Source organism: Sphaerospermopsis sp. FACHB-1194 (genome assembly GCF_014696235.1).
Taxonomy (GTDB): domain Bacteria; phylum Cyanobacteriota; class Cyanobacteriia; order Cyanobacteriales; family Nostocaceae; genus Sphaerospermopsis; species Sphaerospermopsis kisseleviana.
This window is the reverse complement of sequence record NZ_JACJPU010000018.1, coordinates 1-57,671: the sequence shown is the minus strand read 5'-3', so window position 1 is coordinate 57,671 and position 57,671 is coordinate 1. Positions and strand designations below refer to the sequence as shown.

Here is a 57,671-nt window from a genome sequence, read left to right as displayed (position 1 = left end):
ATAAATTGGCTGTACTGAATTTAAAGGTATTCAAGTAAACCTTTTGATGGATTGGCAAGTAAAATTAACTTGTAATTTTTGTCACTGCTTTCTACATCACAAATTAGTTGCTTGGACATAAAATGCTGATTTTATCCAATAAAGCCAGCGTTACAAGTTCAAATACAATCTTTCTCTGTGTATTCCTTAAAACTTCTATTCAATTGACAAAATATTTAAATTTTACTTTTGTCAAAGACCTATAGCATTATTCAAGGAATTTTACATCTTCCTTGAGGCTGATTTTGTCCCATCAAGAGTTTGATTTAATTAGCGCAGTGTTCCGTTGACCTTGAGGTTAATTTCAGAATGAAGGGAAAATCTCTGACCCTGATTGGTACTGCCATGACTTTGGCGCTTACTGGTAACGCTGCTATGGCTCAATCAAGTGAATCTTTGTTGGTAGAATCAAGTGACTCCTCTATGGGTACAGCGGCGGAAATTAAGATGTCACCAGAAGGAATGAAAATTCTCTGTCAACGTTTCCCGCTTAACTCACGTTGTCCAGGTGGGATACCACTTGATAGGAATTTTCTGAGTCCTGTTTCATCACCAGAAACTAATCCACAAACTAATCCACAAACTAATCCACAAACTAATCCACAAACTAATTTTATTGAGAGCAATACTGACGTAGATAATACCACAGTACCAGTTACACCAATTAACCCAAGTCCTGATAATTCCAACCAATTGACTCCTGTTCCAGAAAGCTCTCCTGTAACAGAGTTTTCTAGCCCAGAGCAAGTTCCTGTGAATATTTTACCACAAACTGCCCCTTCTGGTACTTAAATCTGAATCTTTTAACTCAAATTTCTACTCCTTAAAGAACAACTCTCGCTACATTTATTTGTTCGATCAGGGGATTTTTTACAAGTTTGCATCAACAAAAAATAGTCTCTATCACTAAACAGCGGATTTTTCAATGTCAAGAAACCGCTGGTATTGGCGATAGAGATATTTCAATAATTGACAATGGACAATTGACAATTACCTCTGGTTTGTTCGTGAGAGGATGGGGAAAATTGACAATGGACAATTATCAATTGTTATCGTATTCTGTGATGAGAATTTGGTGTTTTCTGGAAAGATGCAATTAAAAGGCAAACAATACCAATACTAATACAAGAATCAGCTAGATTAAAGACTGCAAAGTTGATGAGGCGAAAATCGAGAAAATCAACGACATAGCCTAAAGCAAATCTATCAATACCATTACCCATAGCTCCGCCTAAAATTAAACCATAACCTAACTGTTCCCAAAAACTTAATACTGGTCCCCAGGATGCGATCGCCATCAACACTAAACTCACTCCCAAGGATAACCAGCGCAACCATTCTACTTTACCACTTAAAATACTAAAAGCAGCCCCTGTGTTGGTGAGATATGTAAAGTGAAATATTCCTGGTAGCAGTGGTAATGTTTCTCCTAACTCAAAGGTTTTTACTACCCATAATTTTGTTAATTGGTCTACCACAAAAGCAACGAAAGCAGCAATCCAAAAAAGTCTATTTTTTAAACGCATGGTAAATTTGTCAATTAGTCATGAGTCATGAGTCATGAGTCATTAGTTATTAGTTATTAGTCATTTCACCGTTATTCCCAATGCCCAATGCCCTAATTAATAAAACATGATATGTCGTAATACATAAGCTATGATGGTGACAGCGCAGACTACAGCTAGTTGACCGGGAAGCGAAAACCAGGAATATTTGAGGATTGCTTGCATTAAAGGTAGATGTTCTGCACCTCTCCAGGGAAAAAGATAACTGATCATTAAATAAGCAATACCGCATAAGTGGACTGTTGACAAACCACAAAGGCAACTAAAAGCCAGGGTTTCTAAACGAGGTCTGGCTTTAAAGGCAAAATATCCGCAAATCCAAGCTCCTGGAATAAAACCGAGCAAATAGCCAAACTGAGATAGTTTAACATATCCTATACCACCTCCTTCGGCAAATACAGGCAATAATGTTAATCCCATGACTAGATAAGCAATCTGGGAAAGCGCACCAGCATTTTTACCTCCTAAACAACCTACCAACAGCACTGCACCAACTTGATAGCTGACACCTAAAGAAAAGGTTTTAATTCCTTGCTGACTCCAACTCCAAGGTAAGGTAGTGCCATAGGCTTCTAGGAACGTGCCACCCATTGTCAGGAGTAAGCCAATCATGGACCATAATAATTGATTGGAAGCAGCAAACATTGATCAGGCAATAGGGAATAGCCCAAAGGTAACACTAACAGCAACCACCAGTATATGTAAAAATCGCAAATGTAACCAATCAATTCAGGAGTCAGGAGTCAGGAATCAGAATATTTGTTTGTAGCAGGAATTTACAGGAGTAAGTTTTTCATCAACAACCAATGACTCGAAAACTCTCATCAATTCTTAATCCTGTATTCTGTGTCCTGAATCCTTACCCAATCAAAGCAAATTGATATACTATTAAGTAGGTAGGCGTTAAAAATTGTCGTTATAACAAGGCAGGAGGCATCTATGCTGGAGGGAAAAGGTTGTTAGCAATTTTACATTTTTGTACTTGCTTTGGTTTTTTCCTGTCGACTTACTTGTAATTAATTTGCGAACAGAGTAGGCTATTTTGATCAGAGCTAAATCAATATTTGACCGTATTGTTTCCTAAATAATCTATAATTAGAGTGTAATTTGTATTACTAAATATAACAACTAATTCATCAGATGAATTTTGGGCATTGATTAGGAAAACAGAAAATTTTTGGTTTGTTAACCTTTTGTTTACCTGAGATTAAATATTTAGAGGTATGTTAGAGGCGTTTCTCTTATTATGGCAATTTACAAAATTTAGACAGCAATGCTATTACGCAAAATTTCTGTTAAAAATAATCGCGTCAAAACCGCTATTTCCGTAGTAGCACTGACATTAGGTTTAGCAGCTTGTGGGGGAGATTCCAGCCCAAACAACACTGCTAATACTGATAATTCAGGCAATACTGAAAATACTGCTGCCACTACCCCTGCTAAAAATTTGGATTTAGGTGGAGATGTTACATTGACAGGTGCTGGTGCATCTTTTCCTGCTCCACTTTACCAAACTTGGTTTACTGAATTGAACAAAAAATATCCGAGTTTAAAAGTTAACTATCAGTCAGTGGGTAGTGGTGCTGGAGTTGAACAGTTTACCAAAGGTACTGTAGACTTTGGTGCTAGTGATGTGGCCATGAAGGATGAGGAAATCGCCAAAATACCAGCAGATAAAGGGGTAATGATGCTGCCTGTAACTGCTGGTAGCATTGTCCTGGCTTATAACCTGCCAGATGTTCCTGAACTGAAACTACCACGAACCGTATATACTGATATTCTACTAGGTAAAATCAAAACCTGGAATGATCCAGCGATCGCCAAAGCTAACCCTGATGCTAAGTTACCAAACCAACCCATAACTGTCATCCATCGTGCTGATGGTAGTGGAACTACAGGTGTATTTACAAAACATCTCAGTGCTATCAGTCCAGAATGGAAAGCAAAAGTTGGTGAAGGAAAAAGTGTAAAATGGCCAGTGGGCGTTGGTGGTAAGGGTAATGAAGGTGTAACTGCCCAAATCCAACAAACTCAAGGTGCTATTGGTTACATAGAATATGGTTACGCTAAACAAAGCAATTTAAAATTTGCTGCTTTGGAAAACAAAAGTGGTAAATTTGTGACTGCAAATGCGGAATCAACATCTAAAACCTTAGAAGCTGTAACTTTACCAGAAAATCTCCGCGCCTTTATTTCTGATCCAGAAGGTGCAGATTCTTACCCCATTGTCAGTTATACTTGGATTCTGGCTTATAAAAAGTATCCTGATGCAGCCAAAGCGAAGGCAATGGAAGCAGCGATAGAGTATGCTTTGACTGACGGACAAAAGCTGTCTGATGAACTAGGTTATATTCCCTTACCAGCAAATGTGGTTACTAAAGTAGCTGCTGCTGCTGATCAAATCAGTCCTAGTTATAAAATTGCTGTTGGTGACTCCACCAATGCGAGTAAGTAATTTCACTCTTCCGTCTATGCTCAAGATAATCAATCATTGAATTACTAAATCAGTTGGGAACCCTGATTATTTAGTATCAAATGCCAAAAGGTAACGAAATGATAATTTCATTTATAGCCATCCCCAAGGTTATCACCGCAAGCATTTGACTTGTGACTTTTGACTTTTATTTGGTTCCCCTCACATTTTTTTCGATTTTCTTTCTAGAGTCAGTATTCATGAATACAAATTTTCAGAATCTGTCATTAGCTGTTAAACAACGCTCGGAACTTGATAAATCTCTAGATAGGGGCTTTATTTGGTTGACAAGGATTTTTGCTCTGGCGATCGCTGGTATTCTCCTATGGATAGCGTTGCAAGTCGCTTCTAGTGCTTGGCCTGCTATCCAAGAATTTGGGTTGGGCTTTTTAGTTCAAAGCAGTTGGAACCCAGTTAATGATAACTATGGAGTTTTACCAGCAATTTATGGAACTCTGATGAGTTCTTTTATTGGCTTGTTGTTAGCTGTACCCATTGGCGTGGGTACGGCGGTTTTATTAAGTGAGAATTTTCTCCCATCTCAGGTGCGGTTGGTTTTAGTATTTTTAGTAGAATTACTAGCTGCCATTCCTAGTGTTGTCTATGGAGTATGGGGAATTTTTGTTTTAATCCCGATTTTAAATGACGTGGGTAAATGGTTACACAGTTCTTTAGGTTGGATACCATTTTTTAGTTCTACACCTACAGGACCTGGGATGTTACCAGCAGGAGTAATTTTAGCAATTATGACTTTACCAATTATTACTGCTATCTCCCGTGATGCTTTAATTTCCCTTCCCCCTAGTTTACGTCAAGCAGCTTTAGGACTGGGTGCAACTCGTTGGGAAACTATTTTTCAAGTCCTCATTCCTGCGGCATTTTCCGGTATTGTCAGTGCTGTCATGTTAGCACTCGGCCGAGCAATGGGCGAAACAATGGCTGTCACCATGTTAATTGGTAATTCTAACAATATTAATATTTCTCTGTTAGCTCCTTCTAATACCATTTCTTCACTACTAGCAAATCAATTTTCTGAAGCCAGCGGTCTGCAAGTTTCGGCTTTGATGTACGCTGCTTTAGTGTTGTTTTTACTGACGTTGTTAGTTAATATTCTGGCGGAGTTTATTGTTATTCGGGTGAAGCGACTTTAATTACAGCAGCAATCAGAATGATTATGAAAAAATGCAGATGAAAATTTAAAATTATGCACGTTTTTTCATACTAATTCGGTTTCTGATTGCTAGTTATACATACCAGCAAAAATGACTTTTTGTAGAGTCAATCCAAAATCTAAAATCCAAAATCTAAAATAGAATGACTTCTCTATTTCCCCAAAATAGCCTGACTCGCTCCCCTACTTCTCCCCGCACTTTATTTAACACGGTGATGACAGTAGTAGCGTTTATATGTGGAGCATTGGCGCTATTTCCTTTGTTGGCTGTACTTTCTTATGTATTGTTTAAAGGCTTCAGCAGTCTCAGTCTTGATGTGTTTACCCAACTACCACCAGCACCTTTCAGAAAAGGCGGTGGTTTCGGTAATGCTATTTTGGGAACTTTGCTGATGGTGGGTATTGGTGCTATCATCAGTATTCCTACAGGAGTATTGGCAGCTATTTATTTAACAGAATTTAGTAATGGTAAAATTGCTCGGTGGGTACGCTTTGCTACTAATGTTTTGAGTGGTGTTCCCTCAATTATTGCAGGTGTTTTTGCATACTCGATTGTGGTTTTAACATTGACAAATCTCAATCTAGGCTCTTACTCAGCTTTGGGTGGTGGGTTTGCTTTAGCAATTTTAATGTTGCCAATTATTGTCCGTACAACCGATGAAGCCTTACAGCTTGTCCCCCAGGACTTACGACAAGCATCTTTGGGTTTAGGCGCAACTAACTTTCAAACAGTTATACAAGTTGTTGTACCAGCAGCTTTACCAGCTATTGTAACTGGTTCGACTTTGGCGATCGCCAGAGCATCGGGAGAAACTGCACCATTATTGTTTACTGCACTCTTTTCTTCTTTTTGGCCTGATGGTTTACTCAAACCTACCGCGTCCCTAGCTGTTTTAGTTTACAACTTCGCTATTTCACCCTTCCAAAATTGGCAGTCTCTAGCTTGGGCAGCTTCTTTAATTTTGGTGTTGATGGTTCTGATTACAAGTATTATCGCTCGCTGGGCAACTAGGCAAAAAGCTTAACAAAAGCTCATAAACATTATGCCTACTTTACAACCTAACTCTAAAATATCTATGACTATGAACACCAGTACAATCAACGATGCTAACGTTGTGTTACGTACAGAAAACCTGAATATTTATTACGGTAACTTCTTAGCTGTACAAAATATTTGGTTGGATATTCCCAAAAATAAAGTTACTGCTTTTATCGGTCCTTCTGGTTGTGGTAAAAGTACATTACTACGTTGCTATAATCGCCTGAATGATTTAATTGACTCATTCCGTGCAGAAGGTAAGGTTTATTTTGATGATAAGAATTTGTATGCATCTGACATTGATCCAGTAGAAGTGCGTCGTCGCATCGGGATGGTGTTTCAACGACCAAACCCCTTTCCTAAATCAATTAAAGAAAATATTGCTTTTGGTGCGAGAATTAACGGCTACAGAGGTAATATTGATGAATTGGTAGAACGGAGTTTGCGTCAAGCTGCTTTGTGGGATGAAGTGAAAGATAAACTCAACCAAAGTGGTTTGTCTCTTTCTGGTGGACAACAACAAAGGTTATGTATTGCTAGAGCGATCGCAGTACAACCAGAAGTAATACTCATGGATGAACCTTGTTCCGCACTTGATCCTATTTCCACTTTGCGGGTTGAAGAACTCATTCACGAACTTAAAGAACAATACACGATTGTGATTGTTACCCACAATATGCAACAAGCTGCGCGGGTTTCTGATAGAACAGCTTTCTTTAATGTTAAAACTTCGGAAAAGGGTGGACGTACAGGCTATTTAGTAGAATACGCCCCAACAGAATTAATTTTCAACAATCCGCAACAAGAAGATACAAAAGCTTACATTAGTGGTAGATTTGGTTAAATATCGTAGTTGTGTCACAGTTTGTTTATACCTGAACCTTGTCGGGGTTTAGCAATGCTGAACCCTTACTATCTGCTATATAAAACCTAGACAAAACTAGACTTTACTTTCTACTTCAACGGGAGCATGGGAGCAGTTATCCCTCAGTAGACTTTCACGCCTTAGCCAGACGCGATTGTGTTCCAATTAAGTTTCTGAAAAAGACTACCACCATCATTGCTTGGTTTTCGCGTCGGCAATAGTCTCAATTCAATACTTGATATCACCGTATTATATATCAAGTAGTTGATTTTTTCCTAAAAATATATTGATTTTTGTCAATATAAGTATAGTTTTGTCTATGAAATTGTCAACTTAGGACTTGCTCCTGTTATATTTGTTAATTCTTATGGTTTAGCTCCTCATCTTTGAAAATAGACAACAAAGTAAGTTAAGAAAGTTTGTGCTTTCAACTTACTTAACCTTGAACAACAAGCATAGTAAGATAAGCGGGCGGCGGGAATCGAACCCGCATTAATAGCTTGGAAGGCTATAGTTTTACCACTAAACTACGCCCGCGAATTTCCAACTACTTGAATATAACAGAACCTTCCTGAAATTGCAAGCCCTTATTGAAAATTTATCGGTTCAATTCTAATCCGCACATATAAATTGCTTAACTCTGGTTTTGAGCCATCCTGATTATACGCACCTATAAAGCTTTCTTGTTGAAACATCTCATTTAATGCTTGTTCATAAATACTTTCTTCACTGCGAAGTACTGCAGGTTCGAGATTGATAATTACCGCTTGTTGAAAGTTACCGTTTTTATCAATAATTAAACTGGCTAGTATATTTGCTGGTTTTAATCCAGAGTCACTTGCAAGAAAATTAAGCTTTAAGTCCTTGTTTGGAGAACCTTTATATTCTGCTAGTACATCAGGTAAACCATCTACTCTTAATTTTCCATCTTGTCTTAATCGTTCTATTTCATCTCTCAGTATAGGATCAATATTAGCTAGGAAACCTCCTATGTTTGCAGTTGTGGTTTCTTGTGATGTGGGAGTTGGTGTAGTTTCTGGTTCTGGGGTGGGAGTTGGTGTAGTTTCTGGTTCTGGGGTGGGAGTTGGTGTAGTTTCTGGTTCTGGGGTGGGAGTTGGTGTAGTTTCTGGTTCTGGGGTGGGAGTTGGTGATTCTGAAGGAATATCATTTGGTAATAAAATTCCCTTTCCCAGCTTAATTTCTTGACGACGATTCCAGGGAAGATCATTGAATGGAATAGTCTGTGTGGGAGTAGGTTTAGGAGTAAATTGTACTTGAGGTGTAAATGTAGGTGTGGGTGTAGGTGTGGGTGTAGGTGTAGGTGTGGGTGTGGGTTCTAATTGTTGATGATTAACCTCAGTATTTTTGCTTTCTCCCTGTTGTGAAAGATTGAGATCAGAATTTATCACCTGATCATCTGGGTTTTCAGGAGTGGTGAGAGTAGTTTTTGGTAAAGATGCTGTAACAGACTTTTGACTGGAAGAAGAAACTTTTGGTTTAACGGTTGTGGGTTGTGATTCTTGTGATTCTACAGCAGATGGAATATCGATCAAATCAATAGCAATATAATCTTGATTCGACCGAGGAATCCACGGTAGAAATGGTTCATAGGAGCGCAGTAACCAAAACACGAACAGATGTAGGAAAATCGAACCTGTAAATACAGCAGTCCAAAACCAAGGTGGATCAGTATGTCTGTATTTGATGGTTTCATCATGCAGTTTAAAACTGGATTTGACATTGTTCATGTTTGAATATCCAGTAGAACTTGACTTTACTCATTAGCTATAGAAGCATCTAAATCTGTTCTCACGACAAAAGTGAGGACTGTTTCATCTATTCCTTTCAGTTCCAGGGGACTACCTTTAGTAATTTCTTCTTCCTGCAAATAATCAGCAACAGCAGCAGAAACTAAGATAGTACCAGGTATAGCCGCGGCTTGCAATCTAGCAGCAATATTCACAGAAGGACCAATAGCCGTATAATCAGCACGTTCTTCACTACCAAACATCCCCACCACTGCTGTACCTTGGTGAATGCCACAGCGAAACTGTACACCTTTACGGCCATCTGTTTCAAATATACCCTGTTCTAGCCAACGCTTATTTAAATTTACCAGGGCTTGTTGCATTCCTCTGGCAGTATTGATAGCACGACGCACCTGTTCATTGGGTGTGAGGTCTTCTGGCGCTCCGTACAAAGCTAAGATAGCATCTCCCATAAATTTATCGACAGTACCACCATTCTGAAACACAACTTTAGTCATAGTTTCCAAATATTCATTTAGCACCTCTGCGACTTTTCGGGATCTGAGAGTATTGGATAGCTGGGTAAAACCCACAATGTCACTAAACAAAACTGTCACTAAACGCGGTTCTGGGCGCAAATCTAGAGACAAAGTTCCCGCAGCGGCTTTCTGGACTAACGCAGTGGGTAAAAAGCGTTTGAGTACAGATTCTGTCAAGTAAGTGTTTAGCTCCAAAACTCGTTTTTCATTTTCCTTCAAGGCTAAAAGATTGCGTGCCTCTGCCAGCAGTTCCCGATCATTAAATGGTTTAGCTAAATAAGCATCTGCACCATATTCTGTTCCTTGAATACGAGTTTCGTCATCAGCTTTTGCAGTCAGGAGAATGACAGGTGTACCTCGCATCAAATCATCAGTGCGAATCATCTGAATCATTTCTAATCCAGTCACTAAGGGCATCATTAAGTCAGTGATAATCAGGCTGGGGAGAATTTCTCGTGCCAAATTATATCCTTCGTAGCCATTACGAGCGGTAGTTACTTGATAGCACGGACGTAAAATATTGGCTACATAGTCTCGCATATCTGGGTTATCTTCTACCACTAAGATTAATTGCTCAGGATATGGGTCAGTAGTATCAATTTGTCCGTTAGAATCGACAATTTGTAGATTCGGTGATGGATCTCTGGTGATAATTTCTCTGTGATCAGATGCTGATCCTACCTGTTCTAAATTCGCTAGTTCTACATTGGCGCGGCTGATATTTAATTCGCAGGGTGTATCTAGTACCTGTTCTGGAGGTAAATGCTCTGAACCTGTCAACAGGCGAATACTAAATTGAGTACCTTGTCTATAAACTGATTGGACGCTGATTTCGCCACCGTGGATTTCTACTAATTCTTTAACCAGGGATAAACCCAATCCACTCCCTTCATAGGAGCGGTTTTCTGAACCTTCAGCTTGACGGAATCGCTCAAATAGGTGGGGAATTTGTTCGGGAAGAATACCAATTCCTGTATCTTGAACTTGTAAGACGCAAGCATTACCGTCATTGAATAATCTCACAGTGATTTTACCCCCATCGGGAGTAAATTTCATGGCATTGGACAACAGGTTGTAAAGTACCTTGTCAAATTTTTCCATGTCCAAGTAGACTGTTGGACATTCAAACAAATCCGTAATTACTCTCAGTCCCTTTCGCTCACAATAAGGACGAAATGAATCGACTATTTGGTTCACAAATTCAACTAGACTGCAAGGACGGAAACTCGGTTGCATTTTACCAGCATCCAAGCGTTGTAAATCGAGTAGTTGATTTACCAATCGTAACAGACGGCGAGAATTGCGGAGGGCGATCGCACATTGCTCTGGGGTTAAGCCTTCTCCGCTTTCGACTGCCGACTCTAAAGGTCCTTGAATTAAAGTGATAGGGGTGCGAAATTCATGGGAGATATTTTGGAAAAATTCGGTTTTTTGTTGATCTAATTGGATTAAACGTTCCGCCTGTTCACGAGTTGTTTGGTATAAACGAGATTGTTGGACAGCGATCGCAGCTTGAGCGGCCACGGCCTTAGCCAGTTCAATTTCCGATGGTAGCCACTTACGGATTTTCTCACCTTCTCTCAGAGAAATACTACCAATACATTGACCATCAATTAATAAGGGAACGACCATGAGCGATCGCGGTCGCATTTTCAAAGGTAGGTCAAATGCCTGGACATCTGAGGGAGAGTGATTTATATCCGTAATTACAACAGGTTCTTTTGTTCGCAATATTTCTAAAAAAATCGGATTTTTCCTGATCGGAGCTTGGGAACTAGACAACTGCTGAGTTAAAGCTCGCCGATTTCTAGTGAGGTTATTTTCGGGAAAATTCTCCAGATGTTTAGAACTGTCATACAAACCTACACAATGGACAAATTCATCTTCCTGAGTCCATAAAGACAGAACACAGCCATCAACCTGCATAGCTTGTCCCAATCTTTGGGTGATAGCAGCAAAGATATCTTGTGGGTCTAGACTAGAGCGAATCTCCCTAGTAATTGTATTAATTAAACCTTCTCGCTTCGCCAAAGCTTCTACTTGTTCATAAGCATAGGCTTGAGATAAAGCTAAGGCTGCCTGATCAGCAACAATTGATAGCAGTTCTACCTCTTCCTCTTCCCAAATACGGATTTGATCGCACTGGTGCAAAGCTAATACTGCTCTTAGTTCTTGTTGACAAATCAGCGGCACTACTAAACTAGAACATATATTAGCTTCTTTAAAAGCAGCAGCCCGTTTTTCACGACTTTGAATGCGGTCATCACCAGTCACATTATGAATTACTTGCACTGCATCAATTTCCCACACTGTCTGAGCTAAAAGAGGTAATGGGGTGATAGAGACCTGATTTGCGGTAGCTAACTTGTTATTGTCTTTAGATAGAGGTGGAGAAAAAGCATCATTGTTCTCAGTAGCGGATCTCTGTTGGTCTAGCAATGATGCTTGAGTAGATTTTTGGTAGATAAATCCTTCATCTGCCAATTTTTCATCTTGAAAGGGACGTAACAGGCAAACATCCACCTCCAACATATGCCCCACTGTATCAACAATGGTTTGTAAAATTTGCCGATAGTCTAGGGCGCTACGAATAGTATTAGTGACAGTATTCAATAGGGATTCTCTCCGCAGAGTCCGAGTCAGTTCGCGGGTTCTGGCTTTCAAGACATTATGGGTATCCAACGCTTGACGGACTACGGCTTTCAGTTCTTCAGCTTCCCAAGGTTTCGTAACATATTTAAATACCTTGCCAGAGTTAATCGCCTCCACCAAGTCTTCAACATCAGTGTAGCCAGTTAAAATAATCCGAATAATATCTGGGTATTGAGTTGCTGTCAGACTTAAAAATTCCGTACCGCTCATCATTGGCATCCGCTGATCAGAGATAATCACAGCGATATCCCCTTCTTGTGCCAGCAATTCCAGAGCTGCATGTCCAGAGTTAGCTCTCAAAACCTGATACTCACGATAGAAACTGCGGTAAAGCAAGTCTAGGTTGTCTGGCTCATCATCGACAACCAAAATTTTTGGCTTACTGTTTCTGTTTGCTTGTGATGTCATGCACAGCTTTCCTGCTGCAACGGCAGTCGGATAAAGAATAATCTGCTCAGATCAAGGTATTTCTGAATCAGGTAAGGTTCAAGCATTTCGACCAATAAATTGCTGGGACACATGACAGCTAGATGCCAAAGTGTGTAATCAAAGTTATTGAAATTATTGTTTTTCAGGATTTGTCATCAGCAGTTTGCCCCTCTTCCGCAGGACAGTTTATTGGATTGTCATTTTTGATTTACCGTGTAAATTTCAACTGACTAATTCTTTTCTCACCTCCTTTTATAACCTGCTGGTGCTACATCAGACCCTGTCCTCCAGAGAAAAGAGTATAAACTATATATTGATTTTTCCCATTCCATCCGTGATACTAACACTTAAAGCTGATTTTTTGTGATCTAGGTTATGTTAGAGTGATGAATATGACATATAATAACTATATTTCAAAATAAAGTATAGTATTAAACAAGTACCTCTTGGTAATTAGACATCTGATGACAATTATTGTAGGGACAATTCATGAATTGTCCCTACAGGGATTCGGGGATTATGCACATTTAATTACCACGAGATGTCTATTGAGCAATCACAACGTGATCGGTGACAGGCTTCGCCGTGAGTTGCCACAGTCTCAACTACAGCATAACCTCATGACTAATGACAAGTGACGAATTACAAAAACTATACTCAAGCCAACTTTCCTTAAATTAACCTCAATCCTCAACTAGCTTTGAAATCCTGGTTTTTTCACCCACATCACCAACAGTTAGTTACAGATACACGTATCCTCAATTCTTGGCAGTTCCAAATCCGTGCAGCTACATCTGCTGATTTACCAGGGATTGCCCAAATCATTGCTGAAAGTTTTCACTCCCAAAAAGGTTTATGGGGATGGGCTTTTCCTTTATTCCGTTTGGGTATTTATGAAGACTTAAAGTATCGTCTAGCGTCAATGACACCTCATCACGTCTGTTTGGTGGCTGTTGACATCAGTACCACAGGCACTCATCAAATACTGGGAACTGTGGAACTGGGTGTGCGTTTCAGTGATAGTTGGACAAATATTCAAAAGAGTTATCCCTATTTGTCTAATTTAGCTGTTCACCCACAATACCGTCGGTATGGTTTGGCTTCCAGTTTACTGATTAGTTGTGAACAAGTGTGCCAAGACTGGGGATTTGAAGATTTATATCTTCATGTCTTGGAAAATAATTATCAAGCCAGGCAGCTGTATTTCAAGTTGGGATATCGCGTGCATGGAGTTGAATCTAATTGGAACAGCTTTTTCTTTTATCCCTCACGGCAGATTTTCTTGCATAAACACCTGACTCCTGACTCCTTGATATCCTGACTTCTGACTGCTGCTATAGTTAGGGTTTGCTGAAAAAGTCCTTTCGTTAGGGCTAGGAGTCAGGAGGAGAATTAAAGACATTTTTTCATTTCTGTCCGCCCAGAAAAGTGCAAGGTTTTTCAGACTCAAGACGCTATAACGAAAGCACCTACTGTCTTTTTTATGAGCCTCAAACCTTTGATTTATGAGGCTTTTTGGTTTATTCAGCAAACCCTAGTTAAGTTTCTTTAATATTCGACACTTGTGCTTATAAAAACTTTAAGAAAAAATTGCTGGAGTTAAAGACAAATCTGCCTCAATCCCATAAAATAGACATCTCCAGAAAAGAAGTTATGGGATATCTAGATGTCTGATTTTTCCGTTAAATTATCGCCCATAAGCTTCGCCCCTACAACTTATGACAAATTAATACATTCTATTTTGGAGATGTGTAATATAATTATTAATTTTTGAACACTACTGAATTTTGTTGTCGTCTATTTATTTAGGGTTGGTAAACAATTTTTAATGATACAAACATAATCTTTGATTTAATTAAACAGTTACTCAATTGACGTTTTTAAGTCCATATTCCCAGGGCATGGCAAATGTTTAGAATGTCTTTAAATGATAATTTTAGATAGTAGCTGTTACAACTGGGGGAATATCCGCAAAGCACTGCCTTGGCTACACAAACTAAGTCCTCCTGCACTGGCTAATTTCAACCGACATAGGTGGGGTTTACTTTTTTGATAATATACTATATTATAATATTTCTGTGCCTGTGCAAAATAGGAATGCTTCTTCTATTACCATCAATTTCATTAAAAATTTGAAAAACATGGATAGCGAACAACGCCAACGCTATCAAGCTGCTATAGTATCAACTTATTGCTCTGAAACTAGTTTCCTGGACAAACCTACCATGCGAGATGGTAGTGAGCGATCGCATAGCACTGATATTCTTGCGTCATTACATAGCGGAAAAGTTTTGATAGTTAATAGTCGTAAGCGCAACGGGTTAATAGTTGGGAAACGCTATCATGCAGAGTTTGCGGGTCCTGGAGCAGTTGTAGGTGGGGATTATGACAGGGATTGTCAGTTTGTCATACCTATAGGTAATCTCTCCTTATTAGCTCCTGAATCTCATGAAGAGCTTCAGAAGGCTTACTTGATTAGAAGACAATGGATTCGCTTAATCAAACAAATTACAGAAAATCCAGTTCCTGTACAGAGAGTACAGAAAATTCTGGAACAATTTGCACAGTATTTTCCAGCAGAAATGGTTGCTGATTTGCCAGATGCTGCCTTTGCTATGTTAGTGGGTGTGTTGCCGCAAACAGTGACAATAGTGCGTCGTCTTGGCAATGATTTAGACGACGAATGTTTTGATTATTAATAGTGAATATAGTTAATATTCAAGCTTGGCTAAAGCTGTTTTTAATCGCGTCAAGGTACGAGAGTTTTCTTCTGGTGTTCCTAGAGTAATTCGTAATCCCCCAGGCAGTGATCTGATCAAAGTGCCTTCATTTGTGAGTGTTTGATTGATCATTTTTAAAGCTTCATTGACTGGTTGAGAAGTCTTCTGTTTCAGACGCAGGTAAATAAAGTTAGTGTCACTATCTGTAATTTCTAATGCTGGGTGTGGGGATAAAGCCATGATCAGTTTACTGCGCTCACTCAGAGTTTGGGGAATGGAACTTAGCAAAAGTTGACGATTTTGTACAGCTACTAAAGCGGAAGCAAGGGAAAAACTGGGTAGATTGTAAGGAAGACGGACTTTTTCTAAAATAGCGATCGCATCGGGATGACCTACACAATAGCCTACTCGCATAGCTGCTAACCGGAAAGCTTTGGAAAAAGTCCGCAACACTACCCAGTTTGGATGCTGTGCTAATTCCCCAACTAAGCTAGTTTGGCTAAATTCAAAGTAAGCTTCATCAATCACTACCAAAATTTCCTCTGGTAAACTTTTTAACCATGTTACTTCTGCCGCAGTCAAACTATTAGCTGTGGGAGAATTGGGATGAACAACGAAAACCACTCGAATTGGAGGATTTTGAGTTTCTTCCAGTGCTGATTGTGCCGCTTTCAAATCTATTTCAAAATTGCTTTCATTTCTACCCACACTCACCACAGTAATACCTAGAGTTTGCGCCAAAATAGCATACATGGAAAAAGTGGGGTTAGCAACTAAAACAGAACCTTCTCCCCCCAAACAAGTGGCGATTAATAAAGAACGTATGAGTTCATCGGAACCATTACCTACAGAAATATGAGCAGCGGTGAAAGTGGAGGATGAAAGGTTAGCTGACTCATTGACATATTCGGCGATCGCTTCTTTGAGCGCCTCATGTCCACCATCAGGATAACGATTGCTTTCAATGACTTGTTGAAAAGTCCAAGCTAATTTTTCTTTGATCTCTGATGGCAAATCATAGGGACTTTCATTAGTATCCAGCCGATCAAATTGCGTTGCAGCCGGTTCGCTTGTATTGCTGCTGGGGTGGGGTTTGTAAGCAGAAAATTGGTTTAAATCAGAACGAATAAATGGAAGCATCATTTGTTAGTTGTTAGGGAACTATTAACAGGGAACAGAAGGCAGGAAGTTCAGGAGTTCAGGAGGCAGGAGGCAGGAGTCAGAAGTTCAGGAGGCAAGAAGTAATGTAAGGTTTGCTGAAAAAGTCTTCTCGTGAGGGCAAGGAGTCAGGAGGGAGAATTAGAAGTAGCCAAGAATGACTGATTTGGAAATAAAAGTGATCAGTTTTTGATGGTTTTAGTGTCTATTCCTTGCAGCTTTTTCACCTTTTTTACACCTGAATCCCTTGATTTATCGTGGTTTTATATTTATTCAGCAAACCCTAATATATTATTCTCCCCAGTCACCAGTCACCAGTCACCAGTTACCAGTTACCAGTCACCATTCCCCAGTTTGCAGAATGAGCGAATGGCTTGCCAAATCTTATCAGTTACATTTGCCAAGGTGTGATCGCTATCCAATTCTATTAATTCTACCCAAGGACGCGATCGCGCAAAATCTCGACTAGCTTGAATAGGAATAACTTCATCTTGTTTGCCATGTAAAATCAGGGTAGGAATGGGACATTGTAACAAGTTTTCCTGGTATTTGGCAGCATCTGTGACGAAATTATAACTTAGGGGTTGCTGAGAAAGTCTTTCCGTGAGGGCATAGGAGTCAGGAGTCAGGAGTCAGGAGTCAGGAGGAGATTTGAAAATTTCTTTGCCATCTCTTGAAATCCCCAAAAATGCACACTTTTTCCGGTATACCCTTCAAAACCCTTGCACTAATTTCTGTGTTTATCAGCCTCTAACCTTTGATATATCAAGGTTTTAGGTTTATTCAGCAAACCCTAACTTAAAGGTAATTCTCTTCCTTCCCCATAGTGATAAACAAAGCAATATTGTTCTTGATGCCAACGTTTGATTTTTTCTGCTCCTAAAGAGGGCAACCAATGGTATAAAAATCCAAAAGCTGGTGCTAGTAACACTAAGCGTTGCACTTGTGGGTTTTGTTCTGCCAAATGAGCAGATGTTAAACCACCTAAACTAGAACCAATCAGCGTTACAGGTATGGATGGATCAGGAAATTCAGCGGTTCGGCTTACTTCGGCTCCGCTCAGTACAGGTCGCTCACCATAAAATTTAACCTGATGTAATTGACGGGTAATGGTGAGATGGGAAAAATCACCAGCATTTAAATCGGGAATTTTTAACTTGATCTGAATTTGGGTAAAGTGATCGCTCAAATCCTGTGCTTTGGTTGATTTAGGACTGGAAGCAAAGCCATGAAGATAGATGAATGAAGTCATTATTGGCGTTGTTAGTAGAGCGATTGATTTTTCTAGCTAGTTCTTTAGTGTCCAGTCCCCAATCACCTATTCCCTATTCCCTATTCCCTATTCCCTATTCTCTATTTCTAATAACTAATCCAATCACTCCAACTACCTGCATAAAGTTTAGCTGTGGAAATTCCAGCTAGTTCTAAAGAAAGTAAATTGACACAGGCGGTTACACCAGAACCACAATAAACTAAAATTTCTTTAGTAGGTTCTATTTTTTCCCATCGTTGACGTTGTTCTGATTGGGGAAGTAAGAAACCGGAAGCGTCGGTGACTGCTTGCCAAGGATAGTTTACAGCACCGGGAATATGACCAGCTATTTTATCGGTTGGTTCTCGTTCTCCACGATAGCGATCGCCATCTCTTGAATCTACTAAAACTACATCTGGACTATCTTTGAAATTTTTAACATAAGTATAGTCTACAACTTTTTCTTCATTTAACTGAGGGGTAAAAGTTCCCATTTTAGGTGCTGGAATTACATCTGTAATAGGATAACCAGCTTTTTGCCAACCAGCAAAACCACCATCTAAAACAGCTACTTGTTCATGTCCTAAATAACGCAATAACCACCACAAACGAGATGCAAAAGCCAAACGTGAATCATCGTAAGCGACTACTAAAGTTTTTTGGTATATTACCCCAATTTTTGCTAATTTATCTGCTAAATCATTGGGGTTAGGTAAAGGATGTCTTCCCCCATGTTCAGCGACAGGGCTAGATAAATCCTGATTTAAATCTAAATAGTAAGCTCCTGGAATATGACTTGTTTGATATTGGTTTTGTCCTAATTGTGGATCAGCCAAAGAAAAGCGACAATCAATAATGACTACTTGGGAATCATTAAGATGGGTAAATAGCCATTCGGGAGAAACAACAAATTGATGATTAATCATAGGTGACAGGTGACAGGTGACAGGTGACAGAAGGAAGGTTATTTTTGCTCACCCAGTATCCTAACTGCTGAATGATGAATATTGAAATGAGGTAACGAGAAAAATGTCAGATACAAATAATTTTACACTTCAATCGACAAAAGATGGTTCTTTTACTTTTTTTTCTCCAGAATTTAATGAAGCTTTTCACAGTAATTATGGAGCAAAACAAGAGAGCTATCTAAAATTTGCAGTTCCCACTCAAGTACAGAAAGTAGCCAGGAAAGGAATAGTAAAAATTTTAGATGTTTGTTATGGACTAGGATACAATACAGCGGCTGCTTTGGAAGTAATTTGGCAAGAAAATCCTACTTGTATAGTGGAAGTTATTGGTTTAGAAATAAATCCTGAAGTTCCCAAAGCAGCGATGAGCCAGGATATATTTAATGATTGGGATGATGAGTATAGAACTATTTTAAACGAACTGGCATTTAAGCACTATTGTCAAACAAATCGCTTACAAGCCAAATTACTGATAGGTGATGCTAGAAAATTAATTCAAGAAGTAGGTAAATCAGGTTTTTTAGCAGATGCTATTTTTCTTGATCCCTTTTCACCACCCCATTGTCCCCAATTATGGACTGTGGAATTTATACAAAAATTAACGCAGTGTTTACACAGAGATGGGTTATTAGCGACTTATTCCTGTGCTGCTGCTGTACGCACTGCACTTTTAGCGGCTAAGTTGGTAATAGGTTCTACCGCACCTGTAGGAAGACGCACTCCTGGTACTATTGGAGCATATCCCGATGGGGTAAATGACACTTCGACAAGCTCAGTGCATCGCATTACAGGGATTTATCCCCTTTCAGTAGCCGAAAAAGAACATTTACAAACTCGTGCTGCTATTCCTTATCGAGATCCTTCTTTAAGTGATACTGGTGAGTTAATATTAAGCAGAAGGCGACAAGAACAAGAAACGAGTCCCTTAGAAACAACTTCAAAATGGCGCAAACGATGGCTAGGAAAGGGTTAATATTTGACACTTCGACAAGCTCAGTGCATCGCAATTGCCCGTCAACAGACTAGAAGCCTGTTTTACTTCTTGATCATGGGTATATTATTTCAGAACTTGAATTTCAACGCAAGGCAAGTAATATTTTAAGAGTAATATTTTAAGGAACCTAAAACAATTACAAAAGATTCATTCATAAGCTATTAATTGCTTGGTTGAGAATCAGTTAATAACTTTTACCCATGTTTTTTTGTAATAAATAAACGATTATAGATTTTAAATTACTTGACTGAATAATTATTATTTTTACTACTATTCACTTCTATTAAATTCGGCTTTAACTCGACATTAGAATTTACAGCATTACCTAGTTGAGAAATCATCAAATTTGAGCCTAGACCTAATAAAATTCCCGTCACACTTAAACCCAGCATAGCTATAATTTTTTGTTGATTTATTGCAATCCAAAAAATATCTAATATCTGATCTGATATTGTACCAGAACCCATCACCGGAATAGGTATTAGTGCTGCTAAAGCATCCGCAGCATTAGCATAACGATATTTACGATTTGGTGCAACCATTTTCTTTAACCATGAACAAAAACTTGGACTGATATCAGGAAGTAATTCCTGAAAATTAAAGCGATATTTATCATCCATTAATTTACCAATATCCGCAGATCGACTATTTGTCAACAAGCAAATTAATGTTACACCTAAACTATATAAATCAGATGCTGCTGTTAAAGGATATCCAAATTCTGCTTCTGGGGGAATAAACCCCGGAGTACCAGCAACCAATGTACTCAAAACTGCTTTTTTATCCTGTGTCTTTGCTAAACCAAAATCTACTAAATAAGCTTGTAATTGCTGGTCTAATAAAATATTATCTGGCTTGATATCTCGATGAATAATTTTAGGTTTTTGTTCTTGTAGATAAACTAAAATATCTAAAATTGATAAAGCAATTTCCTTTATTTCTTGGGGATGAAAGCAGCGGCTCAAACCTAATGATGGAGCATTTTTATATTCTTGGACTAAATAGAAACATCCTGGTGTTTCAAAAGAATTTATATAACGAGGAATGCGGGGATGATTTAATCTTTGTAAAAACTGCATTTCCCTTTCATAAGCTTTCACTCCATACCAGTCAGCAGTTGTATTTGCAAAACAAAATTCCTTAATTACTACTTGTTTTTGAGAGTTGATATGATTAGCTAAATAAGTAATGCGTCCTCCTTCTGAGTTTCTGCCTAATTCTCGAATTACTTGATAGCCAAATGCCGAAAAATCTGGATAATTTTTGCAGAATTTTATCTTTTTGTATCCATGATTTACATTAAACTCTATCATAAAATACACACAAGTTTTGTTTTGACAAAACAAAATCATAAAATACATTTTCAAAAATTTTCCTCAGTTGACATAGGAATGAGTAAAAGGTAATCTACGTGCTTCACAAATTACCCATTACCCATTACCAATTCCAGATAGTTTTGATGTTTTACCCTACGGACTTCCAGTTTTTCTGTGCTAACCAGTCAATAATTGCAGTGTTGACAATATCTGGTACTTCATCATGGGGACAATGACCGGCGTTAGGAATAGGCACAATTTGAATATCTTTACCATTGTTACCCGCCTCTTCGTAAATTTTAGCGCCGGTAATTGGAGTCCAAGGATCATTAGCACCCCAAATTACTAATAAAGGCCATTTTAACTGCGGTAATAGTTCTTCGGGAGCAGGTCCTGGAGGTGCGGTGAGAATGGAAGCAAAAACTTGTTGCGCTCCTGGATCGCAAGATGGTGTATAAAGTAAATCAACAAGTTCATCTGTTACAGCATTGCGATCGCAATATACTTGATACAATGTGCGGCGAATTTGTGATTTTTGGCGAATGCGGTTAAAAACGAATTTTCCTGTGACTGGGTTAGCTACCAACTTGTTAAACGTAGCCATGAAAACCCTTAAAACCGGGTTTAATTCATGGGGACGATGACTCAAACCACCAGCAGAATTTATTAATACTCCCCCAGCAGCAATTTCAGGATGTTCTGTGAGAATTATTAAACTCAACAGTGCGCCAATGGAATTTCCTATAAATATAGCCGGTGTTTGAATGTGTGCATCATAAAAATCTTTTAACAGTTCTACCCACACTTCCATGCTATAACTCACGGTCGCTTTGTCCGAACCACCAAAACCTAGTAAGTCTAAAGCAAACACCCGATAACCAGCATTGGCTAAAACAGCTATATTTTTGCGCCAGTGTCCTATAGAAGCACCAAAACCGTGAATGAGTACCAAGGGTTGACCTGTACCCATCACAGTATATTGAATTTTATAATCTTGCCAAGTCCAAACTTGTTTTTCTATGGTTTGTAAATTCTGGGTTGTAATCGTCATTCGTTAAGATTCCTAAAGTATTGTTTCTTTATGCTAATCCTCCTGGCATTCTAGACAAAACATGAGCGAAAAAACTACATAAGATGTACACTAGCACCTGTAACTTTCACGTAGCATCAAAATCACTAGCAAATCTTACTTACGCCGTGATCTAATGTCAGATAAAATACTATGATTTTAAGTAGATTAACTAATTCTAGGAAAGTCCTGATAGCGTCAGTTTCTCTCATAGCCTTGTCGCCAATACATTCTACCTTGGCTCCATCTCAACTATCTGCTGTATCTGTTACAATCCCATCAACAATCAATGATCAGCAGCTTTTAGCACAAGAAACTACTCAAGCAGAAGAAACATCAACTCCTACTGCTTCTGCCAGGAGAGAAAAGTCAGGATTTACTTTATATATCTGGCAACCAGGTGGTAAAATATCAGAAGTAATTGCCCGGATATCTATTAAAGGGAAATATGGTGATAAATATCTCAAAGAAAGATTTCTAGGCGATTACAAATATAAAATTAAGCAGAAAGCCAAATTTGTGAACGGTTTTAAATTGGGCGATCGCATTGTTGTCCGATTGTATGATACTAAAAACCGTTTTATTGGCTACACAGAATTTGCTTGTTTACCTGATCATACAGCAGTAAACCTGATTTTACCAGCCAAACCAAGCGAAAATCCCGTAGTTCGCGTTTTTTATGGTGTTGATAATAACGAAGATGGCATCGTTGACAGAGATGCAGCTATCAAATATGACTATTTCACAGAACTCAAAAACCAAAAAGTTACCTTCCTCACCAGTTCCGAAAATATCGACATTACTCCATACCAAGCAGCGGGTTTTGCTAACGTTGCTCAAACAAGCGTTTATCCTGCAACCTTTAGTGAAGGCGAGTTTGCCTTAGCAGGTAAAACCATTAGCGTCTATGATCCTAAATTAGCACCAGCCCTATTATCTATTCCTGGCAGTTTGGTAAAGTTAACCCAACTCGGTAACAACTCCACATTTCAACTTCACGAGTTATTGGGTAAATATCGCTCAGTGGGTGTAGCTCAAGGTATTCGAGTCAACTTTTCTGATATTCCCAAAGATTACTGGGCTAAGGATTATATCGCCGAATTGGCAGCAATGGAAATCATTGATGGCTATCCTGATGGTACATTTCGCCCTAACGCCCCAGTTACTCGCGCCCAACTAGCAGCCCTCTTGCAAAAGACATTTATTAAAAGTAAAGTACGAAAAGCTATAAATTTTCGAGATGTTCCTCCAGATTATTGGGCTTATAATGCTATTCGTGAAAGTTACGAAATGGGTTTTTTCACAGTTGTTAACAGCAGAAGCTTTAACCCCACACAAAAACTGAAACGTCTCGATGTTTTAATTACCTTAGCAAAAGGATTGAATTATAAATTTAGCGGTTCTACAAAAGATATTTTGTCTATTTATAATGATGCTTCCACTATCAGAAGCGAACACCGCGAATTTATTGCCGCAATGACAGAAAATGGCGTAATTGTCAACTATCCCAATGTAAAATTATTAAACGGTGACAAGCAAGCTACCAGAGCCGAAGTTAGTGCCTTGTTATATAGGTCTATGGTAAGTGCAGGTGAAACTGCTGATTTTGCTTCCAAATATACAGTTAAACCTGTTAGAAAAGGTGACAGGTGACAGTGAGGTAAAAGTGATTAAGTCACACCATTTTTCTGCCATCTTACCAGTAAATAAAACAGTATTTAATTGGCAGAAAACAGATTTTATAGAAGTGTTAAAAAATGCTGCTGATACTGCTGAATTAACTGTCATAGGTGAAGTGAGTTTTGCATTTCAACCCCAAGGAGTATCAGCAGTGATTTTATTAGCCGAATCTCATATAGCGTTACACTTTTGGCCAGAGGAAAGTAAAGTTACTATTGATATTCATATCTGTGATTATCAAAAGGATAATTTACAAAAAGCGCAATTTTTAACACAGATAATCACACAAGAATTTAGTAATTGTGAATATCTCAAGAATTGGCATTATTTATCTGTTAGTGGATAGCATTCCCTATTCCCTATTCCCTATTTTTAAAAACACCAACCACTTAAAAAAGATGCAGCAATATAAGCAAAAGCTTCTATTAAACCTGCACCCACATTAGGAATTTCTTGGTTAACAATTTCATCGGAAATTTTCACACCGGGAACTAAAATTAAATCTGCTAACCAGCGAATACCAACTAAAGAAAGCAAGCAAAATACTAAGATTAAACCATATTGGGTAAAACTAACTAACCAATTTGTAAACTCTGGATAAAAAGCCACCCTAACTATATTACCAGTAGCAATTAATAAACCTGCTAACGCTACTCCTGCTGCGGGGTTATTTTTGATAATTATTTCATTCATTTTAACCCAATGACAACTTTTGCAATAAACTAATTAATGTATCTGCTAATTGGTCATAAAAAAAGTAATCATGAGCGCCAATTGTTTTAATATGTTTACCTCCAAATTGACTTTTAAATTGGGAAAATTTGGCATAACCATGATTAGGATCACGGGTAAAACCATAAAAATCATAAACTTGACAACCGCAAATTTTTGCCCTTTGGATAGCTTGCCAATGTAAGCCATAATTTGCCATTACTTGTTTATATAATAAGTTTCTGCCACCATATAAATAAGTTGCTGTATAACCACAATATACTACTAAAATTGCTGCTATTATTTCTCCATTCCAACTAGCTAAACCAATTTCTGCCATATTTTCTTTAAATAACGTTTGACAGAGATTGATAAAAAACCTGTAGGGTTCACCAAAAAATTCTTGACGTTCGACAGTTTCCCAAAATAAATTATAAAATAAAGGAATAGTTTGGGAATCATTACTAAATTCAATTTTTACCCCATAACGTTGACTAATACGAATATTGTAACGCCCTTTAGGTTTCATAGATGCTAGAATTTCATCTGTACTTGGGCGTAAATCAATTAATAAAGTTTCACAGGGTAATAAGTCAGCAGGTGCGCGAACAAAATCTTGAAGATAATCAGGTTTTTCCTGCCATAATGGTTCAATACGAAGAGCAACTGCACCCTGTTTTCTGGCTAAAGTTTCTCCTTTTTCTAACAATAACTGCATCCCTATTTCTGAAGTATTTTCTGGTAATATTGGTCCACCAGAAGTAAATAATAAATTGGCTTTATTAGTGTGGGGGTATAAATAATAAATACACCCACCCACTAAATCATTATTTTCTGAAAATAATCCATAACGAAAAGTTTTATAACCTTCTATTTCTTTAAAATCAGCCCAACTTGTAGTTTGCATAAAGCAACCCTTGGGAGTAGATTTAACTAACAAATTCCAAGCTGTTTTTTCTGAAGCTTGTAATTCTCTGACTGTTAAAGATAAGTTATTTTTCTCTGCTATGGTTGGGTGATAATTATTAACATTCATAATATTCATCTTTAATTATTTCGCATTCTCTTAATAATGCTATATATCCAGTAACTACTAAAGCAAGTGAATATAAAACCTACCCATTTACTATCACCAGTACCATCGTTATAACTACTGCTACTGCTACGACTACCATAATATGAGCCTTTAGCAAATACTGAATCTGGTGCTACTAGATTAGTCATTAACAACGTTATAGACAACAAAGTAATCAATTCAACCATTTTAGGGTTTAACGTGCCTAAAGGCTGATTATATTTAATTTTATCAGCAAAAGTCCTCAATTCACTAGCAATTTGTGGTGGTAATTCCTGCACTCTAGTTAGTAAACTATTGAGTAATTTGTTAACGTCTATTTCTGATAATAATCCTTGGAGATTATCTAACCAATATGTTGTCATCTTTGGTTCGTGATAGGGATGACGTACTGGTACAAATTGATTAATATTTGGTAAGTCTTTGTCTGCATTAGGAGCAGCATAAATATTTTGTAGCCAAAACTTAGCTACAGATTCCAAATCTAAGGAATTAATATTTTCTATTTCGGCGTTGAACTGTTCATTAATATCTAAAAAATCCACATATTCACCAGAATTTAATAGGATATCTTCTGGGTTTGATGGATGATTCAAAAGATAATAAAATAACCGTTCGTTTTCCAGTGTGTGAATAGTTACTTTATGCCGATATGCTGCTATTTTTTGTTCAAATTTAAAGACAGGGAGTAAATTTTCACGGGTTAAATAATTTAAATTATTTGGGAAATCAATGTTTTCAATTTCTGTCCTCAAAATTCTTTGTGTTGAACCTAAAAAGAAACCCCAATCACCATAATCATGGTTACAAAATGAGGGAATTTGAATTTGTAAGGGTTTAGTTGCAAAATTCACTGATAGCAAAGTTTGATACAAACACCAAAAAGCGTGAGTATCATAATTTGGTGAAACTCCGTTAACAGCTACTATTCCAGAAGGAATTAAAATGCGATTAACTTCTTGAAACCATTCCTGACTATAGATTTTTGCATCTTCAGCCGATTTAGGACAAGTGAAATCACAAATTACAACATGATAATAATCATCAACTAATTGTCTGACAAATCCAAAGGCTTCTTGAGTGTATACTGTAACTTTTTCATGTTCTAAACTGCCTAAATTATAAGGTTTAAATACTGTGTTTGCTAATTCGATAACATCTGGATTATAGTCTACTAAATCAATGTTTTTTACCTGAGCAAAACGCAGTAAATCTCTAGCAGCTAATCCATCACCACCACCACAAATCAAAACCCGTAAATCTGTATCAGTAAATCTTTGGATGGCTAAAGATACAGCAGGAATTACTAAATTTTCATGATAAATTGCCTCATCAGCACTATCAAACTGTAAATCTCCATTGATATAAAAGGCAATACGATGATCATAGTTTTCAATAAATAAGGAAATAGACATAGAAACTTTACCCAAATATCATTAAAAATATACCGATGGACAAAAATATGAGCGCAATTATTAATTCAATTATTAACTCAGGTTTCCACCTCAATACCTGGCGTTCCGAACTTACACCTTTTTGAATATTATGAAATTCTTCAGGCTTGACTATTTTGGTTGAGTAAATCTCTAATTGTAGATTGGGAAAAGATTCTATTGCTAAATTTACACAATGGTCTTTATCCCAATAATCCCAAGTAATGCGAGATTTTGTTTTCCCTTCAGAATCATAACTTCCTTCAGTTTGTGAATCGAAATAATAGGATTTATAGAAAAGTTTTAGTTCTGGATAAGGGGTATTTAATACTTGCATTTCTTTCCATAATGTAGTTAGTTGTAGTGGGTTTTTGGGAAAATCTGGAGTATATAAAGACACATTCTGTAATTGATTGGAAATATACCAAGTTACAGAGTTAATTTCTTCGCTGGGGTCATATTCTCGCAATAAGTAATATTCCGAACCACCGGAGGAGACTAACAACCATTCCTCGGTTTGATAACCTTGAGGATCTTGGTAGGTGCTGTAATCTTTTATATCCCAGTCTACACCAGAATATCTCACGCGATCGCCCGGACGCAAGGCATGAACTTGAGTTTCAATACTAACTGTATACATACAGGTTTAACTATGATTAACTGTAACTTTCACAACCGAGTTGAGAGTTACATTACTATATGATCTATTTCTCGTTTTTTGCTAGAAAATTTTAAATCACTTTACAAAATAGAGTTTTACCCTGTTTCCTCTAACTGTATAAACTAAATCTGATGAAAATGGCATCTTTTTCGGGTTTAGCATTGCTAAAACCATAGCAAATTATATGCAATTATATTAAATGCCATGTGTATAAACGTATTGAATTGGAAAAGGAATTTCAATTCCTTCTTGTTGATAGCGTTTGTGTAACTTCTTCACCAACAAATGTTTACCAATGCGCTGGTCAAAATATTCACTGACTCGCATATAAAGAGTATAATCTATGCTAAAATCATTGAAAGTGTGAAACCTCAGATAAGGTTCGATTTGAATTAATTCTGGTGCAATTTCTTGCATAACTTCTTTAGCGACTTCTATAGTCACTTTTTCCACCAATTCCAAATCACTATCATAACTAACACCCACATTCATAGTTAAAGTAATTTCTTTTGCAGGTAGATGATAATTAGTAAAAATTGCCGAAGCCAACTTAGAATTAGGAACAATAATCACATTATTAGAAATTTCCTTGATTGTGGTATTTCGCCAAGTAATATCTGTGACATAACCTTGATGACCATCATCTAATTTAACATAATCCCCTGCTCTTACCTGCTTAGAAATAACTAAATAAAAACCAGAAAATAAATTAGCTAAGGTGTCTTGTAGAGCTAAACCAACAGCTAAACCTCCAATTCCCAAGGTGGTAACTATGGGAGTAATTTCAATACCCACAGTTTGCAAAAGAATTAATGTTCCCAAAACTAAAACAATTGTTTTAGCTAAATTAGAAAGCAGGGATGTAGAAACTCCCTCGGTACGTTGGACAAATAAATTGACAAAACCGGCAGTCAGTCTAGCTAAAACTAAAGTTACAGAATATAATAAAATTATGGTGATGATTTTTTGCAGAACATTAGCAATACCTGGTTTAACAGGAGAACTAAGAATAGCCCAAAAAAAACCTGCCAAAACAAACCAAATAAAGGTCATTCTGTGCAGTGATTGAAATATAATCTCACTCCCAGGAATTTGCCGCTTAATAACAAAGCTTTTAATTCTATTAAAAATAACTTTTTCACCAATTATGCCAGTCAGAAAGCCAACTAGAATAAATATAAGAGGTATAATCCATTGCATCATAGTTATATTTGATAGTGAATTGACAACTGGAAATTACAAGAGTCAAGATTGAGAATGATCGTTAAATCAGGAATATAGCTAGAAGCGAAAAGCTGAATGCTGACCTGAAAATTAGGATATCAACAATTAGCAAATTAAACTCGCTAAGTTTTTCCAGAGAAATTGATGTATAATGATCATCCGAGCAAAAATATGTGATACATTATAGCAATGATAAGTAATTGATGATATGTTTACTAAAATCCGATTTCTACCTAAAAAAAGGTGACTTTTATTACTTTGAAAAACACAAATAAATTAATTGTTTTCTGATGACAATCTAGCTGGAGACTGATTTTTGAGACTTAATCCTCAGTATCAGTAGTAGTTAACCTCAAAATTTATTGGTGTACTTCACCTAAGTAATGGATCTACCAATTATTTACCATCAAGATTATATTGCACCTCTGCCGCTTGGACATCGCTTCCCCATGTCGAAATTTAGACAACTGTATGAATTGCTGTTAGCTGACAGGGTAGCATATCCAGAACAGTTTCACACTCCTGAATGTCCACCGCAAGAATTAATAGAATTAGTCCACACCAAAAGTTATGTACAAGCTTACTGCGAAGGAACATTAGAAGCAAAAGCACAAAGACGCATTGGTTTACCTTGGAGTCCAGCTTTAGTAAATCGTACCTGTGTAGCAGTAGGTGGAACAATATTAACGGCTAAATTAGCATTAAACCAAGGTTTAGCTTGTAATACTGCTGGTGGAACACATCACGCTTTTCCTAATTATGGATCTGGTTTTTGTATTTTTAATGATTTAGCAATTGCTACTCGCGTTTTACAAAAATTAGGACTTGCTAAAAAGATGTTAATTGTTGACTTAGACGTACATCAAGGAGATGGAACAGCGTTTATATTTGAAAATGATCACAGCGTTTTTACATTTTCCATGCACTGCGAAATTAACTTCCCTAGCACCAAACAAACAAGTGATTTAGATGTACCATTACCACTAGGAATGGAAGACGATGCTTATTTACAAACCCTAGCTAATTACCTACCAGACTTGCTAACAGAAATTAAGCCAGATATAGTATTGTATGACGCTGGAGTCGACACCCATATAGATGATAAACTAGGAAAATTATCTCTCACAGACACTGGAATTTTTCGACGAGAAATGCAGGTTTTAACCACCTGCGTTAGTGCTGGTTATCCAGTAGCTTGTGTTATTGGCGGTGGTTATGCAGATGATATTAAATCTCTTGTTTGGAGACATTCTTTATTACATCGAGCCGCCAGTCAGGTTTATCACCAGTTTCATCTTTAAAACTATATCTAACCTTATTCCTCTTGGTGTGAAATCAAAAACAATCAGGACATCCATGCAACAGAAATTAGTGAAAATAAACAATTCAGAAACCTTTGGCTATAGCTTATTAAATTCCACAATTGATAACTTAATTCGTAGCTTTGAAGGACAACAAGCAGTTACATCATATTCCAACTTTCGAGAAAAAAAAGAACGCGCTCATGAATTGATTTTTGAATGTATAGGTAAAAAAACTTGCCTATTTTATCTTCGCCGTCAAGGTAAGGGAAAAGATACAGGAGAAGAAATTTGGGATTTAACCATTGCTACAGATGACAGTGAGTTTCAACTACCCAAAAGATTGAAAGAACTAAATAAAACTTTAGGATTGAGAGCCGCAGTGAAAAAAAATGGTACTGGTGGTTTAAAAATTCTCTCAGTTTATTTATTACCACTATCAAGAGGAAGAATTGACGCTTATGCTTTACCATTACCATTGCAGTTAGTTCCTAATTATTATGAGCCTATAAATATTTCTCCCAAGAGATTGGCACAAATAAATAAAATGCCAATATGCGGTAATCATATACCCACCGAAGACCAACTACAAGCATGGAAAGCTTTTTTGAAAATTGAAGAACGTATTGCTAAAGCCAGACAATTTTGTGTCAAATTTTTCCACTCCGAATATGACTGCCAACAAAAAGAAATCGCCTTAAAAATTGATATTAACTCAGCCACCCTTGATGGTGATGAAGAGAATTATTTAGATGTAGAAAACTTTTGGGAACGGGTAAAACAGGCAAAAAATCAAGATATCAAATTTTCTGATTCTGTACCTACTGAAATAACTCGTCGCACTAGTCGTCAATTAGGAAATATTGAAAAAATTGACCACAGAAATAATCTTATTTACATCAGGCTTGAGCGGGAATTAGTAGAATATATAGCATCGGAAAATTATCAAATACCAACAAAAGGATACTTATTTTTTGATGCTGCTGGTGATATTAAACAAATTAAGCGTAAAGAAAAAGCATTAGAACAATTAAAACAAGGACGGACACAAAACCCATATTTAGGAGATTTCTTATTTGACGCTTCCCAAGCCAGACCTATTCAAAAAACTGTTAAACTAAAACCACAAGATTTGTTATTATCTGCTGCAAATTCAGGTCAAAAAGCATCTGTAGAAAAGGTAATAGCCGCAGAAGATTTAGTTTTGATTCAAGGTCCACCAGGAACAGGTAAAACGACTGTAATTGCCGAAATTTGCTATCAAATAGCTTTGCGTGGTGGTCGCACATTAATTACTTCCCAAGCTAATTTAGCAGTTGATAATGCTTTAAGTCGCTTAGTTCACAACCCAGTTATCCGCGCTGTCAGAAAAGGAAAAGCTGAAAAAGTTGGAGAAGAAGGACAAGGATTTTTAGAAGACCAAGTAATTAACAGATGGTTAGAAAATACTGCTAATGACTGTGAAAATAATCTCAATCAACACAGAGAAAATATACAAATTCTTCAGCAGCTATTAACAACATCGAAAAGATTTACAGATTACTTAAAATTAGTGGAAAAAGTCAATCATAAACAAAAGAAATTAAAAGATGAAAAGATAAAGTTAGAGAATGTTTACAGAACTCAAGAAACTGTCTATCATGAATTGCTTGAGCATAAAAATGAAATTGAATCTTTAATTAATGGGGTGAAAGATATTATCAATAAACCACAAAATATCAATTGGGATGATCCAGAAATTAAAGATTTTTTACCCCGTTTGCAACCTTATATATTAGAAAATAATCTAGTAGGAGATTTTCGGGAAAAAGTCAATCAAGCTATTAAGTATACCGATGAACTGGGGGTTATTTGTCCTGTGCGTGGTGCATTCGGTTTAGCTGTCTGGTTGCGGGAAACTATAGCCAAGGAAATTGCCGGATTTCAATCAACATTCACCTATGCTTATGATGCAACTATCGCTATGTCAGACTTAGCAAAATTAGTACAGGGTTTCCAAAAAAAATCAGCCTATTTACATCAGTTACAAACAGAGTATCAAAAGTCTATTAATCAGGATCACAAGCTACAACCAACCATTCAAAATTGGGAAAACCGTAAACGAGAAATTGATTATATTATCGCAGCAGTTAAAGAGTGGAAAACTACAGCGTATTCCCATCTTTACCAAGTTTTGAAAAATTGCCAGCAATCTGATTTATTATTGACTGAAGAAATGCTGCATTTACCACTGGGTTTATTGATGTTTGCTAAAAACTTAAACTTGCCAATCTTACCAAAGAATTACCAAATTAAATTACCAGAATGGGAATTACTAATCAAAGCATTGTCTTATGAAATTGATGGTAATTTTAGTGACAGAAGGGGTAAAAAGCATAATTTTAGCTATTTTATGCAGCAAAATTTTAGTCAAATTCTCTTATTCTTGGAAAAGAGCGATCGCCAAAAATGGCAAGCAACATATCAACAGTTTCAAAAGTATCAATTACTCACTACAAAACAACGTCAATTATTAGTTGAAAATGCCCAGAGTTTTTTAATTCAACTGCAACAAACCTACAGTGCATCTTATGAATTAAATAACCTGGATTCTACTTTAGCTAGAATTACCCAAGAATTATTAGATACAATTCTTGCTAATGCTCGTCAATGTGTTCTCAAATTAAAAACAGAAGCAGAGCAACAACTTAATAATTTGCACAAACAACAACAGTTAAATCAACCTCCAAATAATCAAATTACCCAAGAACAAATATTAGCAACTCAAACTCAGGTAGAAAAAGCCAGTCAAGATGCTAATTTACTGCTGGAAAGAGTTGTAAAAATTTTGGAACAGCTGAATAAACAACCACAGCTACCTGTAAAATTACGAAATCTCACACAACAATATTTAGCAAAACAAGCAAATATTTGGGAACAGCATCAGGAATTTGAGAAACAAGTGCAGCTTTGGGAAACTTGCATAACTCATCTGGATGATTTAAATTCCTCCTTAGATGCTTTCTCAGTATTCGAGAATATTCAAGAATCTTTAAAAGAGGAACTAGTAAAAATAAATAAAACCAGCAAAAACTCTTTACAAAAACTTGAAAAAGCAAAAATTAAATTAAATGAAATAGAAGAAAAATTAAAATCCCATATCTCCAATGATTTAATCATAGAAAAAAATTGCTGCGAGATGACTTGGCAACAAATACCCGATCAATTTAAACCTCAGCCCAAAACCACAGAAACAGATTTCTTGAATTTGGAATTTTTGCAGCAGATAAAACAACAATTTGATCTTTGGCAACAACAACTACAAAATGAAGAAGATTATTTGCGGAAATATCAAAACTTTGTCCAAGATTGGATTACCAAACTACGTCAACCTTCAGAAAGAGATAGTAACGATTTAAGACAAATTTATTTAGATAACGCTAACGTCGTTGGTATCACCTGCGTGCAAGCTGCAAATTACAACTTCTCGGAAGAATTTAAATATTTTGATGTTGTCATTATTGATGAAGTAAGTAAATGTACACCTCCAGAATTAGTTATCCCCGCATTGAAAGCCAAAAAATTAGTCATGGTAGGAGATCACCGACAACTACCACCAATGCTAGAAATTGACACAATAGAAGAAGTCGCAGAAACAATGGGACATTCTAGAGAAGAAATGGGATTTCTCGAAGAATCCTTATTTAAATTTCAGTTTGAAAATGCCGATAATAGCATTAAACAAATGCTCAATACCCAATATCGAATGCACCCCAATATTATGGGAGCAATCAATCAGTTTTATGATGGTAAATTAGAATGTGGCATTTTAGAACCAGATAGCAAACGCGCCCATAATTTAGCAGGTGAAATCATTAAACCAGAACATCATTTACTGTGGGTGACAACGCCTAGAGAAGATGAATTTGCAGAAGAAAAATTAGGAACATCATTTTTTAATCCCCAAGAAGTAGATGTCATTGAAAAAATCTGTCAAGATTTTGAAAATGCTTGGCGTTCTAGAGTTGCTAATGGTGAACCTAAAAAAGAAATAGCAGTTATTACATTTTATGGCGCTCAACTGCGAAAAATAGATGAACGTTTACAACCGGAACTTTTTCCATCCTTGCACATTAGAACAGGTACAGTTGATAGATTTCAAGGTATGGAAAGACCAGTTGTAATTGTGAGTATGGTGCGGAATAATCCTTTAGGAGATGTGGGATTTGCTAAAAAACCAGAAAGGGTAAACGTCGCTTTTTCTCGCGCTCAAGAATTATTAGTAATTGTTGGTTGTCACGATTTATTTACCAGCAACTCTGGTAAAGTTGGTCGAATGTATTCAGAAGTAGCAAATCTCGCCACTCGTCATGGAGGTTTTATTGATGTTTCCTGGTTCTGTTGATAGAAATATTGATCCGCATCTCAAAAATATAGTCACCGAAATTGAAACAGAAAATCCCCAATTATCAGTTTTTGCAGCCCGTCAATTTCGCTATAGTTTGCGTAAAAATACCTTAGAATTAACAGTTAAAGAACCACGTCCATTTAATGTCATGGAAGAGTTTATCATCCGTGCTGGACTGGAATTTGAACCCCCACCAACAGGAGATGAATTAGCATCTATCCTGGGACTTGATCCTGTATTTGTTCACAGTACAATTTCCACACTTCAATCATTACAAACTTTGGCATTGAAATCACCTATTACCGTTACCCCAGAAGGACAATTATTTTATGAAAAAGGTACAGTACCACTGCCGGCTTATACAGTGGAAATTTATGCAGTTACCGATTTTTTAGAAGGTAAACTTACCTGTAAAAACGAAGATTTAAATAATGATGTCTCTATGAAATTACCTGATTTAGCCAACTTGGTGAAAATAGAACATATAAATATTGATATCTCTATTTTACCTTTGGAAAGAATACAGCAGATTATTCAAAACTCAGGATTAACATTTCATGTACCAGAAGCAGGAAAAATAGTCACTGCTTTTAAGGTGATTCAACCTACACAAATTATTTGGAAAAATATATCTCTTTTGGTGATTTTCGATGGTATAGCTGACAAATTTAAAATTCAAATTCGTAGCGGTAAGCGCATATCAGAAGCAGCATCAACTAGGGTAACTTCCTTATTAAATGAAGGCAGAATTTCCTTAGCAGCATTATGTGATTTATCTGATGCAACAATCAATTCTGCAAGAGCAAAAATAATGAGTAATTCATAATTGGGTAATAGGTAATAAGTAATTCGTAATTATAAATTACTACCCAATCACCAATCACCAATCCCCAATCCCCAATCACCAGATGCAAAAAATCGTTAAATTTGATACAATTTATCAAAATTAGGAGAGCCAAGGAGCAAAATAAAGTGGTCTTAACGAAAGGCTTTGAAATTGAGATGTATACTGGCACACCTCAAGGTGAAATAGTTGGTCTCTCCGACCAAATTGTTGCGGATTTACAGGGATTTATGCGAGAGCCAGATAGCCGCAACGTAGAATACATCACTAAAGCTTCCACCAGTTACGAAAATCAATTGTGTGGTTTATTGCGCCCACGTCAGCAGTTACGGAAATATTTGCAGCGGTTAAACAATTACACATTGATACCAGGGAGTACCCTGTCCTTGGGAAGAAGCGATCGCTTTTACCGTTCTGACCTCACTAACCCTTATCATGACTACATTGAGCAAACCTACGGGACAAAAGTTGTCACCGCCAGCGTACATATTAATATTGGCATTCCCGATCCAGAAATATTAATGCGTGCCTGTCGGATTATCCGTATAGAAGCGCCACTTTTCCTTGCCCTAAGCGCCTCATCACCATTTTTAGATGGTAAAGCCACAGGTTATCATTCTACCCGTTGGGGACTCTTCCCCCAAACTCCCAGTCATGTACCTCTATTTGCCAGTCATGACCATCATATTCAATGGGTGGAAGCACAGTTAAAAGCTAGAACAATGCAAAATGTCCGACATTTGTGGACATCAGTTAGACCAAATGGCGATCGCCGTCCTTATGATTTAAATCGCTTAGAATTGCGAATTTGTGATTTAGTCACAGATCCTATTTTCTTATTAGCAATTACAGCCTTATTAGAAGCGCGGTTATTGCAAATCATTGACAACCCCAATATTGACCCCTTAACCCAAAGCAGTTTCTCACCTGAAGAACTAATTAATATAACCGCTAAAAATGAAATGGCAGCAGCCACATCCAGTCTTGATGCCCAATTGCAACATTGGCAAGATGGTAGTACCATACTCGCCAGAGATTGGATTAACCAGCTATATCAAGAAGTTTGGGGCATAGCCAAACAACAAGGCTTCGGTTGTTTCCTGTCTCCCTTACAGAAAATTCTCCGTGAAGGCAACGAAGCCCAACAATGGTTACAGTTACACAAACTTGGTGTCGATGCCCAGCAAGTCATTAAACAAGCCATCATTGCCACCCAAGAACGGGAACAAGAACTAGAAAGCAAATTATTTTGTTCCTCTGTCATGGCTTAGTGGGGACTGGTGACTAGTAACTGGGTTAACCTCCCTTTCTTCCCCTGCTGCCCCTGCCTCCTGCCTCCTGCCTCCTGCCTCCTGCCTCCTTGGCCTTATTTGTTTTAAAAATCTAATGTGTCCCTAGTGGTTAATGCCTATTAACAAAACCTATATATCGTCTATATGTGTTTTTAGGTATATTTTCTCTGATATACTCATAAACCCCAGTGCCTTCCTTGGTTTCTACTGGATTTTGACTTTTAACTTTTAACTTTTGACTTGTCTTATGCCCCAGGTAGTTTTAGTTAACCCGCAAATTCCTCCAAATACAGGCAATATTGCCCGTACTTGTGCCGCTACAGGGACAGAATTGCATTTGGTGGGTCCATTAGGGTTTGAAATTAGCGATCGCTACCTCAAAAGAGCAGGTTTAGATTACTGGCCTTACGTCAAACTGCACTATCACGAATCCCCAGAAGCATTCCAAATCATCCATCAACAGCGTGGAGGCAGATTGTTAGGGTTTAGCGTTCGTGGCAGTTTTAACTATATTAACTACCAGTATCAAACCGATGATTGGTTATTGTTTGGCAGTGAAACCACAGGTTTACCGCCAGATGTTCTCAATGTCTGTCACTCTACCCTCTACATACCCATGCACGAACCCGGCGTTCGCAGCTTGAATCTATCCGTAAGTGTGGCTATTGGCTTGTTTGAATGCCGACGACAGTTAGGGTATCTACAATAGTTAGCTAGGTTTTACTTATAAAGACTGAATCAGTTAGGAAAGAAGCAAATTCTCCACTTAACTGTTTAAGTATTATTACTAAAACAAGATTTAGATGTAGCAACATTTATATACTAAATCAACCTAGATAAAAAAAATTGCTGAGTCCAAAGATAGTCATATAAGAAATTTGTATAGAAACTTTGATTCCAAACCAAGAGACAATGATAGATTTTAGTGAATTGAAATTTTATCTCTGTCAGAGGTAAAATCATCAAAGCATTTACTGTCAAGCATCTTAGCTATTTGTATTATGAAATACAATCGACCATATCAGAAACTGCGGCGGATTTGTACGGTTGTTTTTTAGGAAATAAAAGCCGTAAAGTCTCCTGTTGATAAGACTGATTAGATAAAAAAACTTAGAAAATATCTACAGCAGGAACATCGTTTTTTTCAAAGTTGCAGCAGAGCAAATGCTAACAGCGATAGTGAACGGGATCAAAGCTATCAGATTTGTCCAGTCCCCGCTTTGAAAGCATGAGCATCAGGCATAACTGTCAAGAGCGAAAAATCCTGGGTTTTGTGAGGAGTGAAAACAGACAATTCAACGCAAAAATCTTAAGGTTGACTAACAAGTGTGAACTTGTCTAAATCAGAGAAGCAGGTTAATCTTGCCTAAGTATCTCTGGTAAATGTGATCTTGATCTATCGTTTGATGTGATCTCAAATTATGGATTAATATCCAACAGAAAAATCAAGATCAGTTAAGCGAAGCGTGATCATAGGAGGTCGTCTTTGAAACGAGCATTGAAAAAGAGAGTAAAGGCTGTGTTAAACAATACTCCCAACAGCGATGGTGTCCTGATCGAGCCGTCAAATGAGACAATTCACAAAACAAACCGCCGGGCGGGAACCCAAGCCGCGATGATTGGCTTGGCAATCTCAATGGGCGCAACCAGCCTTTTGGTGACTCGACAAAGCGATCAAGCCCAAGCAGCCGCGCCTGTTGGCAGTCAAAAAGCAGCCTCAACAATTCCTGCTGCTTCTGACACTGAGATAAAATTTGCGGCCACAAAGCTGGAGTCCCAAGCCGTCCCTTCAGCGAGCGTGCCTGAAAATCCTGTCATTGTCGGGGAACCAACAGCAGTTTCGCAAATGCCTGGGCTTGAAGCTAAATGGCCAGTTGCAGCCAAGGAAATGGCTGTACAAATTCAAACATCAGAAGCTAACAAAAATGCTGTCTACTTGCAACCCCAAGTAGAGCAGGGATTGAATAACAACTCAGTTCAATCTCGGTTACAAACAGAAAAACCACTGTCCCAGACAGAATCGCAATTTTCTCAAAATCAGGGTGTTGCTGATTCTCTATCCCCAGTCGTAATAGTAGAATCAGCAAACCCAGTTAGCAATGATGTTAATGCACAACTAAAAGCGCAGCAAGAGTTCGCACTCAATCGCTTACAGGAAAAATCCAACCGTTTAAGAAATAGTCTTGCCCAGTTGCGGCCTGATGAGACAAATAAGTTCTCAGAAGCTGGTATTGAGGTAGCACAACCAACAACTGTAGCTGATAACAGCTTGCCAGTACAGTCGTCAGAGGTGATAGATGCTAACCAAGCCGACCTAATATCCAGGTTAAAACAGGATAAACAAACAAGTGCGCCAGTGCAGAAAGCATTGACACCTGCACCCGCACCCGCAGTTGTCGCGCAATTAGCAACGACAACCTACGAAGTTAAACCCGGAGACACATTAGCCGAGATTGCTGATAATTACGGGACTTCTGTTTCCGATATCATCAAAGCTAATAATCTCGATGATCCCAACCAGCTGCAAATCAGTCAAAAACTGATTATTCCCACAGCTAAAGCAGAGCGTACCAGTTATACTCAGCCAACTGTAGCAATCAGTCCTACTTTCATCCGGCCTAGCAGCAATCCCAAACTTGCTGTTTCTCCGCTGAGTAAACCTGATCCAGAAGCTAATCTACCTCTGATTCCACAGTCACCAGTGGAAAGCAACAATAACAGTGTTGCCATTCCCGTACCTGTAGTCAAACAGTCACCAGTGGAAAGCAACAATAACAGTGTTGCCATTCCCGTACCTGTAGTCAAACAGTCACCAGTCGCTAGGAACAACAGCAGTGTTGCTATTCCCGTACCTTTAGCTGGGAATCAACTGCCGCCAACCCCAGAAACTGAATTCACTGCTCCTAATTCCTTGGCAGTGGGAGGTGATAATTCACAACTGGATATTGCGACAGAAACACAAACAGAGCAACAACTACCTCAAAAAACAGCAAAGCTCAAAGGTCCTGAGCGTATCCGCAGCTTGCAAGCCGAAATTGAAAGACTAAGGGAAAAATACCGCGCTCAAAAGTCTGGTGTAACTGTGGCTAACGTGGATGAAACTGAAAATACACCAGTCCCCGTTGTGGTGGAGAAAGCCAATAATCAAACAAATTTTCCAGTTAATGCTCAACTGAATGCGGTATCAATTTCTGTACCCAAGCCGATACAACCAGGCTATAGTCAACAACCGGTTAAGCCCTTGGTAAGTGCGGCTCGACCCAATAATGAGCCAATTAACCCCCAATTCATATCAAGGCAAACAGCTTTACCTGGTAACTCCTCTGGTAGTTCTTCTAGCATTAGGTTAAACGTACCTACCGCTGGTGTCAACTCTAGTGACTCCTTGGGTAACTTGCGCGGAACCAGAGTATCCCCAGCTTTACCACCTTTGGCAGCAGTAGATTTATATCTGCCCAAATCTGTTGAAGAAACTACAGAGCCTTCCTCTTCCACGGCGCATATTTGGCCTGCTAAGGGTGTGCTTACCTCTGGCTATGGCTGGCGCTGGGGTAGAATGCACAGAGGTATTGATATTGCTAACGGCGTGGGTACACCAATTTACGCCTCGTCTGCCGGTAGGGTAGAAAGAGCAGGTTGGAACAACGGTGGTTATGGACTCTTGGTTGATATCCGCCATGCTGATGGCAGCTTGACCCGCTATGCTCACAACAGCCGGATTTTAGTGCAAGTAGGTCAAGAAGTGGAACAAGGACAAATCATTGCAGCGATGGGTAGCACTGGTTTTAGCACAGGATCCCACATCCATTTTGAAGTTCACCCCGCAGGTAAGGGCGCAGTTAACCCCATTGCTTTCTTGCCATCACGGACACAGGCACGCCTGTAAATACTTGGCTGCTGGTTAATTTAGTAATTGTCTTGTTTGTGGAGGGAGTTTGACTCCCTCTTTTATTTTGGAAATATAGCAGGAGGCAGGAGGCAGGAGGCAGGAGTAAAACCGTTTTGTAGTAAGAGGTTCATTATTATATTGATGTCCTAACTACTCTGTCTACGGCTATATGGAAGAAAAAATTTGGCAAAAATTTGTTTTGGTCATTGCCACAGCCAAAATAGTGTGCTATATTAATTAATGTTGATGAAACGTTTGGCTCAGTAGCTCAGTTGGTTAGAGCACGGGACTCATAAGCCTGGGGTCGTTGGTTCAAATCCGACCTGAGCCATTTTTAAAAGAATAAATATAGTCAAGCCAGAATTGGTTATTTGCTAAATTAAACCTGATTTTCAGGCTTTCTTTTAGCATTGATATAGTTTAACCAGTGCTAGTTAGGGTTTGCTGAATAAACCTAAAACCTTGATATATCAAAGGTTAGAGGCTGATAAACACAGAAATTAGTGCAAGGGTTTTGAAGGGTATACCGGAAAAAGTGTGCATTTTTTGGGATTTCAAGAGATGGCAAAGAAATTTTCAAATCTCCTCCTGACTCCTGACTCCTGACTCCTGACTCCTATGCCATCACGGAAAGACTTTCTCAGCAACCCCTAGTTAATAGTGTTTTGATTTAGTTTAATAACAGAAATAGATACGGGTTCAATTATTACAAATGTTGTGAGCGTATTAAGTTAGAAATAATTTACTTAGGCTATACTAAGTAATACAGATTTTCCAATGAGACATTTACCAAAATAATTACAATGGTTCAGAAAATCGCCTTATTTAATCATAAAGGTGGTGTTAGCAAAACTACCACTACCTTTAACTTAGGTTGGATGCTTGCAGCAAAAGGCAAGAGAGTAATACTTGTGGATACAGATCCTCAATGTAATCTGACAGGGATGGCTTTAAAAGAAGAAACAGAAGAAGATGAAGCGAGAATAGAAAATATCTACAATACACATTCTAATATTAAAACAGGTTTAGCACCTGCTTTTGAATCTCAACCAAGAGCTATTGAAGCAGTAGATTGTATACCCATACAAGGACAAGAAGGATTATTTTTATTACCAGGCCATGTGGGTTTTGGTGAATATGAAGTAACATTAGGTATTGCACAGGAGCTAAGTGGTTCAATTCAGACTTTAAAAAATTTACCAGGTGCAATTTATGATTTATTAGAAAAGACTGCGAGTAAATTTAACGCTGACTACATTTTAATTGATATGAGTTCCAGTTTAGGATCTATCAATCAAAATTTATTAATGATTAGCGATTTTTTCTTAGTTCCCACAACTGCCGATTTCTTTTCCGTCATGGCTATAGATTCTTTAGCTAGAATTTTACCAAAATGGTGTGCTTGGGCAAGAAAAGCCAGTGAAAATCCTATATTAAAGGAAGCTAATTATCCATTTCCTGAATTTAGATTGAAATTTTTAGGAACTATAGTTCAAAACTATAGAATTATTAGGGGTAAAGAAACCACAGCATTTCAAATATGGATAGCAAAAATTGAAAATACAGTTAATCATAAGTTAAAACCAATTCTAGAAATAAATAATTTGTTGTTGCCTAATCAGGTATATGCTGAACAGGGAATGAATGTTAATTTGACCATGACAAAAATATCTAATTTCAATAGTCTAATTGCCCTATCTCAAGAACATTCTACATCTATTTATGCTTTAACATCTGAACAGTTAAAACAGTATGGTAGAGTATTATAAGCTAATCAAAGAAAGCAACAAGAATTTAAAACAACGTTTTTCAATTTAGCAGATAAAATTATTGCCTTATCATCGAGTTATGCAGTCAGCACTTGATCAATTTCGGATTAGTATTCAGCGTGTTCGGGATTTAATTTCTCATTAAATTCTATCGTGTATCGTAGAAATAAAATTGCTCATGAAGCAGATATAGATCCTACCTTTGGGTTAGGAAATCGCTGGCCTATAGATGAATTGATGGTTGGTGATGCAGTAGATTTTATTGAACCAGTCGTTGAGAGTATTCATCAAATTTTATAATCTTAGATAAATCCAGATCCCCGAATTATCAAATAGATTAATAATTTATTGAGATGATTAAAAAAGAAGCCGAGGATTTTCATCTACCCCCAACCATACCCCAATTTAGATATAATCAATAAATTCACAATAAAATCAAACTACGCAAAATGACAACCACCACAAAAATCAAACTCCCCGAACTCTTAGCACCTGCGGGTAACTGGGAATGTGCAACTGCAGCAGTCGAAAATGGTGCAGATGCAATTTATTTTGGTTTAGAGAAATTTAATGCCAGAATGAGAGCAGATAATTTCACCATTGCAGACTTACCCGAATTAATGGAATTTCTACACCTACGGGGAGTCAAAGGTTATATCACCTTAAACACCCTAATTTTCCCCTCAGAACTGACAGAAGCAGAGCAATACCTCAAAAACATCATTTCTGCTGGTGTTGATGCTGTTATTGTGCAAGATGTGGGTATTTGTCGTTTAATTCGTCATCTTTCCCCAGACTTTCCCATTCACGCATCAACCCAGATGACTATTACCAGTGCTGCGGGGGTAGAATTTGCTAAATCTTTAGGATGTCAATTGGTAGTTTTAGCGCGAGAATGTTCAATTAAAGAAATCAATAAAATTCAACAACAAATATCTGAAAAAAATATTATTTTACCCTTAGAAATATTCGTTCATGGTGCTTTGTGCGTCGCATATTCTGGACAATGTTTAACGAGCGAAGCATTAGGAGGACGTTCCGCAAATAGGGGTGAATGCGCTCAAGCTTGTAGAATGCCATATCATTTAATTGCAGATGGAAAATTTGTAGATTTAGGTAATAGAAAATATTTACTCAGTCCGCAAGATTTAGCAGGTTTAGAAGTTTTACCAGAATTAGTAAAAACTGGAGTGACTTCTTTAAAAATAGAAGGACGATTAAAAACAGCAGAATATGTTGCTAATGTGACTCAAGTTTATAGAAAAGGATTAGATAAAATAGCGGAAAGACCTAACTCCCTAACCCCCTTCCCTACAAGGGAAGGGGGAACAAGAGGTCAAGACCAATATAATTTAGAAATGGCCTTTTCTCGCGGACTTTATACGGGTTGGTTTGAGGGAATAAATAATCAAGAATTGGTTCATGCAAACTTCGGTAAAAAACGCGGTGTTTATTTAGGAGAAGTTACTCGCATTAAAAATGAACAAATAACCGTTAAAATTTCCGCACCTGTTAAACCTGGTGATGGGGTAGTGTTTGATAGTGGACACCCAGAAGCGAAAGAAGAAGGGGGAAGAATATATGAAGTTATTCCCAAAGGTAAAGAAGTAATTTTAACTTTTGGGAGAAATAATTTAAACATACATAAAATAAATATCGGTGATAAAGTTTGGAAAACCAGTGACCCAGAATTAGATAAACAAATTCGTCAAAGTTATGAAGGTGAATATCCCAACTTTACCAAACCTATTAATATAGATGTCTATGGGGAAGTGGGAGATAAATTAATAGCTATTGCTGATGATGAACTTGGTAATATTGTCAAGGTTAAATCAGAGATATTATTACAGGAAGCACATACTAAACCTTTAACATCAGAAAAATTAAAGGAACAATTTGGACGTTTAGGAAATACACCTTTTCATTTAGCAAGTTTGCAAAATCAGATTATTGGTAATGCAATGTTACCCGTGAGTGAGTTAAATAAAATGCGTCGGGAAATAGTAGAAAAATTAGAGGAGTTAAGAAGTAAACCTAAACTTTGGCAATTAAATCATAGTGCAAAATGGACGGATTTAATTAATCAAAATTTAAGTATAATTTCCAGAGGAATGAACCACAAAGAACGCGAAAGACACGAAGGAAAGAGGGTTGAAGAGAGTTATGGGTTTTGTGATGAAGATTGTAAAAATAATTTGATTGTTTTAGTCAGAAATATTCAACAACTCAAAGCAGCATTAACAGCAGATATTAAAACAATATACTGTGAATTTGAAGATCCGCGCAATTATAGAGAAGCGGTCAAAATCTTTAAAGAATACCCAGTCACCAATCACCAGTCCCCAGTCCCCAGTATTTTTGTAGCACCTCCCCGCATTACTAAACCGGGAGAAAATTGGATTTTAAAACAGGTTAAAGATTCCCAAGCAGATGGTTATTTGATTAGAAATTACGACCATTTAGAATATTTTGCAGGGGAAAGATGTATTGGGGATTTTTCCTTAAATGTTGCTAATCCTCTCACCGCAGATTATTTTATTAAGCGGTTTAATTTAGAAAGGTTAACTGCATCCTACGATTTAAATATTAACCAACTCGTAGATTTAATTACCAGTTATGCACCGCAATTTTTGGAGGTGACAATACATCAACATATTCCTATGTTTCACATGGAACATTGCGTTTTTTGTGCCTTTCTTTCTGAAGGAACAGACTACACTAACTGTGGTAGACCATGCGAAAAACACGAGGTCAAAATTAGAGATAGGGTAGGTAGTGAACACATCCTTACAGCAGACGCAGGATGTAGAAATACAGTATACAATGGTGCTGCTCAAACTGGGGCAGAATATGTACAAAAATTAATAGGTTTGGGTTTGCAACATTTGAGAATTGAATTTCTCAACGAAACACCAGCACAAGTACAGGAAACCATACATTATTATCAACAACTTATCCAAGGAGAAATCACAGGTTCAGAACTGTGGAAAACATTAAAGTTACAAAATCAACTTTTACAAAATCAATTAGGTGTGACTCGTGGTGCTTTAGGTTTGACCTAAAGCTGTTCCTAAAGCTGTTATACAGCTAAATTTTATCATCCTCACATTGTTACAGCAGTTTTCATGTCTTTAGACCACAGTCAGGGCGAAGCATTCGGATGATAGTCTTAGGTAAAAACCGATAATTAATTGTCCGAATGCTTCGCCCCTATATTGTTGACCCTACTTGTCGTGAGAGTTTTATTATCAATAGATGTCCTAACTACTTGTCTACAGCTATACATATTGTTTACATATTTTATGCAGTCTGACGCACCTGAAAATACTTGTATTTCTATCAAATCTACCCAAGTTGCTATAAGTAGTATTACAATACTGATAAACCTTATTTACTACTTACCATGTCAAATTTAGCGCCCCAGTGTCAGCAACTGCAAACACAAGTTGAGACAATTCTGCAACTACTACATCAAGAACCTGCTTTGCGTTCTCAAGATGTGACATCTGTGCAGATATCTTTAGATAAAGCTTAGATAAAGCTATTTCTCCCAGGTTTGAAATTGTGTTTGCAGGTGCTTTTAGTGCTGGAAAATCAATGTTAATTAATGAAATTAGTCCACCGAAGTGGACTTTGTTTGTGTAGACGCGATTTCTAATCGCTGGGTTGAGATTTTGTTTAATTGTCTGAATCAGGATGTCCAGGATTTAAGGATTTTCTGGATGTTATAAAAAGATATAAATTATATACTGATATTGACATTATATTATGTTGAGAAAATTAATTTATGTTAAAAACAATAAATTTAAAAATATTATTTATTATAATTATTCCATGTTATAAAACATACAAAAAATTCCCAAATCTAAGCATCCAACCCCATCCTGTAAATCCTTTAATCCTGGACATCCTGATTCAGACAAAAAATATGATTCAACTTAAAAATAAACTCACCCTCGAAGAATTTATCGCACTTCCTGAAAGTGATACTATATATGAATTGGTTAACGGTGAAGCTATACCTAAATATAAAAATGAACAAATGTCACCTAAATTTTTTCACGGTTCAACTACAGGATCGCTATTTATATTATTATCAAAATGGGCGCAAGAAAAAGGCCGTGTTGTAATTGAATGGAGTGTCAAATTAACCAAGAATCGACAAGATTGGATACCCGTACCAGATTTAACTTATGTTTCTTATGAGCGTCTTCCTATTGACTGGTTAAAAGATGAACCTTGTCCAGTGATACCAGAATTAGTAATTGAAATTATTTCTCCTGGTCAAACTTTTGGAGATATGATTGAAAAAGCTACCTATTATTTACAAGCTGGAATTTCTTTAGTTTGGGTAGTAGATACAGTTTCGCAAACTATCACAGTCTTTACCTCATCTTCTCTACCTGTCACTTATAGAAATCAGCAAATTATTAGTAATGAATTATTATCAGGTTTGCAAATTACACCTTATGATATATTTAAAAAGGCAGGTTTAATTCGTTAAATCCTGTAAATTATCATTCAAACAACATCCACCTATGAACAACATCAAAACCCGCATTGAAACTTTTAACCACGGAAGAGATCCAGAATTATTAAAATTAAAATACAAAAAAATCTCTACTGATTCATTTTCTTTCTTTCGGGGAACTTGTCATTTATTCTATGAAGATTTACCTCAAGAATCATCTTTGAATAATGCACCTCTTACCTGGATATGTGGTGATTTACATTTAGAAAACTTCGGTAGTTATAAAGGTGATAACCGTTTAGTTTATTTTGATATTAATGATTTTGATGAATCAGTTATTGCACCTTGTACCTGGGATTTAGTGAGATTTATCACAAGTATTATTGTGGGTTCTCATGCAGTGGGAATAAATGACGAAGAAGCATTACATTTAAGTGAGATTTATTTAAAAACCTACACTGCAAATCTCGCTGATGGAAAAGCAAGAACTGTAGAAAAGGAAACTGCAAAAGGTTTAGTTAAAGACTTATTAGACAGTTTAGAACACAGAAAACGGGCTAAATTTTTAGATAAATACACCAAAGAAAAGAAAGGTAAACGACTTTTAGTAGTTGATGATAAACGAATTGCAAAAGCTACAGATGCAGAACAAAAGAAAGTTAAAAACTTAATTACACAATGGCATCATACCACAGAACAAAATCCTGATTTTTATGAAATTCTCGATGTCGAAAAACGCATTGCTGGTAATGGGAGTTTAGGATTAGAACGTTATATAGTTCTAGTAGAAGGTAATGGTTCACCGGATGAGAACTATTTGCTAGATTTTAAAGAAACTCAACCCAGTTCTTTACAACCTTATCTGACTGTTTCGCAACCAAAATGGGAAACTCCAGGTGCAAGAGTTGTTGCAATTCAAAATCGTTTTCAAGGTATTGCACCTGCATTATTAGAACATATCAATGATGGTGAAAAATCTTATGTTTTAAAAGAATTGCAACCAGAAAAAGATACAGTCCATTTACAAGCTTGGGATGGAAATTTAGGACATTTAGAAAAATTAATCCAAACAATGGCCGAAGTTACAGCTTGGGATCAATTACGAAGTAGTGGTAGACAAGGTTCTGCGATCGCTGATGAATTAATTGAATTTGCTCAAACTACATCAGGGCATAATTATAATAACTCTATTATGGAATATGCCCGCAATTATGCCCAACAAGTAGAAAAAGATTTTCAAGAATTTAGTCAATCAATATGAACAAAACCCCACGTATTCCCATACCTCCAGAAGTGAGACAGTATGTTTATCAAAGAGATAAATATCAATGTCAAAGCTGCGGTAAAACTTCCCTAGAAACAAACCTCAGTATTGATCATATTATCCCTTTATCCCGTGGGGGAAAAAACGATATTAGTAACCTGCAAACCCTTTGTTTAACTTGTAATCAAAACAAAACAAATAAAATTGATCATCGGTTTTACCGACATTTCTATCTTTAGTCGGTCCTCCTAACTCCTCCTTAAAAAGCAATCCATTATAAACTTTTGTGAGAATGAGGAATGGGGAATGGGGAATAGGGAATAGGGAATAGGTAATAATGGGGAAACATAAAATTGATTACCCAATCACCAATCACCAATCACCAATCATTGCATTCTATCAATTGTTCGATATTGAATTGCTTCTGCTACGTGCTGAGGTTTTAAATTTTCATCTCCTGCTAAATCTGCAATGGTGCGTGATACCTTGAGAATGCGATCGCTCGCTCTTGCAGATAACCCTAATTTTCTAATTGCTGTTTCTAATAAATTACGACTAGCATCATCTAATTTACACCAAGTTTGTAAATGACGACTTTGCATTTGTGCATTACATTTAACATTAGTTTCTGATTGAAAACGATTTGTGGCAATATCCCTTGCTTTTTGCACTCTTTCCCGCACAGCTTTTGATGATTCTCCTGTCGATCCTTGGGTAATTTCTTCTGGTTTTAACCGATTTACCGCTACTTGTAAATCAATTCTATCCATCAAAGGTCCTGATAATTTTGCCCAATATTGCTCTCTTTGTCTAGGTGAACAAGTACAAGGTTGAATTGTATCACCATAAAAACCACAAGGACAGGGATTTGTAGAAGCAACTAATGTAAATTGTGCCGGAAAAACTACAGATTGCCGAGTACGAGAAATCGTCACATAACCATCTTCTAAAGGTTGTCGTAAAAACTCTAAAACATCTCTCTTAAATTCTGTTAATTCATCTAAAAAAAGTATCCCCCGATGAGATAAAGAAATTTCACCAGGACGGGGAAAACTACCACCACCAACTAAAGACGGACCAGATGCAGAATGATGAGGACTGCGAAAAGGTCTTTCTCGTACTAATGAACCACGATTTTTTAATAAACCAGCTACAGAATGAATCCGAGTAACTTCTAAAGATTCCGAAAATTCTAAAGGTGGTAAAATTCCTGGTAAACGTCTTGCTAACATTGTTTTCCCACTTCCCGGAGGTCCAACAAATATTAAATTATGTCCTCCAGCAGCAGCAATTTCTAAAGCTCGACGTGCATGAGCTTGTCCTTTGACATCTTGTAAATCTGCTAAATTTAAAGATGTCGCTGCTAATGTCTTTGGGTTTTCATTTAATTTAACAGGTTTGAATTTCCCCGGATTATTTAGTAAATCAACTACATCAGAAATATTACTACATCCATAAACATTTAAACCTTCCACTACCGCAGCTTCTTGAGTATTTTCCATAGGAACAATTAAACCAGAAATTCCCATTTTTTCAGCAGTTGCAGCAATAGGTAAAACACCAGCCACCGGACGCAAACTACCATCTAAAGAAACTTCACCTAAAAATAAAAAATCTCCTAATAAATCCGGGCTAACTTGTTCAGAAGCTGCTAAAATTCCCACACTAATTGGTAAATCAAAAGCTGGTCCTTCTTTCCTTAAATCTGCGGGAGTGAGGTTAATTACAATCTTTCGCAGGGGAAAAGCAAAACCCGCATTTTTCAATGTTGCTTTTACCCGTTCTTTTGATTCTTGAATTGCGGAATCTGGTAAACCTAAAATGATAATTCCTGGTAAACCACCAGAAACATCCACTTCCACACCCACCTTCACCGCGTCGATACCAACAATAGATGCACTCCAGACTCTAGCCAGCATTGTTCATATATGAATAAACCCTAATTATATCAAAGCAGATTTTCAGGTAAATTAACAATGAGTGAAATCACTGAATACAAATGTTATTAAAAACTTTTCAAACACCCTTTAAGGAAGGATACACTTTAAATTACCTAAATTAACCATTTGTTCCTGAGACTGGGGAATAGTTAGCTCAAAATTACAAATACCGCCTTCATAGTCCACATTAGCTGCATATTTTCCCGGAGCAACACTGTCTAAATAAAAATCTCCTTCCTTACCAATAGGTGAGTTAATAATTTGATTATTCACAGTGATATTTAACTGACCATAGGACGGAATTACAGTTTTTCCTGATGTTTCTACCGACAAAGTACCAACAATACTCTGAATTAGTTGCACAGGAAAACGCACAACCGCCCCACCTCGAAAAGGTGGAGTAATTACTTTTTCATTAGCATCAATTTTGTAGTTTAAAGGAATATCCTCATCTTGGATTTTCAAATTATTCCCATTATAAGGGCGCAGATTAGTAACTATTAAATTACCGCGAGAATCAGTGCGTCCAACTTCCTGATTATTACTGTAACCACGCACACCCCTTACCCCTGGAACTTGTATGAGTGCAAAGCTTTGGGTAACGGGAGGAGCAAGAAAAACACTATTTCCTATGCCGATAATACTACCAGAAACATTAACAGAACCACTATTTTTACCATTATTGCGGTTGAGGTTTAACTCATAAACGCCAAAGGGAGCGCGATACTGAATACTACCATTGCCGGGAATTTTTTCCCCGTTGGGGTTAACCTGAAGACGGTAGCCCAAGCCATTACCAGCCGGTGGAGATTTCTGTACGGATACAGTTGAGTTAATTGCAGTTTTACCATTGGTATTTTGCCGATTAATACTAGCTCTAGCATTACCTAAAGTATAATTGAAACCGATAAATAGTTCATTTGTAGTTGGTTGTGTAGGTTGGTTAGACCGGGTGAGATTGATAGATAAATCTGCACTGGAATTGAGACGCAAACTACTGGTGAGAGCCAGGCGGTTACTGTGTCCTTTATCACGGAAGTCAGAGGACGCATACTGCAAACCTAAGCTTAAATTACGGGTAGGAGATATAGAAATAAAAGCATTATTTTCTAACTTGGCTCTGTCATCTAATGCTGTCAAACTTAAATTAGCATATCGGTCACTCAACAGCCGCACCGAACCACCAAAACCGATATTACGACCAGAATAGCTATAAGTGAGGGCAGCCGCAGCCCCCGGTATTCCTGATTCACTACTGACGGCTAGGGATAGTCCTAAAGCCCCAAAGGGTAGGCTAGTGGTTAGAGTAGAACCACCACTAATTAAATTACTAGCAACCTCCAAGCGCCCGCCCAGGGTCAGGGAGTTGGTGATACCCTGACGATAGCGACCGAGAAAAGCCGGAGAACCATAATTAAAATTATCAGAGTCTAGTTTAAATCGCCGTAAACCTAAATTAAAACTGTAGTCAGATAAACCGGGTTTTAGTAACCCTGTAGCAAAATAAAAAGGTGAAGTAATTACCTGTTCTCGACCCAAAGCATCACGAATTACAACTTTTGTAGAACCACTACCGGAGGGTAGGAGTAAATTATCAAATTGAAAGCGACCGGGGGGTACTTCTGTTTGATTTACTCTTTGTCCATTAACAAAAACCTCTACTTTGGAAGGTGTTAAGGCTACACCAGATAAACTAAAAGTTGGTTGTTGAATGACATTAGGATTTAGTCCAAAATCCCGTGAATTACTCACACCAGCCATAAACATTCCTCCCCCTAAATCGCCGGCACTGACAAAGGAATCACCAATTACCCATTTAGTCATTTTTTGGGGATTGTCTAAGGTGAAATTTGTTAAACCTCGCAGCCAAGAACCGTCAGTTTTGCGGGAAAAACTGCTATAAAGTAAACTTTTATTAATGCTTAATCCTGATTCTCCAAAAAATGTATAATTGTTGAAGTTGAATTTTTCAACGTCAACAGGTAAATTAAAAGCATAATTAAAGAAAATACTAGTGTTTTGACTATAAGTAATATTTTGGGGTGACTGGCGACCTAAATTAAATGAGTTACTCTTTAATAATTCTGGTTGGGCTGTTATACTTAAAGTTAAGGCTTTTTCATCAAAAATATAGCTGACCTGGGGAGCTAAGGAAGTCAGAGAAACATAAATTTCATTATTAATAGTTTCTCGACTACCAGCGAAACTTTCTAACCCGGCTTTTTCTAAATCAGGAAGACTAACAAGAACATCCTTGGGGCGTAAAATCACAAAAATTGCTTCTTTAGCTACCTGATTAACTGTCAGTTCCAAAATTGCATTTTGTTCTTGTGCAGCAACCTCAGAACAGACTACAAAACTCCAACCCGAAACCAACAGCAACCACCAGCCATTATTTACAGACATCAAACCAGACATAAAACCAGACATAAAACCAGACATCAAACCAGACATCAAACCAGACATCAAACCATGAAAGTGCGCCCTTCTCTATTAACTGTTTTGCTGCTTATAGCCAGTTCCACTGCTCCCGCAATGGCAGGTAGTGCAAATGCTAATTTGAATGTTTCTGCTTCCGTAGTTCCTAGTATCACGATTACCCCACCTGTTGATCCTGTGCCAATACCAGTTGAGAACATAACTAATCCGTCTACTCCGGCAATGGTAACATTACCAATCGCTATCACTTTACCGAGTGGTATTACTGGGAAAATTACCCTGGGACAAGGACAAAATGCCTCTACTGGCTCCACAGACACTAACCCCGTGCGCCGCATGACTGATGGTGACGGAAATTATCTATTGTATGAATTATATCAAGATGAATCTAGGACAATAATTTGGGGGAACACCGATAACACTGCTTTGTCATTGACTGGTACGGGTTCAGCCAGTAATGTCAATCTTTATATTAAGATTCCGGCGGGGCAAAATGTGCCGGCGGGAAATTACCAGGACACGATGCAACTGAGAGCGACTTTGTAAGCATTTTGAAATTAACCCCACCCTAACCCCTTACAAGGGTAGGTATTTTACATTGTCGTGAGGGCAAGACAAGGTGGACAAGGTGACAAGGGAGGAAAACAGTACAAAGTCTGTATTCTTAGTCACAAAAATAGTCCGTCAAAAAACCATTGTCCGTATAAAATCTTCCTTGTCCATCCCTTCGACTACGCTCAGGACAAGCCTTCCTTGTCTTCGGTGGTCTTGCCTTCACAAATCATATTAAAAACCTACCCCTGTGAGGGGGACTAAGGGGGGTAAGCAGCAGCACAAGCGCCCTGGGGAGTATCTAGGGTCTCTTTAAAGGTGGTTTTTGCAGTTTTTACTTCCACTACCAGTTTCTTGACCCCATTACATTTTTCCTTGGGTGGTAATCCTACACTGTAGGATTTAGTATTACCCGCTAAAATATACCAACTATTAACAGCAGTTTCAATGATTTTTTCCCCTGTGGCACTTAGTCCTTGCACTGTTATTTGCTGTGGACGAAGATTGACATTACCAGTATTATTAATCTCAAAAGATAAATTACCTTTTTTGATTGCTAGTTGTCCCATTTTTCCTGACTGGTTGATTTGGCTCGGTTGTAGAAAAATAGGAATACTTAAATTAGTTAAGACTTGGATGGCATTCTGGGTGGGTTGACTGGTTTTTGTCGGTAGTTCTTCCACAATCAATCGGTAAGTTTTTTCGACAGTATTAATGGGAACTTTAGAACCGAGTCTAATTTGCCGTTCTCCCTGGGATTCTACGGAAAGTAGAGATGGAAACAGAATAATATCTTCAGTAGGAGTGAGTTTGTCTTCTCCTTGGGCATTTTGTTCCCATTTGAATACTTTGAATTGAAAGCTGGCAGCACTGGTATCCTGATTACGTAATTTCAGCAGAGCAGTGGAAACTCTGGGAGAAAGAACAACATTAATGGGACTAACGCTATAATTACTTGCGTTGGCTTGGGATGTTTTAAAACATAAGCCCAGAAATAGGCTGGGAAACAGCAGTAATTTTAAGCGGGAACTGAGGGTAAACACGAGAATTAACCTTATTTGCAGGGTGCGTTAGGACAGAAACGTAACGCACCAAAATTTTGCGTCGTGGGTTACGGATATCGCTTGTGTAATTTTTACCAGATGTCTTTTGGATGATCAGGGCTTAGTAAGTAACAGTAGCTGTTACAGTTGCCCGACTTCTTCAAGAATTCGGGCATCTAAGTATTAAATTCTCTTAACAATTGATTTGAGCTACTACAGCATCAGAGTATGAACCGGCAAAAGCAGTTTGTCCAGATGGGATTCTACCGTAAATAGTAGTAGTATCTTGTGGATTACCATTCGACTGTAGCTACTACAGTATCAGAGTAAGTAGTGTCATCAGCAGTTTGTCCAGCTGGGATTCTACCGTAAATAGTAGTAACTTGTGCACTACCATTTCCCATAGGGTTCGGACTAGTATCAAGAGTATTTCCCCAAATTGTAGTGCGTCCTGAATTCTGGTAAATGTTATAATTGATATATTCATTAATAGAACTCTTAAGCCTACGTTCTGGGGAGACATTAGTAGACCCAGTTGCAGCATTTGCGCCTTGTCCTAACCTAATATACGTTCCCCCACCATTACTGCAAGTTGTAGTTACAGTTGCTGTTGCATCTAAGTGAGTGGTGGCATGAGTAACGATTGGATCATAATCGCCAAATGCAAGTGGAGTCGTAGAAATACTGCAGCTATGAATAACAGTAGTTGAGACAGTTATATTACTTGTTGCTGTACCTGCCATTGCTGGAGCGGCATAACCGGCAGTGATTAAGATGGCGGAAGCTAAAGCAAAACGACGAATCATGGTTTAAGTTTCCTGGTTACAAAAAAATGTTAGGTTGAGAAAATATGTCTTTTGGTGGATAATTTTTTCTCAGTGTATGTTATCATTCACCCCCCCCCCCGCATACATCAATATAAATACTGATTTTATTGGGAATTGAGAAAATTTATTATACAAGCTATGGATATCCATGAAGATGCTGAAAATACTTTATTTAGCTGCATTGATTACAAATAAACATTTACACATATTCCGAAATAAGTAAATAAAGTTACTTAACACATAAATACCTCTCAATGCCTCTTTTTTCAACGGGGCTTTCAGGCTCTATCCCTTATGAAACAAGCTGTTTAACCGCCTTGTCACCCGTTAAGCCTCTTTTACTCTCCCTGCAACTGCGGTTAGATGATGTGATGCCCTGGTGTTGATAGTTGGGACAATTCATTTTCTATCAAGTATAATTAAATCATCTATAACGGTGAAGTTAAGGTATATAAATCATGGTTCAAGTTTTACAAAAACCAGTAACCTTTGCAGAATTTGCAGATTGGAAACCAGATGGAGAACGCTATGAACTGCATAATGGAGTAATTGTGGAAATGTCACAACCAACAGGACTACATGAAGATATCATAGGTTTTACAGCTAGAAAAATAACTGTAGAATTTGATAGATTAAATCTTCCTTATTCCATTCCTAAACAAGCATTAGTCAAACCACCTGAAAGCGAATCAGGTTATTTACCAGATATTCTATTATTAAACCGGACTAATTTAGTCAATGAACCTCTTTGGCAAAAACAATCAACTGTAACTCAAGCTGCTTCTATTCCCTTAATTATTGAGGTTGTCAGCACTAATTGGCGTGATGACTACTTAACTAAATTACGAGATTATGAAGAAATTGGCATTCCTGAATATTGGATTATTGATTATTTAGCTTTAGGAGGTATTCGTTATATAGGTAGTCCTAAACAACCTACTATATCTATTCATTTATTGATTGATGGTGAGTATCAAGTAAGGCAGTTTAGAAATGATGAAAAGATAATATCACCAACTTTTCCAGATTTGAATTTGACTGCTAAACAGATTTTTCAAGCTGGTAATATTTGAGCAATATTGATCTTTATTGTTCTTTACACATTACTTGATTCTCAATTCACTTTTTGAGTAATTTATGATTACAAGTTTTCCATGATCAGTCTTAATTCCTCTAAACTTTCAACTGTGAGAATTGAACGTTGAATTATTTTTAATGTTTCAAAATCCGATATTTCTGATATTTTCGGCATAAACTTTAATCCTTCATTGCCAAATTTCACTTCTAAAGATAATTCAATACTTGAGATTCTTTCTTCTCCTCTTTGTTCCCCTTGTTTCAATATTTCCTGATACCAAGGTGATTCACGTAAAACAGCCATATCCCACCTCATGATTTCTTGAACTAAGGCACTATCTAATACAAAAGTAGCAAAAAAGCCAGAACTGTTTCTAATTGATTTAACTGTTCATCGGCTTTTAATAAACGCAATGCTTCCCGAATTATAGTTTCATCTTCACCACCTTTGAGAATTGGTACAAAAGGCAGTAGAGAAGGTAAAGGTTGTTCTAAGGCAATTTTAACATCTACTTCCCAAAGATTAATTACTCGGTAATCTTGACGCACCTCCAAACCAGCAATATTTGACTGATATCGAGTTGGTATTTCTTCATTACCTGTTTTCAGAATGTTAATGAGTACAGGATAGGTGGGTAATTGATATTTTTCCTCAGCTAGTCCTGCATAAGCTCGCATTCTTCGAGGCATTTCTGGTTTATACCGCAATTGCAGTTCATTAAGAACCAGAAATTTTCTGTATTCTTGACTCTCAGCGCGGATAAGTACATCACTTTCTCTACTAATCCACTGAAATTCAGAATTGAGTATTTCTTTAGCAACTACATCCGGGATTTGTGTTACCCATTTTACCTAGTTGTTGGGTGCGAGACTAATTAAACGTTTGGTACTGACATCCGCAGGTTTAGCCATAAAGCTATAGAGGCACTGATTACACAACAGCTTAACTTTTTCTCTGCAAAAAAGCGATACCCACGGTAAGCGATCGCCACCTCACCCAACTATCCCCTAAAATCTCTAACAGATATACTAGGTAAAACCGCATGAGTGAAACCAAAGATACCATTTTCGGTAAAATCATCCGTCGGGAAATCCCCGCAAACATCGTTTATGAGGATGATTTGGCTTTAGCCTTTACAGATGTTAACCCCCAAGCACCAGTTCACATCCTTGTCATTCCCAAAAAACCCATAGTTAACATAGCTACCGCCCAACCGGAAGATCAAGCATTATTAGGACATCTATTATTAACAGTCCAAAAAGTCGCCGCCCAAGCAGGACTAGAAAACGGTTATCGCGTAGTCATGAACACTGGTAACGATGGCGGTCAAACCGTCTATCACCTACACATACACATCTTAGGCGGTCGTCCTATGGCATGGCCTCCTGGTTGATCTTCACCTATCAATCATCTACCAATCCTATGGGATAGGCATCTTGCCCGTCCCATGATCATTTCTGTCAACGCCACTACATTAGAAAAATCTATAAAAGTTATAAACAAAACTAATTTTAATTCTCTTTACAAAACTAAATACACAGTTTATGATTTGTGCAGAGGTGAGAAAAACAACTCGCCGATATTATAAACAGAGCAATCATAAAAACATGACCGCAACCATTCAACAGCGCCAAAGCGCCAACGTATGGGATCGTTTCTGTGAATTTATCACCAGCACCAACAACCGCCTTTACATCGGCTGGTTCGGTGTATTAATGATCCCCACCCTGTTAGCAGCAACCACTTGCTTCATCATCGCATTTATCGCTGCTCCTCCCGTTGACATCGACGGCA

General features: G+C 37.6%; 42 protein-coding genes, 2 tRNA genes and 5 pseudogenes. 28 read left to right on the top strand and 21 right to left on the bottom strand.

What is annotated here, in order from left to right; all coding sequences use genetic code 11:
- Positions 1 to 348: 348 nt before the first annotated feature.
- Positions 349 to 831, top strand: a complete 483-nt coding sequence (locus H6F45_RS12570; RefSeq protein WP_190347331.1) for a hypothetical protein — start codon at positions 349 to 351, stop codon at positions 829 to 831.
- 257 nt (positions 832 to 1,088) lie between these two features.
- Here H6F45_RS12570 and lspA read toward each other — a convergent pair whose 3' ends face one another.
- A complete protein-coding gene (gene lspA, locus H6F45_RS12565) occupies positions 1,089 to 1,565 on the bottom strand; it encodes a signal peptidase II (protein ID WP_137666328.1) in 477 nt (158 codons plus the stop codon).
- Positions 1,566 to 1,661: 96 nt separating this feature from the next.
- A complete protein-coding gene (locus H6F45_RS12560) occupies positions 1,662 to 2,249 on the bottom strand; it encodes a biotin transporter BioY (protein WP_137666327.1) in 588 nt (195 codons plus the stop codon).
- A 628-nt stretch (positions 2,250 to 2,877) separates the two neighbouring features.
- On the opposite strand from H6F45_RS12560, the gene pstS reads away from it, so the two are divergent.
- The 4 genes from pstS (at position 2,878) to pstB (ending at position 7,131) form a co-directional block, all read left to right on the top strand.
- A complete protein-coding gene (gene pstS / locus H6F45_RS12555; RefSeq protein ID WP_137666326.1) occupies positions 2,878 to 4,059 on the top strand; it encodes a phosphate ABC transporter substrate-binding protein PstS in 1,182 nt (393 codons plus the stop codon).
- A gap of 218 nt (positions 4,060 to 4,277) precedes the next feature.
- Positions 4,278 to 5,228, top strand: coding sequence for a phosphate ABC transporter permease subunit PstC (gene pstC, locus H6F45_RS12550; RefSeq protein WP_096567471.1), 951 nt, complete (start codon positions 4,278 to 4,280; stop codon positions 5,226 to 5,228).
- A 163-nt stretch (positions 5,229 to 5,391) separates the two neighbouring features.
- Positions 5,392 to 6,273, top strand: a complete 882-nt coding sequence (pstA, locus tag H6F45_RS12545) for a phosphate ABC transporter permease PstA (RefSeq protein WP_137666324.1) — start codon at positions 5,392 to 5,394, stop codon at positions 6,271 to 6,273.
- A gap of 51 nt (positions 6,274 to 6,324) precedes the next feature.
- Positions 6,325 to 7,131 carry a phosphate ABC transporter ATP-binding protein PstB gene (pstB, locus tag H6F45_RS12540; protein ID WP_096572654.1) on the top strand — a complete coding sequence of 269 codons (807 nt, stop codon included), beginning with the start codon at positions 6,325 to 6,327 and terminating at the stop codon, positions 7,129 to 7,131.
- Positions 7,132 to 7,618: 487 nt separating this feature from the next.
- On the opposite strand, the gene H6F45_RS12535 is transcribed toward pstB, so the two are convergent.
- The 3 genes from H6F45_RS12535 to H6F45_RS12525 form a co-directional block, all read right to left on the bottom strand.
- Positions 7,619 to 7,689: transfer RNA gene (locus H6F45_RS12535), tRNA-Gly, on the bottom strand.
- A gap of 50 nt (positions 7,690 to 7,739) precedes the next feature.
- Entirely contained in the window at positions 7,740 to 8,900 is a 1,161-nt protein-coding gene (locus H6F45_RS12530; protein WP_190347330.1) for a hypothetical protein, read from the bottom strand.
- A 26-nt stretch (positions 8,901 to 8,926) separates the two neighbouring features.
- Positions 8,927 to 12,499 carry a response regulator gene (locus tag H6F45_RS12525; RefSeq protein ID WP_137666322.1) on the bottom strand — a complete coding sequence of 1,191 codons (3,573 nt, stop codon included), beginning with the start codon at positions 12,497 to 12,499 and terminating at the stop codon, positions 8,927 to 8,929.
- A gap of 721 nt (positions 12,500 to 13,220) precedes the next feature.
- On the opposite strand from H6F45_RS12525, the gene H6F45_RS12520 reads away from it, so the two are divergent.
- Positions 13,221 to 13,841: an N-acetyltransferase gene (locus H6F45_RS12520; protein WP_096567463.1), complete on the top strand. Its 621-nt coding sequence runs from the start codon at positions 13,221 to 13,223 to the stop codon at positions 13,839 to 13,841.
- Between the two features lie 820 nt (positions 13,842 to 14,661).
- Complete coding sequence (locus H6F45_RS12515) at positions 14,662 to 15,219, top strand: hypothetical protein (protein ID WP_137666321.1); 558 nt, start codon at positions 14,662 to 14,664, stop codon at positions 15,217 to 15,219.
- A gap of 12 nt (positions 15,220 to 15,231) precedes the next feature.
- On the opposite strand, the gene H6F45_RS12510 is transcribed toward H6F45_RS12515, so the two are convergent.
- The 4 genes and pseudogenes from H6F45_RS12510 to H6F45_RS12495 form a co-directional block, all read right to left on the bottom strand.
- Positions 15,232 to 16,380, bottom strand: a complete 1,149-nt coding sequence (locus H6F45_RS12510; protein WP_190347346.1) for a histidinol-phosphate transaminase — start codon at positions 16,378 to 16,380, stop codon at positions 15,232 to 15,234.
- A 350-nt stretch (positions 16,381 to 16,730) separates the two neighbouring features.
- Positions 16,731 to 16,982: pseudogene (locus H6F45_RS12505) on the bottom strand (YqiA/YcfP family alpha/beta fold hydrolase); the annotation flags it as partial.
- 212 nt (positions 16,983 to 17,194) lie between these two features.
- Positions 17,195 to 17,653 (bottom strand): annotated as a pseudogene (locus H6F45_RS12500) (YqiA/YcfP family alpha/beta fold hydrolase); the annotation flags it as partial.
- A gap of 104 nt (positions 17,654 to 17,757) precedes the next feature.
- A complete protein-coding gene (locus tag H6F45_RS12495) occupies positions 17,758 to 18,576 on the bottom strand; it encodes a sulfurtransferase (protein ID WP_096567457.1) in 819 nt (272 codons plus the stop codon).
- Positions 18,577 to 18,679: 103 nt separating this feature from the next.
- On the opposite strand from H6F45_RS12495, the gene H6F45_RS12490 reads away from it, so the two are divergent.
- Complete coding sequence (locus H6F45_RS12490; protein WP_096567455.1) at positions 18,680 to 19,591, top strand: MnmC family methyltransferase; 912 nt, start codon at positions 18,680 to 18,682, stop codon at positions 19,589 to 19,591.
- Positions 19,592 to 19,851: 260 nt separating this feature from the next.
- Here the strand turns inward: H6F45_RS12490 and H6F45_RS12485 are convergent, their stop codons facing one another.
- Together H6F45_RS12485 and H6F45_RS12480 are read right to left on the bottom strand one after the other, a co-directional pair.
- Positions 19,852 to 20,925, bottom strand: a complete 1,074-nt coding sequence (locus H6F45_RS12485) for a serine/threonine-protein kinase (protein WP_190347329.1) — start codon at positions 20,923 to 20,925, stop codon at positions 19,852 to 19,854.
- A gap of 151 nt (positions 20,926 to 21,076) precedes the next feature.
- Positions 21,077 to 21,979 (bottom strand): alpha/beta fold hydrolase, encoded by a 903-nt coding sequence (locus H6F45_RS12480; RefSeq protein WP_096567453.1) that lies wholly within the window; start codon positions 21,977 to 21,979, stop codon positions 21,077 to 21,079.
- A gap of 255 nt (positions 21,980 to 22,234) precedes the next feature.
- Here H6F45_RS12480 and H6F45_RS12475 point away from each other — a divergent pair, with 255 nt between their 5' ends.
- Both H6F45_RS12475 and H6F45_RS12470 read left to right on the top strand, forming a co-directional pair.
- The gene (locus H6F45_RS12475; protein WP_347237731.1) at positions 22,235 to 23,650 is read left to right on the top strand and encodes an S-layer homology domain-containing protein; all 1,416 of its coding nucleotides are present in this window, start codon (positions 22,235 to 22,237) and stop codon (positions 23,648 to 23,650) included.
- A 13-nt stretch (positions 23,651 to 23,663) separates the two neighbouring features.
- The gene (locus tag H6F45_RS12470; RefSeq protein WP_096572651.1) at positions 23,664 to 24,023 is read left to right on the top strand and encodes an S-adenosylmethionine decarboxylase; all 360 of its coding nucleotides are present in this window, start codon (positions 23,664 to 23,666) and stop codon (positions 24,021 to 24,023) included.
- A gap of 26 nt (positions 24,024 to 24,049) precedes the next feature.
- Here the strand turns inward: H6F45_RS12470 and H6F45_RS12465 are convergent, their stop codons facing one another.
- The 5 genes from H6F45_RS12465 to H6F45_RS12445 all read right to left on the bottom strand — a co-directional run bounded on the left by H6F45_RS12465 (position 24,050) and on the right by H6F45_RS12445 (position 28,760).
- Positions 24,050 to 24,370 (bottom strand): hypothetical protein, encoded by a 321-nt coding sequence (locus tag H6F45_RS12465; protein ID WP_228051682.1) that lies wholly within the window; start codon positions 24,368 to 24,370, stop codon positions 24,050 to 24,052.
- A gap of 1 nt (position 24,371) precedes the next feature.
- Complete coding sequence (locus tag H6F45_RS12460; protein ID WP_242052608.1) at positions 24,372 to 25,433, bottom strand: peptidoglycan bridge formation glycyltransferase FemA/FemB family protein; 1,062 nt, start codon at positions 25,431 to 25,433, stop codon at positions 24,372 to 24,374.
- Between the two features lie 2 nt (positions 25,434 to 25,435).
- Entirely contained in the window at positions 25,436 to 26,878 is a 1,443-nt protein-coding gene (locus H6F45_RS12455) for a spermine synthase (protein WP_190347327.1), read from the bottom strand.
- Between the two features lie 7 nt (positions 26,879 to 26,885).
- Positions 26,886 to 27,536: a DUF4178 domain-containing protein gene (locus H6F45_RS12450; RefSeq protein WP_190347326.1), complete on the bottom strand. Its 651-nt coding sequence runs from the start codon at positions 27,534 to 27,536 to the stop codon at positions 26,886 to 26,888.
- A gap of 216 nt (positions 27,537 to 27,752) precedes the next feature.
- Entirely contained in the window at positions 27,753 to 28,760 is a 1,008-nt protein-coding gene (locus H6F45_RS12445) for a mechanosensitive ion channel family protein (RefSeq protein WP_190347325.1), read from the bottom strand.
- A gap of 404 nt (positions 28,761 to 29,164) precedes the next feature.
- Between H6F45_RS12445 and H6F45_RS12440 the strand changes: the two genes are divergently transcribed.
- From H6F45_RS12440 to H6F45_RS12375, 14 genes and pseudogenes are all read left to right on the top strand, one after another.
- Entirely contained in the window at positions 29,165 to 30,082 is a 918-nt protein-coding gene (locus H6F45_RS12440) for a histone deacetylase (RefSeq protein ID WP_096567444.1), read from the top strand.
- A gap of 55 nt (positions 30,083 to 30,137) precedes the next feature.
- Positions 30,138 to 34,466 (top strand): AAA domain-containing protein, encoded by a 4,329-nt coding sequence (locus H6F45_RS12435; protein ID WP_190347324.1) that lies wholly within the window; start codon positions 30,138 to 30,140, stop codon positions 34,464 to 34,466.
- The gene (locus tag H6F45_RS12430) at positions 34,447 to 35,295 is read left to right on the top strand and encodes a hypothetical protein (protein WP_199291066.1); all 849 of its coding nucleotides are present in this window, start codon (positions 34,447 to 34,449) and stop codon (positions 35,293 to 35,295) included. The genes H6F45_RS12435 and H6F45_RS12430 overlap by 20 nt, the downstream gene beginning before the upstream one ends.
- Before the next feature lie 146 nt (positions 35,296 to 35,441).
- Positions 35,442 to 36,584 (top strand): glutamate--cysteine ligase, encoded by a 1,143-nt coding sequence (gene gshA / locus H6F45_RS12425; protein WP_137666312.1) that lies wholly within the window; start codon positions 35,442 to 35,444, stop codon positions 36,582 to 36,584.
- 268 nt (positions 36,585 to 36,852) lie between these two features.
- Positions 36,853 to 37,314, top strand: a complete 462-nt coding sequence (locus tag H6F45_RS12420; protein WP_096567441.1) for a tRNA (cytidine(34)-2'-O)-methyltransferase — start codon at positions 36,853 to 36,855, stop codon at positions 37,312 to 37,314.
- Positions 37,315 to 38,124: 810 nt separating this feature from the next.
- A complete protein-coding gene (locus H6F45_RS12415; protein WP_347237730.1) occupies positions 38,125 to 40,491 on the top strand; it encodes a peptidoglycan DD-metalloendopeptidase family protein in 2,367 nt (788 codons plus the stop codon).
- 260 nt (positions 40,492 to 40,751) lie between these two features.
- Positions 40,752 to 40,825 (top strand) — tRNA-Met (locus tag H6F45_RS12410).
- Positions 40,826 to 41,297: 472 nt separating this feature from the next.
- The gene (locus H6F45_RS12405; RefSeq protein WP_199301809.1) at positions 41,298 to 42,263 is read left to right on the top strand and encodes an AAA family ATPase; all 966 of its coding nucleotides are present in this window, start codon (positions 41,298 to 41,300) and stop codon (positions 42,261 to 42,263) included.
- 153 nt (positions 42,264 to 42,416) lie between these two features.
- On the top strand, positions 42,417 to 42,563 hold the full coding sequence (locus H6F45_RS12400; protein ID WP_236104184.1) for a hypothetical protein: 147 nt from the start codon (positions 42,417 to 42,419) through the stop codon (positions 42,561 to 42,563).
- Positions 42,564 to 42,712: 149 nt separating this feature from the next.
- On the top strand, positions 42,713 to 45,325 hold the full coding sequence (locus H6F45_RS12395; RefSeq protein ID WP_190347322.1) for a U32 family peptidase: 2,613 nt from the start codon (positions 42,713 to 42,715) through the stop codon (positions 45,323 to 45,325).
- 341 nt (positions 45,326 to 45,666) lie between these two features.
- Positions 45,667 to 45,878, top strand: a pseudogene (locus H6F45_RS12390) (hypothetical protein); the annotation flags it as partial.
- A gap of 313 nt (positions 45,879 to 46,191) precedes the next feature.
- On the top strand, positions 46,192 to 46,767 hold the full coding sequence (locus H6F45_RS12385) for a Uma2 family endonuclease (protein ID WP_137668289.1): 576 nt from the start codon (positions 46,192 to 46,194) through the stop codon (positions 46,765 to 46,767).
- Between the two features lie 34 nt (positions 46,768 to 46,801).
- Positions 46,802 to 47,995, top strand: a complete 1,194-nt coding sequence (locus H6F45_RS12380; RefSeq protein ID WP_190347321.1) for a DUF2252 domain-containing protein — start codon at positions 46,802 to 46,804, stop codon at positions 47,993 to 47,995.
- A complete protein-coding gene (locus H6F45_RS12375; protein WP_137668291.1) occupies positions 47,992 to 48,237 on the top strand; it encodes an HNH endonuclease in 246 nt (81 codons plus the stop codon). The genes H6F45_RS12380 and H6F45_RS12375 overlap by 4 nt, the downstream gene beginning before the upstream one ends.
- Before the next feature lie 147 nt (positions 48,238 to 48,384).
- Here H6F45_RS12375 and H6F45_RS12370 read toward each other — a convergent pair whose 3' ends face one another.
- A complete protein-coding gene (locus tag H6F45_RS12370; protein WP_190347320.1) occupies positions 48,385 to 49,917 on the bottom strand; it encodes a YifB family Mg chelatase-like AAA ATPase in 1,533 nt (510 codons plus the stop codon).
- 108 nt (positions 49,918 to 50,025) lie between these two features.
- Entirely contained in the window at positions 50,026 to 52,368 is a 2,343-nt protein-coding gene (locus tag H6F45_RS12365; RefSeq protein ID WP_242052606.1) for a fimbria/pilus outer membrane usher protein, read from the bottom strand.
- A 42-nt stretch (positions 52,369 to 52,410) separates the two neighbouring features.
- Between H6F45_RS12365 and H6F45_RS12360 the strand changes: the two genes are divergently transcribed.
- Complete coding sequence (locus H6F45_RS12360) at positions 52,411 to 52,923, top strand: spore coat U domain-containing protein (protein WP_190347319.1); 513 nt, start codon at positions 52,411 to 52,413, stop codon at positions 52,921 to 52,923.
- A 266-nt stretch (positions 52,924 to 53,189) separates the two neighbouring features.
- Here H6F45_RS12360 and H6F45_RS12355 read toward each other — a convergent pair whose 3' ends face one another.
- Positions 53,190 to 53,972: a fimbria/pilus periplasmic chaperone gene (locus tag H6F45_RS12355; protein WP_347237729.1), complete on the bottom strand. Its 783-nt coding sequence runs from the start codon at positions 53,970 to 53,972 to the stop codon at positions 53,190 to 53,192.
- A 293-nt stretch (positions 53,973 to 54,265) separates the two neighbouring features.
- A complete protein-coding gene (locus H6F45_RS12345) occupies positions 54,266 to 54,778 on the bottom strand; it encodes a spore coat U domain-containing protein (RefSeq protein WP_190347318.1) in 513 nt (170 codons plus the stop codon).
- Between the two features lie 479 nt (positions 54,779 to 55,257).
- Between H6F45_RS12345 and H6F45_RS12340 the strand changes: the two genes are divergently transcribed.
- Positions 55,258 to 55,872 carry a Uma2 family endonuclease gene (locus H6F45_RS12340; RefSeq protein WP_096567419.1) on the top strand — a complete coding sequence of 205 codons (615 nt, stop codon included), beginning with the start codon at positions 55,258 to 55,260 and terminating at the stop codon, positions 55,870 to 55,872.
- Positions 55,873 to 55,940: 68 nt separating this feature from the next.
- Here H6F45_RS12340 and H6F45_RS12335 read toward each other — a convergent pair.
- Positions 55,941 to 56,788: pseudogene (locus tag H6F45_RS12335) on the bottom strand (Rpn family recombination-promoting nuclease/putative transposase).
- A gap of 131 nt (positions 56,789 to 56,919) precedes the next feature.
- Here H6F45_RS12335 and H6F45_RS12330 point away from each other — a divergent pair.
- Positions 56,920 to 57,270: a histidine triad nucleotide-binding protein gene (locus H6F45_RS12330; protein ID WP_096567417.1), complete on the top strand. Its 351-nt coding sequence runs from the start codon at positions 56,920 to 56,922 to the stop codon at positions 57,268 to 57,270.
- Positions 57,271 to 57,484: 214 nt separating this feature from the next.
- A pseudogene (locus tag H6F45_RS12325) lies at positions 57,485 to 57,671 on the top strand (photosystem II q(b) protein); the annotation flags it as partial.

What these genes read in the sequence shown, in the direction of transcription:
- H6F45_RS12570 (WP_190347331.1), top strand. Translation starts at nt 349, where the DNA reads ATGAAGGGAAAATCTCTGACCCTGATTGGTACTGCCATGACTTTGGCG.
- lspA (WP_137666328.1), bottom strand. Translation starts at nt 1,565, where the DNA reads ATGCGTTTAAAAAATAGACTTTTTTGGATTGCTGCTTTCGTTGCTTTT.
- H6F45_RS12560 (WP_137666327.1), bottom strand. Translation starts at nt 2,249, where the DNA reads ATGTTTGCTGCTTCCAATCAATTATTATGGTCCATGATTGGCTTACTC.
- pstS (WP_137666326.1), top strand. Translation starts at nt 2,878, where the DNA reads ATGCTATTACGCAAAATTTCTGTTAAAAATAATCGCGTCAAAACCGCT.
- pstC (WP_096567471.1), top strand. Translation starts at nt 4,278, where the DNA reads ATGAATACAAATTTTCAGAATCTGTCATTAGCTGTTAAACAACGCTCG.
- pstA (WP_137666324.1), top strand. Translation starts at nt 5,392, where the DNA reads ATGACTTCTCTATTTCCCCAAAATAGCCTGACTCGCTCCCCTACTTCT.
- pstB (WP_096572654.1), top strand. Translation starts at nt 6,325, where the DNA reads ATGACTATGAACACCAGTACAATCAACGATGCTAACGTTGTGTTACGT.
- H6F45_RS12530 (WP_190347330.1), bottom strand. Translation starts at nt 8,900, where the DNA reads ATGAACAATGTCAAATCCAGTTTTAAACTGCATGATGAAACCATCAAA.
- H6F45_RS12525 (WP_137666322.1), bottom strand. Translation starts at nt 12,499, where the DNA reads ATGACATCACAAGCAAACAGAAACAGTAAGCCAAAAATTTTGGTTGTC.
- H6F45_RS12515 (WP_137666321.1), top strand. Translation starts at nt 14,662, where the DNA reads ATGGATAGCGAACAACGCCAACGCTATCAAGCTGCTATAGTATCAACT.
- H6F45_RS12510 (WP_190347346.1), bottom strand. Translation starts at nt 16,380, where the DNA reads ATGCTTCCATTTATTCGTTCTGATTTAAACCAATTTTCTGCTTACAAA.
- H6F45_RS12495 (WP_096567457.1), bottom strand. Translation starts at nt 18,576, where the DNA reads ATGATTAATCATCAATTTGTTGTTTCTCCCGAATGGCTATTTACCCAT.
- H6F45_RS12490 (WP_096567455.1), top strand. Translation starts at nt 18,680, where the DNA reads ATGTCAGATACAAATAATTTTACACTTCAATCGACAAAAGATGGTTCT.
- H6F45_RS12485 (WP_190347329.1), bottom strand. Translation starts at nt 20,925, where the DNA reads ATGATAGAGTTTAATGTAAATCATGGATACAAAAAGATAAAATTCTGC.
- H6F45_RS12480 (WP_096567453.1), bottom strand. Translation starts at nt 21,979, where the DNA reads ATGACGATTACAACCCAGAATTTACAAACCATAGAAAAACAAGTTTGG.
- H6F45_RS12465 (WP_228051682.1), bottom strand. Translation starts at nt 24,370, where the DNA reads ATGAATGAAATAATTATCAAAAATAACCCCGCAGCAGGAGTAGCGTTA.
- H6F45_RS12460 (WP_242052608.1), bottom strand. Translation starts at nt 25,433, where the DNA reads ATGAATATTATGAATGTTAATAATTATCACCCAACCATAGCAGAGAAA.
- H6F45_RS12455 (WP_190347327.1), bottom strand. Translation starts at nt 26,878, where the DNA reads ATGTCTATTTCCTTATTTATTGAAAACTATGATCATCGTATTGCCTTT.
- H6F45_RS12450 (WP_190347326.1), bottom strand. Translation starts at nt 27,536, where the DNA reads ATGTATACAGTTAGTATTGAAACTCAAGTTCATGCCTTGCGTCCGGGC.
- H6F45_RS12445 (WP_190347325.1), bottom strand. Translation starts at nt 28,760, where the DNA reads ATGATGCAATGGATTATACCTCTTATATTTATTCTAGTTGGCTTTCTG.
- H6F45_RS12440 (WP_096567444.1), top strand. Translation starts at nt 29,165, where the DNA reads ATGGATCTACCAATTATTTACCATCAAGATTATATTGCACCTCTGCCG.
- H6F45_RS12435 (WP_190347324.1), top strand. Translation starts at nt 30,138, where the DNA reads ATGCAACAGAAATTAGTGAAAATAAACAATTCAGAAACCTTTGGCTAT.
- H6F45_RS12430 (WP_199291066.1), top strand. Translation starts at nt 34,447, where the DNA reads ATGTTTCCTGGTTCTGTTGATAGAAATATTGATCCGCATCTCAAAAAT.
- H6F45_RS12420 (WP_096567441.1), top strand. Translation starts at nt 36,853, where the DNA reads ATGCCCCAGGTAGTTTTAGTTAACCCGCAAATTCCTCCAAATACAGGC.
- H6F45_RS12405 (WP_199301809.1), top strand. Translation starts at nt 41,298, where the DNA reads ATGGTTCAGAAAATCGCCTTATTTAATCATAAAGGTGGTGTTAGCAAA.
- H6F45_RS12395 (WP_190347322.1), top strand. Translation starts at nt 42,713, where the DNA reads ATGACAACCACCACAAAAATCAAACTCCCCGAACTCTTAGCACCTGCG.
- H6F45_RS12385 (WP_137668289.1), top strand. Translation starts at nt 46,192, where the DNA reads ATGATTCAACTTAAAAATAAACTCACCCTCGAAGAATTTATCGCACTT.
- H6F45_RS12380 (WP_190347321.1), top strand. Translation starts at nt 46,802, where the DNA reads ATGAACAACATCAAAACCCGCATTGAAACTTTTAACCACGGAAGAGAT.
- H6F45_RS12375 (WP_137668291.1), top strand. Translation starts at nt 47,992, where the DNA reads ATGAACAAAACCCCACGTATTCCCATACCTCCAGAAGTGAGACAGTAT.
- H6F45_RS12370 (WP_190347320.1), bottom strand. Translation starts at nt 49,917, where the DNA reads ATGCTGGCTAGAGTCTGGAGTGCATCTATTGTTGGTATCGACGCGGTG.
- H6F45_RS12365 (WP_242052606.1), bottom strand. Translation starts at nt 52,368, where the DNA reads ATGTCTGGTTTTATGTCTGGTTTGATGTCTGTAAATAATGGCTGGTGG.
- H6F45_RS12360 (WP_190347319.1), top strand. Translation starts at nt 52,411, where the DNA reads ATGAAAGTGCGCCCTTCTCTATTAACTGTTTTGCTGCTTATAGCCAGT.
- H6F45_RS12345 (WP_190347318.1), bottom strand. Translation starts at nt 54,778, where the DNA reads ATGATTCGTCGTTTTGCTTTAGCTTCCGCCATCTTAATCACTGCCGGT.
- H6F45_RS12340 (WP_096567419.1), top strand. Translation starts at nt 55,258, where the DNA reads ATGGTTCAAGTTTTACAAAAACCAGTAACCTTTGCAGAATTTGCAGAT.
- H6F45_RS12330 (WP_096567417.1), top strand. Translation starts at nt 56,920, where the DNA reads ATGAGTGAAACCAAAGATACCATTTTCGGTAAAATCATCCGTCGGGAA.